Origin of the sequence: Rhizobium sp. ZK1, from assembly GCF_047782645.1 — a bacterium.
GTDB lineage: Bacteria > Pseudomonadota > Alphaproteobacteria > Rhizobiales > Rhizobiaceae > Rhizobium.
Genome location: NZ_CP180586.1, coordinates 1,277,176 through 1,331,238 on the forward strand (window position 1 = coordinate 1,277,176; position 54,063 = coordinate 1,331,238).

Consider the following 54,063-nt stretch of genomic DNA (forward strand, 5'->3'; position numbering starts at 1 on the left):
GAAGTCCGTGCGGAAGAAGCCGGGCTCGATGATCGTGACCTTGATGCCGAAAGGCTCGACTTCGGTCGCCAGCGATTCCGACAGACCCTCGACAGCGAACTTCGTGGAGCCGTAGATACCCCAGCCGGGAAAACCATAGTAACCACCGATCGAAGAAAAGTTCAGGATGTGGCCGGCGCGCTGGCGGCGCATATAGGGCAGCACGGCGCGGGTGACCTTCAGCAGACCGAAGACGTTGGTGGCGTAGATCTTTTCGATCTCGTCGGCAGTGGCTTCCTCGACGGCGCCGAGCAGGCCGTAGCCGGCATTGTTGGCGAGGATATCGATGCGGCCGAAGCGGGAAACGGCGGCGGCAGCAGCTTGCCTGGCCTGGTCTTCATTGGTGACGTCGAGAGCGACGGCAAGCAGATTCGGATGATCGCCGAACTGTTCGGTAATGGTCTTGGGATTGCGGGCGGTCGCAACGACAGCGTCGCCGCTGGCAAGAGCGCCCTTGGTGATCAGCGCGCCGAAGCCGCGCGATGCACCCGTGATGAACCAGACTTTCATGGCAATTCCCTTTCGTCAGATTGTTTGTTTCAGCAGTTCGTTGCTGACGGAGAGGAATTTGACGCAAATCTCGCTCATGTATAAGGTTTGTTATTTGAGAGATTATGATGAGTGAAATTCAGTAATGAGGGCAACCGAACTTTCCGAAATGGCAGCTTTCGCCGCTGTCGCCAGACACAAGAGCTTCCGCAAGGCGGGAGAGGAAAGGGGCGTGACCGCCTCCGCGATCAGCCACGCCGTCCTCAATCTGGAGGATCGCATCGGCATTCGCCTCTTGAACCGCACGACCCGCAGCGTCTCATTGACGGAAGCCGGAGAACTGCTCCGGTCTCATCTCGATCCGGCCTTCGGTGAAATCAGCGCCGCGCTCGATGCGCTGAACCGCTTCCGCGATACACCTTTCGGTCGGGTCCGCATCAATGTCGGCAATTCCATTGCGCCTTTCGTCGTCGGTCAGGTCATCGGGCCGCTTCTGATGAAGAACCCCAATCTGCAGCTCGAAATAGCCGCAACGGACAGGCTAGTGGATATCGTCGAGGAGGGTTTCGATGCAGGCATCCGTTTCGGTGAGCGTGTCACGGAGGGTATGATCGCAGTTCGCATCAAGCAGCGCATGCGCCTCGTCGTCGTCGGTTCGCCCGCCTATCTCGAAACGAGACCATTGCCGGAAACGCCGCATGATCTGAAGCGGCATATCTGCATACAGAACATGTTTCCGTCAGGCGCGCGTTATCCCTGGAATTTCGAAAAAGACGGCCAGGCCATCACCTTCCATCCTACGGGTCCGTTGTCCCTTGACGACCATGAATTGATGACAACGGCCGCCCTCAGCGGTGTGGCGCTCGCCTATGTCTGGGAGGGCAGGGTGGCACCGCTGATTGCAAGCGGCCAGCTCGTTCAGGTGCTGGACGAATGGTGCCAGCCGGAAGAGCCGCTTTATCTCTACTATCCCAGCCGACGGCACATTTCGGCGGGCTTCCGCACAGTGATCGACGCGATCCGCGGCGACTAGCGTCGTGCGTCCATTCGGGCGCACGAAGCTCTAACTCTTTGAATCTGCGCATCAGCCTTTCCGAGAATCGATGCCGATTTTCGGAAAGCCTGATGCTGTAGTCGTCAGAGTTTTTGGAACTCCAGCCGGTAGACGACATCCTCTCCCGTTATCGGGTCGGTGGCGGGTGCATCGCTGATGACGAGTATGTCGCCCTCCATATGCACCGGGCGGATAAGGGGCCGCTCCCATGTCGGATTCCAGGCGGCCTCGACGTGATGGATCACCTTGTCGCCCTCCAGAGTATATTCGGCCGTATAGGCCAGCATCGTATCGAAGAGTGCGGCCTTTTCACTGTCGTTGGGCGCTTTGCTGTTGGGTTTCGGTCTGCGCCGGTTGGCAACGAAGGCCATCATCCGGCCATCGGCGTGATAGGCGATATATCCGATGGGATCGGCACCCATGGCGTCGCTGACTTTCCCCGTCGCAACGACGGTTCGTGTCCACGAGATCATGCGCCACGTTCCGATAAGGGCGGCTCTGTCCATGATTGCCCCTCCTTAAGGTAGTCTAGCACAACTAGAAATGCAGGCTATGAATCCGGAGCCTTTCCTGGTCACAATGTTCCAATCAGAGCAGGAGAAGCTTCCGGCGATCAGTCAAAACTCCCTTTTGACTCTCGGTGGCGAAGTGGTGAAGATGCGCCGCACGAAGGAAGGGCAGCGCCGGAGGGGCGAATGAGAAAACCGTTTTTTTCTGCTGGCAGTCGGTGGAAAATCGAATATCGCAAAGGGCTGCTGTCAGTGCTTGCAGCTATGATGTTGTCTGCCCTTCCGCTGGAAATATCGGCGCAGGAAATGCCGGCACTAACACTGGCTTCCAAGGAGCAGGTCGAAAAGCTGCTTTCCCGCTGGAAAGAACATTTCAAGGGTGCGGAGACCCTGCGGGATCGGCGCAGCGCTTTCCGCCGTTTCATGGAATCGCTGCCGGAGCCGACACGCGTCCAGATCCGGCATGTCGATGCCGATGGCGTCGATGCCGAACTTGTCTGGCCTGCACGCCTTCATCATCCGATCGGCCGGCGCGTGATCCTCTTCATCCATGGCGGCGGCTTCTACAGCGGTTCCATCCGCACACACCACCTGATCGCCGGTTCGCTCGCCAAGGCAGCGTCCAGCGATGTGTTGCTGATGGATTACAGACTGACGCCTGAATATAGCTATCCGGCACAGGTCAATGATGCGCTCACCGCCTACCGCTGGCTGCTCGACAGCGGCTACAGCAACGGAAATATCGTGGTGATCGGCGATGGTGCTGGTGGCAATCTGGCGCTCGAAGCCGTGTTGCGACAGATGCGTTCCCGTCAGCCGCTGCCGGCAGCCGTCGTGGCGCTGAGCCCGATCACCGATTTATCCGCCTCAGGTGCCTCGGTCACAGCGAATGCCGCCAATGATCCGGTGCTGGACAAGGATGCGCTGGACGTGTTGCGCAAGGCCTATCTCGGCAATAATTCCGCGACGGATCCCAATATTTCTCCGCTATATGCCGATCTCTCGGGTTTTCCGCCCTTGCTGCTGCAGGTCGGTTCCGGCGAGCTGCTGCTCGACGATACGCTGCGGCTTGCCGACAAGGCGCATAAGGCGGGCGTCGACGTGACGACGCAGGTCTGGCCGGGAATGCCGCATCAATGGCAGCTTTTCCCCTCGGTGCTGGATGATGCTGACAAGGCGGGCCAGAAGATCGCCGAATTCGCGATCGCGCATTTTGCAGATCCACCAGCGCAGTAAGGACCAATCCGGAACTGCACGATCGCAATTCTTACGAGTGGCCCGAATTCAGCCCCTCGATCGGCCGGCCGATGGCGAGATTCTGACGCAGCTTGGGATCTAGCCGCTCGGCATAGGCATGATCGGGCGCGGCACCCAGCGCATCCAGCATCTTGGAGAAGAAGCAGCGCGCGGCGGCTGCCGCTGTGACATCGAAGATCTCTGCGTCATCAAGTCCATGCCGCTTCAAGCCATCGATGTCCTGCTGCGTCACTGAGGTCGCATCGCGTGCCACCTTGGCAGCAAAATCCATGATCGCCCGCTCGACGGCATCAATGGGCGCTTTCTCGCTGCCACCGGCCACTGCCGAAAGGCTTTCATTGGTAAACCCGTCGCGCAGCAGTGCGGAACCATGGGCCAGCATGCAATAGGATGACTTGAGCTCCCTGGCTGCCGCCAGCGTGACCAGTTCATAACGCCGCTGGCTCATATGGCCGCGAATGCTGGCAAGCAGCGTCCCCCAGTTTTCCATCACTTCAGGCCGATGGCCGAAGGCTCGGTACATGTTCGGCAGATAGCCGTAGCTCGCTTCGGCCGAGGCGTACATCGAAGCCGTCTTCTTGCTGGCGGATGCATCGGGGGTATGAATGAAGGCCATGGCGTGATCCTCCCTTGATCCAGTGGGAGAATAGAGCGGCGCCTGATGACATCAATCTGCCTGCCGATTGCTTTCCGCAAAATGGATGCCGGATACCTTGGCCGGTCGCCCGGTTTCCCGTTAGCGGTGTAATGGCAGGATCTGATGTTCCGTCAGGGTGTGGCAGTGACCGTGTGGCTCAAGGAAAAAGGGGCGAATGAGGCTTAGTCTCGGCTCTGGCAGCCGGTGGGACCTAAGACGCGGCTACAAATTTCTGCAGGCTGCGTGAATGACGAAATCTTGATTGCTCACGCGGTTCCCGGAGCTTCGGACCAGCCTATCTGCTTGGCTATGGCACGAGCCTGTGATGGGGTTCTGATGTCGTCGTTTATCGGTATGGGGGTAGATAAAATGTCCCAATTTCGAAAACTGTTGGCAGCCGGGGCAACTGTCGTCGTCATAGCCATGGCATCGTCCTGCACGACGAGCCCGGATAGTTCGATCCAGACCGGCTCGGTCGGCTATGGGCAAAGCGCCGACTTTGGGCTCCGACCGGCGTGCCTGGGTGGATTTGGCAACGATAGACCTTGCAGTTATTGACAAATTGCCGAGCCACCAGACGAAGCTCCGAAGTTGACTGAACGCTGGATCGCTAGAGAAGCGGGCCAGGGAAAGACGAATTTCGCCATTGAAGCCATTGAAAACGATCCAATATTGTCAGATAAGCTGAGGTGATGCAAAAGGACGCAGTTTTCTGTGATGGCGGAGCTTCGCATATCGCTGCCGGTGACATAGAGTGCAAGTAATCGATAATCGCTTGATTACACCACGCCGACCTCGCTTAGCAGGCGGTACATTTTCATAACCTATGGGAGCTGCATGATGGAATATCGTCGTTTAGGAAAGTCGGGTCTGAAAGTGAGCGAGTTCTCCTTCGGATCGTGGGTCACGTTCGGCAAGCAGGTCAATGGCGGCGACGCCGTCGACCTCATGAAGCTCGCCTACGACAATGGGATCAACTTCTTCGACAATGCGGAAGGGTACGAAAGCGGCAAGTCCGAAATCGTCATGGGCGAGGCGCTGAAGTCGCTTGCCTGGAGCCGCGACAGCTACGTCGTTTCGAGCAAAGTCTTCTGGGGCGGCCAAAAGCCGACGCAACGCGGCCTGTCGCGCAAGCATGTGACGGACGCCTGCCACGCAGCGCTGAAAAGGCTGCAGGTGGACTATCTCGACCTCTACTTCTGCCACCGCCCGGATATCGACACGCCGATCGAGGAAACGGTCCGGGCTATGCACGATCTCGTCGCCCAGGGCAAGGTTCTCTACTGGGGAACGTCGGAATGGTCCGCGCAGCAATTGACGGAAGCCTATGCCGTTGCCCGCGACCTGCGCATCACGCCGCCAACCATGGAACAGCCGCAATACAATATCTTCGAACGCCAGAAGGTCGAGGCCGACTACCTGCCGCTCTACGACCTGATCGGCCTCGGCACCACCATCTGGTCGCCGCTCGCCTCGGGCGTGCTCACCGGCAAATACAATGACGGCGTACCGGCCGACAGCCGTATGAACCTGCCCGGCTACGAATGGCTGAAGGAAAAATGGTCCACCGATGCCGGCCGCGCCCAGCTCGAACAGGTTCGCCAGCTTGCAAAGCTCTCAGACGAGATCGGCCTGTCGATCACCCATCTCGCCCTTCTCTGGTGCCTCGCCAACAAGAACGTCTCTACTGTCATCCTTGGAGCATCGCGCGCAAGCCAGTTGCAGGATAATCTCGCGGCCCTCTCGCACAAGGACAAGGTGACGGCTGACGTAATGGAGCGGATCGACAGCATCGTCGGCAACAAGCCGGAAGCACCGCGTCGCTTCTAGACAGGGCCAAAGCCGGATCGGGTATCTTTGCCCTTGTCTTTATTCCAATACGAAATGGCCGGACCTTTTGGTTCGGCCGTTTCATTTTTACCGCGCTTCATTGACCGCTCGTCAGAGCGGGCAGCTGATCGCTGTATCTGTCACAGGCTGATGGTCACTGTCGTTCCTGTCGGATTACCTTCGAGGGCCACGCTCCCGCGGTGACGGGTCACGATCTGCTTCACGATGCTCAATCCGAGGCCGGCACCCGTGCTCCGCGGCGTGACTCTGTAAAATGGTTCGAACACGAGATCTCGATGCGCTGCTGGAATGCCGGGGCCTTCGTCCGAAACCGAGATGCCTCCACGTTCGGACACGCGAACGGATATCGTGCCGGAATTTCCTCCATGGTCGATCGCATTGCGTACAAGGTTGCCTATGGCGCGTGACATCGCCGACCGACTTGCCAATCGATACAGCTCGCCCACTTCACTATCGAACGAGATTTCATATCCATTTCTGATGGCAAGTGGAGCTTGGTCGGCGACGACGTTCCTGGCGACCTCCACCAAGTCGGCTTGTTCAAACGGCTCCGGCGACTGCTCGCTCCGTTCGAAGTCGAGCAATTGCTCCGCCGTCTCCCGCAGACGCCCGATGTCATCCATCATGGTCTCGCGCGTACTTCCTTCCAGGGTCGTATCGATACGCGTCTGCATAACGGCGATCGGTGTGCGGAGCTCGTGTGCGGCGTCGATCAGGAAACGTTCTCTGGCTGCGAACTGCTGCTCGAGGCGCTCCAGGACGGAATTGAATGCGTGGATGAGCGGAACGACCTCGCTCGGAACCCGATCTACCGGCAGACGGGATCCGGGCTGGCGCGGGTCGATCTTCGGCGCTTTCCGAACGACGTCGCTCAGTCCTGAGAGCGAACGCCTGACCAGTCGCGGCACGACGAAGAAGAGCGCGGGTAAGGTAACTGCAAGCAGGGGCACGTAGATCTTGTACGCCTTGCCGAGAATCGCAAGGAATATCGACTCGTCTCCGTTGCGACCGCCATAGAGCACCCGAATCTCGGTCGTATTGATCTCGATGTCGTCGACTGAAGCCGGTACAGGGACGTTTGCCCCTGTGCCACGAATGTCGGCGTCTTTGATAAGCGGCACGAACTCGGCAAGTCGCGTATACGCAGGTGGAATGTTTCCATATGCCACAGCCGTTCCGTCCGGGGCGGCGGCGTAAAAAAAGAGATTGGGGTTGTCGTTCTTGAATGCTGTGAGCTGTTCGCTGTCCTTGATGCGAAGTCCTCGCCCAGGTTCGTAGTTCAAGGACCCTTCCAGAGCATTCAGAAGCCGGTACTGCATACTGACGTTCGGAGAATGGATCATCGCTCCATAGATGCATAGCCCGACGATTACCAATGCCGTGATAACGACGAACAGCAGGCTGAGCTGCCAACTCAGTCTCCACCACAGCGACGACGTATTCGGAAATCGCATCAACGCTCCTTAAGCAGGTATCCGACCCCGCGGATGTTGTGGATGGACACGCCGGCATCTGTGTCGGCCAGGCGTTTTCTCAGTCGCGAGACATGAGCATCCAGCGCGTTGGATTGGATAGTTTCCTCGTAATTGTAGATTTCGGTTTCCAGCACCGATCTGAGGACGGTCTTACCTTTTCGCTTCGCAAGGGTAACGAGCACCATCAGCTCTCGACGAGGCAGGTCGAGCTGCAGCTCGCCGACCATGACGTCCATCCGGATCGGATCCACGGTGATCCGTCCGACCGCGATGGACGGCTCCGCCAGGCCCGACGGGCGTCGCAATAGCGCGCGCAACCGAGCGAAAAGCTCCTCCATCAGAAACGGCTTGCCCAGATAGTCGTCGGCGCCAAGGTCAAGGCCCGCGACCCTTTCCTTCGGTTCGTTTCTGGCAGTCAGCACGATGACCGGCGTGACGACGCCGGAGCTTCGTAACCAAGGGATGAATGTGATGCCGTCACCGTCCGGCAGGCGTCTGTCGAGAACGATCGCATCGTAGGTCTGTTGTCGAGCCAGTTCGATTGCATCCCCAAGAAGAGCGGTGTGGTCCACCGCGATGCCCTTCTTGCCGAGTGAGGCCGCAACCGCCTCCGCCAGCCTTGTCTCGTCTTCGACCAACAGGATCTTCATGCATCACCCACCTTTCCGATCCTATGTTCACGACGACTATTGCGACAGGATTACGGCGTGAGCGTTTCGAATGGGGGAGGACGTGGGGCGTTGCGAGTCGGATAAATGAGATCGCATGATCGTACGTCTTTCGCCGCAAGAGCAATAGTGAGGTGATCTGAGCCCGGTAAATCCCATGAGATTGCCAATCGCCTCTGAACAGAAAACTCCAGGCGCTTGCACGCCTGGAGTTATTTTCCGATCTGTCTGTTCTGAAGAAAATCGGACCTCTGTCCGAGCGGATCAGTTTTCGATTGGTTGCAATGAGTGCTCAATCGAAAGATGTAAAGCCGCCCCTTTTCCTCAAATGCTGACCGGGTTTAGCTGCGCGTAACAACTAAATTTCCCGAAGAAATCAGCTGCACCCACTCGTTGCACCGCAAGTGTCGCACTTCTCACAAGTCCCATTGCGCACCATCGTGAAGTTCTGGCACTCGCTGCACATGTTACCCGTATAGCCCTGCATGATCGAGCGGGCGCGGCGTTCAGCCTCTACCTTCTTGGCTTCCGTCTTGGCGGTTGCAGCGTCGGCTGCGGCCTTGTCGGAGAAAAGGGCGGTTGCGTCTGCGCCGGCTTCTTCGAGCACTTCCTCGGCGATCTCTTCAGCCAGTTCCTTGGCGCGCTCTTCGTAATCGCGCTTGAAGGCGACGATTTCGGAGGTGGAGATGGCGACTGTCGGCTCCAGCTTACGGGCTGCTGCACCTGCAAAGGAGGTTACCGAGCCGCCGGTCGAGGAGGCGCGGGCCGGGGCGGCGGTCGCGGCACCCTTCGGTTCGCCGAGCTGGCGGTCGCTGCCGGTGTTCGAGACCAGCGTCGGCTTGTAGCCGCGGGTCCAGCCGGTCGAGACGAGGTTCGTCTTGCCTTCCTGGATGCCCTTGCCGAGTGCCGTGTTGGAGAAGTCGGACGTATCGACATGGGCCAGATCGTGGCGGCCGAGATAGGAGACGGCGAGTTCGCGGAACACGTAGTCGAGGATCGATGTTGCGTTCTTGATCGCGTCATTGCCGATGACGATGCCGGCCGGCTCGAACTTGGTGAAGGTGAAGGCCTCCACATATTCTTCCAGCGGCACGCCATATTGCAGGCCGAGCGAGATGGCGATGGCGAAGTTGTTCATCATCGCACGGAAGGCAGCACCTTCCTTGTGCATATCGATGAAGATCTCGCCGAGGCGGCCGTCGCCGAATTCGCCGGTACGGAGATAAACCTTGTGACCGCCGACGGCAGCCTTTTGGGTGTAGCCCTGGCGACGGTTCGGCAGCTTCTCGCGTTCGCGGGAAACACGCTCGATCACCTTTTCGATGATCTTTTCGGTGACCGTCACGGCCTGGGCTGCGAGCGGCTGCTGGATCAGATCTTCCAGTGCATCCTCGTCGCTCTCGTCCTCGATCAGCGAAGCGTTGAGCGGCTGCGACAGCTTGGAGCCATCACGGTAGAGGGCGTTTGCCTTCAGGCCGAGCTTCCAGGACATCATATAGGCATTCTTGCAATCCTCGACGGTCGCCTCGTTCGGCATGTTGATCGTCTTGGAGATCGCACCCGAGATGAAGGGCTGGGCAGCCGCCATCATGCGAATATGGCTTTCGACCGAGAGGTAACGTTTGCCGATCTTGCCGCACGGATTGGCGCAATCGAAGACCGGCAGGTGTTCCTTCTTCAAGAAAGGCGCACCTTCCAGCGTCATCGCACCGCAGACGTGGATGTTGGCGGCCTCGATGTCCTTCTTGGAGAAGCCGATATGGTCGAGCAGGCTGAAGCTCATGTCGGTGAGCTGTTCGTCGGAGACCTTCAGGGTGGTCTTCAGGAAGTCGGCGCCGAGCGTCCACTGGTTGAAGACGAACTTGATGTCGAAGGCGCTCTTCAGAGCCGCATTGACGGCTTCCACCTTCTCGTCGGTGAAGCCCTTGGCCTTCAGCGTCGAGGGGTTGATGGCCGGTGCCTGGTTGAGGTTGCCGTGGCCGACAGCATAGGCTTCGATCTCGGCGATCTGGCTTTCCGAATAGCCGAGCGTGCGCAGCGCATCCGGAACGGCGCGGTTGATGATCTTGAAATAGCCGCCGCCGGCGAGCTTCTTGAACTTTACGAGCGCGAAGTCAGGTTCGATGCCGGTCGTGTCGCAATCCATGACGAGGCCGATCGTGCCGGTCGGGGCGATGACTGAGACCTGCGCATTGCGGTAGCCATGCTTTTCGCCGAGTTCGAGCGCCTTGTCCCAGGCAGCCATTGCATGGGCTGCCAGATCCTGGTCGGGATTTTCTTGATGGATCAGCGCAACCGGGTTGACCGAGAGAGCCTCGTAGCCAGCATTCTCGCCATGGGCGGCGCGGCGATGGTTGCGGATGACGCGCAGCATGTGCTCGCGGTTCGGCTCGTAGTTCGGGAACGGGCCGAGTTCGGCAGCCATTTCGGCCGAGGTTGCGTAGCAGATGCCTGTCATGATCGCCGTCAGCGAGCCGGCAATGGCGCGGCCTTCCGCGCTGTCATAAGGGATGCCAGTCGACATCAGCAGGCCGCCGATATTGGCGTAGCCGAGGCCGAGCGTGCGGTATTCGTAGGAAAGTTCGGCGATGCGCTTGGACGGGAACTGCGCCATCATGACCGAGACTTCGAGCACGACGGTCCACAGGCGAACGGCATGTTCGTAGTCGCCGATATTGATGCGCTTGGTGGCCTTGTCCTTGAACTGCAGGAGGTTCAGCGAAGCGAGGTTGCAGGCCGTGTCGTCGAGGAACATATATTCCGAGCACGGGTTAGAGCCGCGGATCGGGCCGCCGGCCGGCGAGGTGTGCCAGTCGTTCATCGTGGTGTTGAAATGGATGCCCGGATCGGCCGATGCCCAGGCGGCATAGGAAATCGTTTCCCAGAGATCGCGGGCCTTCAGCGTCTTCATCACCCGGCCGTCCTTGCGGGCGGTCAGGTTCCAGTCGCCATCTTCTTCGACAGCGCGCAGGAAGTTGTCCTTGATCGAGACGGAGTTGTTGGAATTCTGGCCGGAGACGGTGAGATAGGCTTCCGAATCCCAGTCCGTGTCGTAGGTCTTGAACTCCATTTCCTTGTAGCCCTGGCGGGCGAACTGGATGACGCGCTGGACATAGTTTTCCGGAACCTGATCTTTCTTGGCAGCGCGGATTTCGCGCTTCAGGGCCGGGTTCTTGGCCGGGTCGAAGCAATCACCATTGTCGCCTTCGCAATTGACGCAGGCCTTCATGATCGCCTTCAGATGCTGGGCGACGACCTTGGAGCCGGTCACGAGAGCGGCAACCTTCTGCTCTTCCTTGACCTTCCAGTTGATATATTCCTCGATATCAGGATGGTCGATATCGACGACGACCATCTTGGCCGCGCGCCGGGTCGTACCACCAGACTTGATGGCGCCGGCAGCGCGGTCGCCGATCTTCAGGAAGCTCATCAGGCCGGAGGAGCGGCCGCCGCCGGAAAGCTTTTCGCCTTCGCCGCGCAGCATGGAGAAGTTGGAACCCGTGCCGGAACCGTACTTGAAGAGACGGGCTTCACGCACCCAGAGGTCCATGATGCCGCCTTCGTTGACGAGGTCGTCTTCGACGGACTGGATGAAGCAGGCATGCGGCTGCGGATGTTCGTAGGCCGATTTGGATTTGGTGATCTTGCCGGTGAAGGGATCGACATAGAAGTGGCCCTGGCCGGGGCCGTCGATTCCATAGGCCCAGTGCAGGCCGGTATTGAACCACTGCGGGGAGTTCGGGGCGACGCGTTGCGTGGCGAGCATATAGGCAAGCTCGTCCTTGAAGGCGGCTGCATCTTCCTCCGAAGAGAAGTAGCCCCCCTTCCAGCCCCAATAGGTCCAGGTGCCGGCGAGACGATCGAAGACCTGGCGCGCGTCGGTTTCCGAGCCGGTCTGTTCGTCCTTCGGCAGGCCCTTCAGCGCCGCGTCGTCGGCTACAGAGCGCCACAGGAAAGAGGGGACATCGTTCTCTTCGACCTTCTTCAGGCGGGCCGGGACGCCGGCCTTGCGGAAATATTTCTGCGCCAGAACGTCTGTCGCGACCTGGGAGAACTGCGCGGGAACGTCGATGTTTTCGAGGCGGAAGACGATAGAGCCGTCAGGGTTCTTGATCTCGCTCGTCGCCTTGCGGAATTCGATATCCGCATAGGCGCCTTGACCAGCCTTCGTAAACCGACGTTCGATGCGCATGTCCTTAACCTCTTGTTGGCGCCCGAAAGGGCACAAAATTTCCGTCCGGCTACACGTTGTCCCTTCGCGCAGCCGATGCTCGTTCCGTCTCGTGACAGGATTGTCATCCGAAGATGACTTTCCTGTATCTTGTGGTGAGGCTGGCTGCAAACGCTAAATATAGTGTTAACAGCTAAATTTTACCAGTCCCCGATATCGCTTTTTGAGGCTGGAAAAAGGCGCAAAAAACCCTTCGGGCGTCACCGTTTCCGATGGTTCAACACCCTGATTCCGCGTTCGATTTTCCTTGGGAGAACCGGGCTCGTTACCTCCGGTTCAGTCGCCGCCGCAACATCTGAAACATTAAGTTTGAAACGGCTGATTCCGTCAAGGGGTGGAACGTAACCGTTTGCTAACCACAACATCTTGTGGATGTCCTTGTGGAGACTGGGGAAAATCCGGGTAAGCCTGAAAATACAAGGGGTTGCGGCGGTGGTTTAACGAGGGAAGGAGCGGAATGTCAGAAAAATCGAGTGCGGCAAAAGTTAGGATGGCTTTTACGACGTAAATGCGCTTATCGATTCGTTCAGGGAAATCAGCAGTTTCTAGAGGGCGTCGATGGCGATCGTGACGGTGGCGGTGCCAATCGGCTTGCCCTTTTCGTCGGTGACGACGAAGCTCGCCTGAGTCTCCAGATGCTGCGTCGACTCGTCGCGTTCCGCCCGGCCGACATAGATATCCGGCGAACCGAGGGCAAAGGTTTTCAGAAATTTGTCCTCGTCACCTTGCCAGTAGTCCGTCGTGATGGTGCTCTGGCCGACATTCAGCCCGTGACGGTCCGTGACGAAGAACTCGATGATCGCTCCCTGCGAATCGTCCTGCTTCGATTTGAGATAATGCGAGATGGATTTAGCCATCAGCACCCTGACCGTCTGGGAATCGCCCTGCGCGACCTCGGCCCGGTACGTTTCGTCGAGCACCCGCATGTCCATCTCGCTGACATCGCCGAATTTGGCGTTCTGCTCCTCGATCGCCTTCATGACGACAGGAGCCTCGACCATCGGTCGGACCAGCTTTTCGACATAGTCACGCACGATGCCGATATAGACCGGCTCAGCCCCGGCAGGCGAATAAGGAAACAGGCAGCAGATCAGCCCGAAGGCTGCCGTTCGAATCTTGCCCCAGCATGCCATTGCGCTTCCCCAACCGCATTCAGCCGCACCTTGCATCCGGCCTCTACGACCGGTAGTTGCCTGACGCTATGCTAATAAAATAAAACGGACGTTACCGAACCGGGGCTGGAATCCGCTATCGGGGAGACAAAAATTGGGACAATTTCCGGTCGTAAAACCGGAGGTTGCTCGCGTTGGCGGCTATTAGAGCAATTCCAGCAAAAGTGCGAAACGGTTTTGCGTCCGGAATTGCGTGGAAACAAAGGATACTCTAGCCGCGCGCGCCCTTGGCGATCGGCTCCTGGTAGGTGAAGCCCATATCCCAGGGGAAGTAGATCCAGGTGTCCTGGCTGACTTCGGTGATGAAGGTATCGACCGTCGGCACGCCCTTGGGCTTGGCGTAGACGCAGGCGAAATGCGCCTTGGGCAGCATGCCGCGCACTTGAGCGGCGGTCTTGCCGGTATCCGTGAGATCGTCGACGACAAGAACGCCTTCGCCGCCGTTTTCCATGAGCTCGGGCGCAATGCCCTTGAGCAGCACCATGTCGCCCTGATTGACGTAGTCGTGATAGGAGGCGACGCAAACTGTTTCGATGAGACGGATGTTCAGTTCGCGCGAAATGATCGCCGCCGGAACAAGGCCGCCGCGCGTGATGCAGACGATCGCTTTGAATTCCTGGCCGAGGCCTGCAAGCCGCCAGGCAAGCGCGCGCGCATCGCGGTGGAACTGATCCCAGGAAACGGGAAAGGCTTTATCGGGAAGGGACATCGGGCTGCTCCGCGGCATGGAAAAAACGACACGCCGTTTGCCGGCGACCGAATGAACATCGGCTGGCAAAATGCAAATCGCGCAGCCGGAACTGCGCGATGGATGCCGAAGCCTGATATCATCGGTCGCCGCAATTAGCGGGATTTGGAGGCAAAAGGCAAGAGCGGGCTTAACGCGAGAGCAATGTCAGCGCCGTCATGGACTGCAAAAGTGTCTTCGTCGTCCCGCCGAAGATCGCCTGCCACAGCCAGGAATGCGTGTAGGCGCCCATGACCAGAAGGTCGATGCTGTCGTCCGAAAGCCGGTTCTCGATGATGTGCGAGGCGTTCTTGTCGCCGCTTGCGGTCGTGGCGAGCGTTACGTTCACCCCGTGACGGGCAAGCGTTGCGGCGATGTCCGCGCCGGCTGTGGTTGGCGACTGCGTGGCCGTTTCGGCCGGATCGACCGAGAAGATCTCCACCGCTTCGGCAGCCTTCAGGATCGGCAGGGCGTCGAAAGTGGCGCGTGTGGCTTCCTTGGAGCCGTTCCAGGCAATCAGTACGCGCTTGATCGGCTTCGGCTGGCGAATGATGTAGGGGATCATCAGCACCGGGCGGCCGCTTTCGAACAGGAAGTCATCGACATCAACATGACTGTCGGAGGGCCTTGCCGGATCGGCCTGCGAGGCGATCAGCAGGTCGGCGCTGCGCGCGCTTTCGATCAGCGGCGCCGAGCCGTATCCCGTCGAAGTGGCAAAGGCGCGCCATTCGAAGGAAGCACCGGAAGCCTCCCCACGGGCGCGGAAAATCCGCTCGACCTCGACAGTTTCGGAATGGGCCATATCCTGAAGCGCCTGCACGGCGACCGGATCGGGAATTTCCATCGGCGCGAGCAGCGGCACGGCGGCGATCGTTTCGGCATGCAGGCCGATCACGTGGGCGCTGCTTTCAGCGGCAATGGCAAAGGCGAAATCGGCAACGGCGGCGCTATTGTCTGCTGTATCCAGAATGGCAAGAATGGTTTTATAAGACATATCAATTCTCCTTTGCGGCTGAAATGATGGTCCGCGAGGAAAGAAATGTACCGGGACACGCTGCGGTTCCTTGACCGGGATCAAGACCGCAGAACCTCTCACGCTTCCGCCTGATAGTTCTCGGCAATGTCCTTCCTGCGTCTGATATCCTCGATCATGGCCCGCACGTCCGCACCCGCAGCCTCGATCACATCCTGCGAGCGACCGCGCACGACGATTTCGGTCGAGAATTTCTGCCCGACATACCGGGGATAGGAGCCGATGCTGGTTTCCGGATGCGCCTTCTGGATCGCCGTGAGCGGCGTTCCGATCTCGCCTTCGCCATAGGGGCAGGCGATAGCGAGCGAGAGGACGGGCGTGCCTGTCCTCAGCGTCGGCAGCACATTGTCGACCATGGCCTGGAAGACCTGCGGAACGCCGGCCATCACATAGACATTACCGATGACAAAGCCGGGCGCTGTCGAAACCGGGTTGGCGATATGTGCGGCGCCGCGCGGCATGCGGGCCATGCGCTGGCGGGCCTCGGTGAATTCCATTTCGCGGCGCCTGTACATTTCCGCAAGCAGCGCCATCGCCGCCGTATCATGCTCGCAGGGTACGCCGAAAGCCTTCGAGACGGCATCCGCAGTGATATCGTCATGCGTCGGCCCGATACCGCCCGAGGTGAAGACATAATCGTATTTGCCGCGAAGCGCATTCAGTGCCTCGACGATAGCATCCTCCTCGTCGGCAACGATGCGCACCTCTTTCAGGTCTATGCCTGAAATGGTCAGCATGTCGGCGAGGTGGCCGATATTCTTGTCCTTGGTGCGGCCGGAAAGAAGCTCGTCGCCGATGGCTAGCATGGCGGCGGTAACGACGGTCTCATTGCTCATGGGGATATTTCCGTGGTGTGAAGCTTGGAAATAGGTAGCGCCGTTTGGCCGTTTTGCAAACGCCAAAGCGGCCAAACGGCAAGCCCCCTCAACCGGAGACGAAACGGCAAGTGAATTTTCGTCTACAGGCGGTGAACAGTGAGTTCTTGCGCGCGGGGCTATGTTGAACCAGATGCGCTGGTAGAACGTTCGTGGTCAGGAAATTCAATCAATCCTTGGAGATAACAATGGCGAAGATTCTCGTCCTCTACTACTCGGCTTACGGCCACATCGAAACCATGGCTTATGCCGTAGCCGAAGGCGCGAAGTCCGCCGGCGCTGATGTCGTCGTCAAGCGCGTTCCGGAATTGGTTTCGGAAGAAGTCGCCAAGGCTTCCTATTACAAGCTCGATCAGGCAGCCCCGATCGCCACCGTCGACGAACTGGCTGATTACGATGCGATCATCGTCGGTGCCGGCACGCGTTTTGGCACGGTCGCCTCGCAGATGCGCAATTTCTGGGATCAGACCGGTGGCCTGTGGTTCACCGGCAAGCTCGTCGGCAAGGTCGGCTCGATGTTCACTTCGTCCGCAACACAGCACGGCGGTCAGGAATCGACGATCCTCGGCTTCGTTCCGACGTTCCTGCATCACGGCATGGCCTATGTCGGCCTTCCCTATGCTTTCCAAGGTCAGATGGGTACGGAAGAAGTCAAGGGCGGCTCGCCTTATGGCGCCTCCACCATCACCAACGGTGACGGCTCCCGCCAGCCTTCGGCAATCGAGCTCGAAGCTGCCAAGTATCAGGGCGCACACGTCGCCAAGATGACTGCAAAACTGGCTTGAGCTTCGCGACAATCGAGTTCTGAGACGGCGGTCCCTTGGGCCGCCGTTTTATTTTGGGATAAAGTTATCGGCAGGTTTCGCAAAACGCAGAGGTTGTCCTGCAAACAAAAACTTGACGAATCCGCCTAAGTCGTTGATCTGGACGGCGCGCGAGCGTGGCGAAACTGGTAGACGCAAGGGACTTAAAATCCCTCGGCCTTAGGCTATACGGGTTCGATCCCCGTCGCTCGCACCATCTTCATAAACGTGTTCGAATGTGCTTGTATAGTGTGGATAAACCATAGGCAGTGCTTGTCTGTGGTTTCAACGGTGCAAAAAATGTAGGCAGTGTGCGGTTGAGTAAGTGTTGTCTTAGTGGGAGTAAGGCGATGGTTTACGACTGGAATGGTACAAGGACGCGTCGCATCAAGCTTTTTAAGATGAGCGCCCTTCTACTATTAGGAACCGCGGTCGCCGCGGTGCCGCTTTTCTTCTGGGCTTTGCAGACACGCGGTCTTTAGCTTTCCGATCCACCGTCAGCGGCGGACAAATTCGGTGGCGGTATTCGCTTCCGTTTTCGCTTCACGCCATTTGTTGAAGGCCCAGCCGGCGGCTAAGCCGAGTGCTGCGCCTGCTGCCTTGACGCCTGCATCGTGAAGGCGCGCATGCCGCGTCGGCGACAGGTACTGCAGATATTCGATCGCGATGGCACCGAAGATCAGCAGCGCGGCTACTGTTTTCCATTGTCTCGGATAGGCAAGAGCGAAAGCCAGCCCTGCCGCGAGGTAAGCCGCAGCGCGGTCGATGTCAGGTGTCTCGATCGTGTGGGGTCGCAATTCGATCGGTGAAACCGTGACGAACAGGATGAAGGCGAGAAGAAGCCACGCCAGCGGCTTTGTGATCTTTGATGTCATCTTGCTGTCATATTAGCAATTTCTATGCGACATCAAGTTAAAAGCCGTCCACGTGATCTGGATCTTCGGTGCAATCAGACGACGCCGTTAAGGAAGCCTTTCATCGGGTGAACCGCAAATGGCGCAAACGGGCTTCTTTCCACAAGCGGCCTGTGTCATAGCGACGTCTGGATTTTTGAAAAATGGACGAACGCCCGTGACAAGACATGATGTCGAAGGCGCCGAAGAGGCAATGCGCAGCCTTTTCCCCGCCACGCCGCTGCAGCTCAATGATCACCTTTCCGCCCGCTATGGCGCCGATATCTGGCTGAAGCGCGAGGATCTTTCGCCGGTGCGATCCTACAAGATCCGCGGCGCGTTCAATTTCTTCCGCAAGGCGATTGCCAAGGGCGCGGGCGGCAAGACCTTCGTCTGCGCCTCCGCCGGCAATCATGCGCAGGGCTTTGCCTTCGTCTGCCGCCATTTCGGCGTGCCGGGCGTCGTCTTCATGCCGGTCACCACGCCGCAGCAGAAGATCGACAAGACCCGCATGTTCGGCGCCGGCTTCATCACCATCGAACTCATCGGTGATTTCTTCGACCAATGCTATCAGGCGGCGCGCGATCACGTGGAGGCGATCGGCGGCGTCATGGTGCCGCCCTTCGATCATGCTGATATCATCGAGGGGCAGGCGACGGTCGCCGCAGAAATCATGCAGCAGCTTCCCGAGGGAACGATACCGGACATGGTCGTCCTGCCGGTCGGCGGCGGCGGCCTTGCCGCCGGTATCACCGGTTTTCTCGACGGCATCATGCCGCAATCCGACTTCGTCTTTGCCGAGCCTGCCGGCGCGCCGAGCCTGCGCCGCAGCCTCGAGGCGGGGCAGATCGTGACGCTGTCGAAGGTCGACAATTTCGTCGATGGCGCAGCGGTCGCCCGCATCGGCGACCTGAATTTCGCAGCGCTGAAGAGTTTTTCGGCCGAACAGGTCAGGCTGATGCCGGAAAACGCCATCTGCGTCACCATCCAGGAGATGCTGAACGTCGAAGGCGTGGTGCTGGAACCGGCCGGAGCCCTGGCGCTGACGGCGATCGCCGCCATGGATCGCGAGGCCATCAAAGGCAAGACGATCGTTGCCGTCGTCTCGGGCGGCAATTTCGATTTCGAGCGGCTGCCCGATGTCAAGGAACGGGCCATGCGCTACGCCGGTCTGAAGAAATACTTCATCCTGCGCCTTGCCCAGCGCCCTGGCGCGCTACGCGATTTTCTCAATCTTCTCGGACCGTATGACGATATCGCCCGCTTCGAATATCTCAAGAAATCGGCGCGCAATTTCGGTTCGATCCTGATCGGCATCGAGACGACGGCGCCGGAGAACTTCGCGACGCTGGTCGCCAATTTCGAAAGGTCAGGCATGGGCTTCGAGGACATCACCGAAAACGAGATCGTCGCAAACCTGATCATTTGACTTTGCGTGAACAGCACTGCGTGCTAAAGGCGGATTATGGCTTCGTTCCTTTCAAACATTCTTTCGGTCTTTTCCGGCGGTAGCAAATCCTCGGATGAGGCAACTGCGGGTCCTTCCGGCGAGCCGCAGCTCTATGGCGATTGCACCATCTATGCGGTGCCGCAGAAGGAAGGCGGCCAGTATCGTCTGGCCGGCCGGATCGAGAAGAAAGTCGGTGAGGACGTTCTCGTGCGCAAGTTCATCCGTGCAGATCTCTTCTCCTCGTCCGATGATGCGATCGAATGCACGGTGCGGAAGGCGCAGCAGATTATCGACCAGCACGGCCCCTCTCTTTTCAGTGATGGCGAGAAGCTTCGGCAGGTCTGAGGGCGCGAGCCGGGAAAGCCTTGTCCGAGCTGACATTTACCGTTGTTTTTCAAAACTATGACAGCATTTCCGTGGCGGAAGCTGCTGGTTTGCTCACCTAATCTTAAAGGATTATGGCGAAGGTGGCGCCTGCAAGTTTTGCAGGGCGCCGTTTGTGTTTGAGCTTTCCGGACGATTGACCAGAAGATCCGCCGCGGTGGCTGTGGCTCGCTCGTGCGCTCCTGTCGTCGGCGGAGGGCAGTGATGGAGCTCCTAAACACTGCGCTCTTCATCGTCGAAGCCGTCGGCTATTTCGTGCTGATGGTCAGTCTCCTGCATTTTCGCCAGCGCCTCGGATTGGGCGTCTTCCTGACTGCACTCGGCGTCATGCATTTCATGGAGACCTACCTTGCTGCGGTCTTCTATGTTTCCCTGCCGTTCGGGAACGTATCGCCGGGGTCTTCGATCTTCTTTTCCGGCAAGCTGATGATGATTCTCATGCTCTACCTGCAGGAGGATGCGGCGACCGTCCGCCAGCCGATCTATGGTCTGTTTCTCGGCAATCTCCTGACCGTCGCCATTGCCTGGGTGATGCAGCTTCATCAGCCGCTGGATCTGTCGCCCGGCCATCCGGCAGACGTTAATTTCTTGAAGGAAATGGGATGGCTGATGGTGTGGGGCACGGCAATCCTCTACCTCGACTCGCTCGGTATCATCCTGCTCTACGAGAAGCTTGGCGATTTCATGCGCCGCCGCGTCGTGCTGCGCTTCATGATCGCGGGCCTTGTGCTTCTGACATTTGACCAGATCCTCTTCTTCAGCGGCCTGCATTATTTCATGGGCGTGCCGATGACGGCCTTCTGGGCTGGATGGAAAGCCAAGATGCTGGCCGTCTGCCTCTATTCACTGATGTTCGCCGTCTATGAATTCCGTATCCGCAGAGCCGGTATTGCCGCCTCGGCCCGCTCGATCAGCGACCTCTTCGGGGATCTGACATTCCGCGAGCGCTATAACGATCTACTGGAGCGCACCGGCCGCGACATGCTGACCGGCGTCTATGACCGCAGCCGCATGGAACTGGAGGCGCCCCTGATGGTGCGCGAAGCGCTGCGGCAGGGCCAGCACGCGACCGTTCTCATCATCGATGCCGACCATTTCAAGGACGTCAATGACGGCTTCGGCCATCTGCAGGGCGACGAGGTTCTGAAGGCCATTGCCTCGAGGCTCGGAACGACGCTGCGCTCCAGCGACCGTATCTTCCGCTTCGGCGGCGAAGAGTTTGTCGCCGTTTGTCCAGGCACAAGCCATGAGGAAGGCTTGCTGCTCGCCGAGCGCCTGCGCTGGACGATCGTGACCAGTGTGAAGACGCCCGATGATGCGTCGGTATCGGTGAGCATAGGGGCTGCAACCGCCGACGAAGATGGTACCAGTTTCACGACCGTGCTTTCGGCGGCAGACAGCCGCCTCTACGAGGCAAAGAAAAGCGGCCGCAACTGTGTCGTCGGCCGCTCCGGTGTCGTGAAAGTCAGCTAGCTTCCGCCCGTTCAGGCGGCGCGGAAAATCTTGGCGCCGGAGGGGGCGCTCGTCATCCCGCCGTCGACGGTGATCTCGATCCCGGTGACATTGCTGGAATCGCTGGAGGCGAGATAGAGCGCGGCCTTTGCAATCTCATCTGCTTCGCTCATGCGGCCAAGCGCGCTCATGTTCCCGAGCTTTTCTTCGAGTGCCGACATTGCATCTTCGGTCTGCGCATAGGGCGACCAGATCGGTGTGCGCGTGCCGCCCGGCGTCACCTGATTGACGCGGATACCGCGGGGCGCAAGCTCAGAGGCAAGGTTGCGCGTCATGGAGCGCACTGCACCCTTGGTGGCGGCATAGGCCGACCAGCCTGGTGCGCCGAGAACGGCATGGACCGAGCCGTTGAGGATGACAGAAGCGCCATCATTCAGATGCGGAAGCGCCGACTGGACCGTGAAGAAAACTGAGGTGAGGTTGGTGCTGATGATCTTTTCGAACTGTTCCAGCGAGGTCTGGCCGAGCGGCGTTGCGCCGCCGATGCCGGCGTTGGCAAAGACGATATCGAACTTGCCGACGGCAGAAGCTGCCTCGGCGAAGACCTTCTCCGCCGCCGCAACGTCTGTGAGATCGATCTTCAGCGTCAGCACGTCGCCGCCAAGTGCTTTCTTGGCCGCTGCGAGTGTTTCCGGGTTGCGGCCGGTGATGATGACCCTCGCGCCTTCGGCAACGAAAACCTTGGCAGTGGCAAGCCCGATACCGCTATTGCCGCCGGTAATGAGCGCGATCTTGTTCTTGAGACGCATGGAGTGGCTCCTATTGGAAAATGACTCGATCTGGATTATGATCGGTATCCACAAGGATTATGGCTGTAATCCACATGAGTCAAGTCCGCATATCGGGAGATTTTCGATGGGTCATTCGCAATTGGAAAAGCAGAAGACGCACGACAGGATCGTCGAGATCGCTTCCAAGCGTCTGCGAGAGAAAGGACTGGAAGGGCTCGGCGTGGCCGATCTGATGAAGGAGGCGGGGCTGACTGTTGGCGGCTTCTACAAGCATTTTGCCTCGCGCGACGAGATGGTGGCCGAAGCCATGAAACTGGCTTTCGGCTCCTGGGAAGCGAAGGTGCGTTCGGAGGGCAGGGTACCGGCAGATATTACGATGGCGGAATATTCCGCTAGTTATCTGAGCCCGCATCATCGCGAGGACGTGAGCGGCGGTTGCCCCTTTGCGGCTCTGACGGCCGACCTTGCCCGTAGCGGCGAGAAATGCCGTTCGCTTGCGACCGATCAGTTGAAGGCGAATCTGGGAAATATGGCCGGACGCGTGGCAGCGGCCGATCAGGCACAGGCACGTCGCAAGGCGATTATTCTCTCCAGCCTGATGACGGGTGCCGTCGGCCTCGCACGCATTGTCGATGACGAAGAGCTCTCCAACGAAATCCTGGAGACGGTCCGCTCCTTCGCCGATGACTTCGCCGGAAAATGAAAGGGCCGGCATCGCGCCGGCCCTATCGAGTGTAACTTCTTAATTCACGGATTAGGCAGCAAGCGCGAGCTCTTCGACGCGCGACTTGGCAGCGCCGATGGCCTTCTCCGCTGCTTCCGGGCCGAAGGCGAGACCTTCGACATAGATGGTTTCGATATCGGTGATGCCGAGGAAGCCGAGAACCGACTTCAGGTACGGAACGGCGTGGTTCATGCCCGCAGCCGGACCCTGAGAGTAGACGCCGCCGGAGGCGAGAACGACATAGACCTTCTTGCCGGTGGCGAGGCCGACCGGGCCGCTTTCGGTGTACTTGAACGTAAGGCCTGCGCGGGCGACGTTATCGATCCAGGTTTTCAGCGACGAATAGATGTTGAAATTGATGAGGCCGGTGCCGATGACGATGCTGTCGGCGGCAAGAAGCTCGTTGACCAACTCGTCAGAAGTCTTCACGGCGGCAGATTCCTCAGCTGTGCGGGTTTCCGGCGGCTTGCGGATGGCGGCGGTGAACAGATCATCGATATGCGGCAGCGGATTTGCGGCGAGATCGCGACGAACGACGACGCTGCCCGGGTTCTGGCTCTTGAGCTTATCAGCCAGCTCGACCGCGATCGAGGTGGATAGAGATTCCGAACGCGGGCTGGACGTCAGAAGAAGAATGGAAGACATGGTTGAATTTCCTCTCGAATTGGGTTTCAGCGGCCGGTTGGGAGCGGCAAACCGCTGTGTTCGAGAAAAGAAATAAGGCTGGCCCGCTATCGAAAAAACTGGGATAATGTCGATCAAAATTATCGATGGATTGGATGGAAGATGCTTCCGAACCCGACACTGGATCAATTACAGGTTTTCCTGACGGTCGCCGAAACCGGCAGCTTCTCGGCAGCCTCGCGCGTGCTGAACCGCGCGCAGTCGGTGATCAGCTATACGATCGCCAATCTGGAAGCCCAGCTCGAAGTGCCGCTCTTCGAGCGTTCCGGCGCCCGCCAACCGAAACTGACGGATGCCGGCAAGGCGATGCTGGAGGACGCCCGCCGGCTGATGGCCGACCTCGAAGTCATGCGCGCTCGCGTGAAAAGCATCAAGCAGGGGCTGGAGGCGGAGCTTTCTCTGGCAATCAGTGTCATGGTGCCTGCCGATGCCGTCATGATGGTGCTGCGCGAGTTCCGCGAAAAATTCCCGGGTGTAGCCCTCAATCTCAATGTCGGCGAGCTCGGCATGGTCATGGACATGGTGATGAGCGACAAGGCCGGTATTGGGATTGGCGGCGCGCTTGTGAGGCAGGACGATTCGCTTGTAGCCGAAAAGATCGGCTACTCGTTCATGGTTCCCGTGGTCGCACCCGATCATCCGCTGGCGAGCATTGGTCGTCCGCTGACACTGGTTGATGTGCGCGAAGAGATCCAGCTTGTGGTTTCCGATGCCTCCGGCTTGACCAAGGGGCGGGACTTCAACGTCCTGTCTTACAGGACATGGCGTGTCAGCGACATTGCGACCAAGCACCAGCTCATCAAGGGTGGTCTCGGCTGGGGTGGCCTGCCGGTATCGGTCGTCGGAGAGGACATCATGAAGGGCAATTTGGTCGCCATCAAGCTGGAGGCTTACGAGCAGGGCGAATACCCGATCTACGCCATGCGCAGGGCCGCCAATCCGCCAGGCCCCGCCGGGCAATGGCTGATCGAGGCCTTTCGCGGGCGGCTCTCCATGTGTCCGAGCCATGGCGAAATGATCAACATACTGGGCATTGACGGGCTGCATGCCATTCCCGAAGCTGCCGAATAGCCGCACGGTTGACGGGTTTCCGGCCTTTGCTATAACGGCGTCACGGTCTGCAGTTCACCGAGGCGTCGCCGTCCCGCAAGGGAAGCTAAACCTGCTCCAGAGAGATTATCAGCACTTGTCCTGTGCCGAAGTCGAAAGCCGGCGACCACCGACACCTTTTCGAGGGAACGGCGCGTTGAGGATAAGACGTGACCAAATCTATCTTTCCAATGGAAATCGCTGATCTTTCGGCTTTCGCCAAATCTCTCCGCACGCAGATCGAAGCGCTCGCTGACAAGCCGAGCCATGTCGAGATGCTCAATCTACTGACCCGCGCGGCGGGTTATCGTAACTACCAGCATTTCCGCAGCGTGGCGCAGTCTGCGGCGGTCCTGAAGGACTGGAGCCTGAAGCTGGATCCCGAGCCTTTGCCGAATGAAGACCGCGTGCTGAAGGCGTCGCGCCATTTCGATGGCAATGGCCGACTGATCCGCTGGCCGGGCAGGAGAGGGCTCCAGGAACTTTGCTTGTGGTTCCTGTGGTCGAAAATACCGGCGGATACGGAACTGACGGAGCGTGAAATCAGCGATTTGCTGAGCCGCTTGCATCTCTTCGGCGATGCGGCACTGCTGCGCCGCGAGCTTTTCGATTTCGGGCTTGTCCACCGCACCCGGGATGGCAGGCAATATCGCAGGATCGAAAGGAAGCCGCCGGTTGAACTCGGCATGCTTCGTCGTTGCATCGAAGCTGAGGCAGAAATTGCTTGAACGAAAAGGGCGCGGTTGAAGAAACCGCGCCCTTGCGGCTTTAGAGGACCAGCCTGAACTTCGCGAATCCTTCGGCGCCTTCGCCGGCATCCTCGATCTTCACGCTCTTGACGTCGGCAAGGTATTGCTTGGCCTTCGGTCCGCTTTCGAACACGACGGTCGTGCCGGGCAGGGGCTTGAAGGTCCAGTTGCCGTCGGCGGAGGGGTTGATCGTGCCCTGATCATGGACATAGCGGACGATGACGTCGCGGTTGGTATCCGGCGCCTGGAAAATCACCTTGTCGGAGGCGATGTCCGGGAAACTGCCGCCGCCGCCGGCACGGTAGTTGTTGGAGACGACCACGAATTTCTGGGCTGGATCGATCGGTTTGCCGTCGAAGGCAAGGTTCTGGATGCGGTTCGCGTCCGGATTGACCGGCTTGCCCGACGAATCATATTTGGGCGGCTGCGACAGGTCGATCTGATAGGTCACGCCATCGATGACGTCGAAATTGTAGGACGGGAAGTCACTGTTGAGGAGGACCGCGTCCTTCGCGCCGGGTTCGATATGATTGAACATGCCCGCAGACATTTCCAGCCACTCTTTCACCTGCGCGCCGGTAATCGCGACGGCCTGAACCGTATTCGGGTAGAGATAGAGGTCGGCAACGTTCTTGATGGCGATATCGCCGGCCGGAACATCCGTATAGTAGTCCGCACCGCCACGGCCGCCGGCCTTGAAGGGGGCTGCAGCGGAGAGAACCGGCAGATCCTTGAACTGCGTATCCGCCAGCATCTGTTTGATATACCAGGTCTGAGCCTGTGAAACGATCTGTACCGACGGATCGTCGGCGACGAGCGCAAAGTAGGAATAAAGCGGTGCGGAGGTCTTGCCGACAGGCGTGCGGACATAGGCAAGTGTTGCCTCATGCTCTGCCTTGGTAGCCTCGACGACTTCCTTCTTGTCTGTGACATCGGCAACGACCTTCTTCTTGTCGTCGCGATGGTAGATCGGCCGCGCTTCTGACGTGAAGTCGACGATCTTCCAGCTGTTGCCGTCTTTCTCCAGCAGAAGGTCGATGAGGCCGAGATGCGAGCCCCAGAAGCCTGCCATGACGGCGGGCTTGCCATGCAATGTGCCCTTGATCGGATCGGCATTGCTTATGCCATCCCAGCTCTTCGGGCCGGGGAAAACGAGATGCTGGTGACCGGTGAAGATCGCATCGATCCCCTCGACGGCTGCAAGATGCAACGAGGCATTTTCCATCTTTTCGGACGGGGCGGAACCGTCGATGCCGGAATGGGAAAGGGCGATGATGATATCGGCGCCGGCCTCCTTCATGGCCGGCACCCAGGCCTTGGCCGCCTGGACGATATCGCGGGTCTGCGCCTTGCCTTCGAGGTTCTTGATGTCCCACAGCATGATCTGTGGCGGTACGAAGCCGATAAAGCCGATCTTGACCGGGCTTTCATTGCCGGAGCCATCCTTGATCTGCTTTTCTACGATGACGTAGGGCTTGAAGAACAGGTCGTCCTGCTTCGGATCGGAAGCGAGCTGGCCCTTGGTCAGGTTGGCGCAGACGAAGGGGAAGTTCGCGCCGTTCAGCACCTTGAACATGAAGTCCAGGCCATAATTGAACTCGTGGTTTCCGAGCGTGCCGACGGTGTAGCCGAGCGTGTTCATCCCCTTGATGACCGGATGGATATCGCCGTCCTTCATGCCGTGTTGATAGGCCATATAGTCGCCCATTGGATTGCCCTGCAGCACATCGCCATTGTCGATCAGCAGCGAGTTGACGGCTTCTGCCCGGATTGTGTCGATGATGGTTGCCGTACGCGACAGGCCCATCGTGTCGTTCGGCTTGTCGGCATAATAGTCATAGGGGAGGACGTTGACATGGATGTCGGTCGTTTCCATCAGCCGCAGATGCGCCTGGTTTGCGGCAGCGCGGGCGCTGAATGGGTGCAGCAGCACGAGAGCGGAAGTGGCGGCGAGACCGCCGAGCAGGGAACGGCGGCTCATCGTAGGCACATCGAAAATGGAAGACATGGCAACTCCTTTTGACATCATACATCACCCGGTTCGCTGAACTTAGGATGATTGGCGAAGGAGTACATCGCGAAAATGACAGAAGGGCAACAACGATGCCGCAAAGGCGGCATCGTTTTGAAAAGCTTAGCGAACGCGCGGCACGTCGCGATGGAAGAAGCGGAAATAGGAGGCAATGAGCGCACGCGCATTGGAATTCACGTCGAACTGGATGCCGACGCGGCCGTTGTGTTTCCAGCGGATGACGCCGTCGAGCAGGCCGAGATCCTCTGCTTCGATGCGTACCTTGCTGCCGGAGGCTGCATGGAGCGGCGCCTTGACCTCGAGCGCTGCACCCGTGGCGGAAAGATCGAGGATGCGGGCATCCACCTGGCTGTTCATATAGCGGATCTTGCCGAAGACGCGGCAGTTCTTCCGGTCAGCCTTCCGCGCAGTTATCTTGAGATTACGTGTCATGCTTGTCCCCATGAAGAATTCGGGAAAAGCATAGGCCCGGAAAATTGAAATGCCTTTAGGCGCTTGTCTAAAATTGCGCCGAAAGTCTCAATTCTGCACGGTCGCCCGCCGCGCCACGACATGTTCGCGCCAGACCGTGAAGATACCCGCCGCGACCACGATGAGCGAGCCGAAGATCATGTTCAGCGTCAGCGTTTCCCCGTAGATGAGCACCCCGAGGATGGAGGCATAGACGAGTTGGATATAGGTGAGCGGCTGGACCGCGGCCGCATCGAGAGCGTCATAGGCGCGGATCAGGAAATAATGGCTCGACGTGCCGGTCAGGCAAACCGCAAGCATCCACATCCAGTCCCATCCATGGACCGGCGTCCAGTAAAAAGGCCCGGCAAGCGTCATGACGGCGGCCCCGACGACACCCGTGTAGAAGAAGCTCGTCATCGCCGAATCCTGCCGGCTCACATAACGCGTGGCGATCACGTAAAGCGCGAAGTTGAAGCATGAAACGACCGCGAGAAGCAGATTCACATCGAAAAATCCGCCTTCCGGCTTAAGGATCAGCAGCACGCCGAGAAGCCCGACACCGATCGCGGTCCAGCGGCGCCAGCCGACCTTCTCGCCGAGAAGCGGAATGGCAAGCAGTGCGACGATGATCGGGGTAGCGGCAAAGATCGCCTGCGAATGCGCAAGGCCGATCAGCGCAAAGCAGGTGATTGCCAGCACCACTTGCGTGGCAAGCAGAACACCGCGCGAAAACTGAAGAAAGGGATGTTTCGTGCGGGCGGTGGCAGCGATGCCGCCGCGCATCCTTGCAGCCAGAACCACGGTGAACAGACCGAAAGCCCAATAGCGCACCATTGTCACGAAGATGGGTGAATAGGTTGAACCAAGATGCTTCGAGATTGCGTCCTGCGCCGAAAAGATGGTGAGCGCGAGAAGCAGGAAGATATAGCCGTGGGTCTTGGATTTCATGTCTTGCCGTTGAAGCGGGAGATGCCCGCAGAGCCAAGCTAGGGCAGGGTTTCAGTCGCTTTGCAAGGGCTCAGAGGCCGACATTCGGCCTGTCGATGATTTCGCGCAGCGCAAAGCTGGAGTTGATCTTCACCACATGCGGCAACGCCGAAAGCCAGTCGCGATGGATACGCTCATAATCTTCCAGGTCACGTGCGGCGACCCGCAGGATATAGTCGTACTCCCCGGACATCAGGTAGCAAACGAGCACGTTCGGACAGCGCTTCACTGCCGCCTCGAATTCCGACAGCGTCTTGGCGAATTGGCCGGACAGCGAGATATGCACGATGGCGATCATCTTGTAGTCGAGCGCCTTATGCGAAACCCGCGCATGATAGCCGCCGATGACACCACTCTTTTCGAGAATGTCGAGCCGCCGAGAACAGGCGGAAGGCGACAGTCCCACCTTGTTAGCAAGCTCCGCATTGGTGATACGCGCGTTGATCTGCAACGCCTTCAGAATCGCAAGATCGATATTATCGAGGTCAGACATTCGAAGAACCTTCGAAAAATAGAGAAGTGACGCAATAATCTTCGAAAATTTGCATCAAGGCAAATCCTCTTTGCAAGGACATTTCGTGGCCGTGGTGCTTGGATTTAGAGGCAAGAAAACGCTCCGCGGAATGCGGACATAAAATGAGAGGAACGCGAATGCGTGTCGGCTGCCCGAAGGAAATCAAGAACCATGAATATCGCGTCGGTCTGACGCCGGCTTCGGTAAGAGAATATGTCGCCCACGGCCATGAGGTCTGGGTGGAAACGAAGGCAGGCGCCGGCATTGGTGCCGATGATGCCGCCTATGTGGCTGCTGGCGCAAAGATCGCCGCCTCGGCCAGGGATATCTTCGAAAAGTGCGACATGATCGTCAAGGTCAAGGAGCCCCAGCCTTCGGAATGGGCGCAGCTCCGCGACGGTCAGCTTCTTTACACCTACCTGCATCTCGCGCCCGATCCGGAACAGACCAAGGGCCTGCTCGCCTCCGGCGTCACGGCAATCGCCTATGAGACGGTGACCGACGATCGGGGTGGCCTGCCGCTCTTGGCGCCGATGTCCGAAGTCGCCGGCCGTCTTTCGATTCAGGCCGGCGCCACTGCACTGCAGAAGGCCAATGGCGGCCTCGGAATCCTGCTCGGTGGCGTGCCCGGCGTTCTGCCGGCCAAGGTTGCCATCATCGGCGGCGGCGTCGTCGGCCTGCATGCGGCCAAGATGGCTGCCGGTCTCGGTGCTGATGTCAGCATTCTCGACAAGTCACTGCCGCGCCTGCGCCAGCTGGACGACATCTTCAATGGCCGGATCCATACGCGCTATTCCAGCATCCAGGCCCTGGAAGAAGAGGTCTTCTCCGCCGATCTCGTCATCGGTGCGGTGCTGATCCCCGGTGCTGCCGCGCCGAAGCTCGTTACCCGCGAAATGCTATCGGGCATGAAGAAGGGTTCGGTCATCGTCGACGTTGCCATCGACCAGGGCGGCTGCTTCGAAACCTCGCATGCGACGACGCATTCCGAGCCGACCTATGTCGTCGACGGCGTCGTGCATTATTGCGTCGCCAACATGCCGGGTGCCGTTCCGGTCACCTCTGCTCACGCGCTGAACAATGCCACGCTCGTCCACGGTCTGGCGCTCGCCGATCGCGGCCTGCGCGCCATTGCCGAGGACAAGCACCTGCGCAACGGCCTGAACGTCCATCGGGGGCGCATCACCAGCAAGCCGGTTGCCGAGGCCTTGGGCTATGAAGCCGTAGCCCCGGAAAGCGCGCTGAACGTGGCGTAACTCACTCAAGGTCATATCAGGGCGTCGGCTTCCGCCGGCGCCTTTACTTTGTCGATGCGGCATTGATAGCAATTGTTGCGCGCCGAGCGCACATGCACATAGGCGATACCCGGCCGCGTGAGCAATTCGCCCGCGTAGGCAGGAATTTTCTCGATGGGCGTGACTGCACCGGTGCCGTAAACGATCCTGTCGTTCTCGCCATAGCCGCGGACGATAAAATCCGAGCTCGTGGTCAGGACGGGAGGTAGAATCTCGTCGGCAAAATAGCGCTGGCAGGGCTGCTTATGCAGGAAGATCGGCCCAGTCTCGGCATAGGGCTGCAGTTCCGGAAAGGGCCGATAGGCGAAGACGAGTAGTTCTTCTCCAGCGCCGATATTCTGCAGGCAGTGACGGCAGGGATGGCCCGTACCATCGGAAATCATTGTCTCCGGTAAACGATCGTAGGCGTCGCCGCCGCCGCTCCACAGCGCTTCTGCATCTCTTGTCGGCATAGCGGAAAACTGAATGTTGGTCATGGCAAATCTCCTTTTGAGCTTTGCCATAATGTCTGCGCTGAAGCTCAGCCAAGCCACCCGATTCTTGCCTGAAATCGGCAAGGCCTGGGTTCGGGTGCAACGCAATCAGCTTCTTCTGGCTAGTTCCAGCAGTTCCTTGTCGCTCAGTGGCCTGACGATCCCGGTTCCCGTGGAAACGGGAGAGAAGCCGAACATCTGATAGAGCTGCAATGCGCGCGGATGATCGAGATTGTTGGTCGTCGTCGTGACCTTCTTCGGATTCAGCGTCCAGATGGCGTAGAGCGCCTGAAGCAGGAACCATTTGCCGATGCCGAGGCCGAGCGCGTGCTCGAAGAGCCCGAAATGGGAAAGCTCGATCGTATCCTCGTCCTCGCAAAGATACTCGTAGAAGCCGGCGGGCGCGCCGTTGACATAGAGCACGCTGATATTGTTGCGCTTGTCATGGAGTACAGCCGTTAGTTCCTCGTCGCTCATCCTCAACCGGTCGACCCACTGCCAGCGTGCGCCGACCTGACGGTAGAGATAGCGATAGAAGGCGAGCGGAATGCCAGGCGCGCGCATGATTGCCGTCTGGATATTGACGGGCACGGGCAGGCTTGCCTTCGGCGGCGCAACCATTTCAAGCCGCGTGATATGGGCCTTGAGCGAGGCGGGCGTCTTTCCCATGGGCGTCAGGCTTTGGCCGGTTCGGGCGGGCCGGTGACGACGGGCGTGTCCTCACGGCTGCCCCATTCGCTCCAGGAGCCGTCATAGAGCTTGTTGTCGGTATGCCCCAGCGACTCCAGCGCCAATGTAATGATCGCGGCGGTAATGCCCGATCCGCAGGAGGTGACGACTGGCTTGGAAAGGTCGATACCGGCATCCTCGATCGTCTGCTTCAGTTCCGGCAGCGATTTGAAGCGACCTTGATTGGCGAAGATGCCTGAAGGCAGGCTGCGGGCACCGGGCATATGGCCGGAGCGCATGCCGGCACGCGGTTCCGGCTCGCTGGCGGCGAAACGGCCGGCGCTGCGGGCATCGGCGATCTGCAGGGCCGCACTCGAAACGATATCGCGCATCTGGTCGAGATGGACGACGCGGCTGGCGTCGTAATTCGTCTTGAAGGTTGCCGGTGCATAGCGTGGCACTTCGGTTTCGAGCGGTCGTCCTTCGGCCTTCCAGCCGTCCAATCCGCCGTCGAGCACGAAAACGTTCTTTGCGCCCATCACCCGGAACAGCCACCAGACACGCGGCGAGGCGAACATGCCGATGCCGTCATAGACGACGATGCGATCATTCTCGCTGATGCCGAGCTTGCCGGCTTCCGCCGCGAAATAATCAGGCGAGGGGATCGTGTGGGGCAGGTTCGTCGAGTGATCGGCGATCTTGTCCTGGTCGAAGCGGATCGCGCCGGGAATATGCCCGCCGGCATATTCCGCATCGGCATCACGCTTCTGTGCCGGAAGATAGAAGGATGCGTCGAGGACGCGCAGGTCCGGCTTGCCGAGTTCAGCCTGCAGCCAGTCGGCTGAGACGACGAAACGGCTCTTGGTGTCGCTCATGATGATCTCCCCAGATATCAGGATTCGGCTATCAGGCTTCGTTGCCGGGCGTGCCGAAGCGAATGCGGAAACGCCGGTTCTCTTTGCCTTTCTTCTCGATCTTGGCAATATGAATTTGGCCGACTTCTTGTGTTTCCGAGACATGCGTGCCGCCGCAGGGCTGGCTGTCGATGGCGGAATTCTCGCCGATGCAGACGAGGCTGACGCGGCCGAGTCCAATAGGCGGGCGCACATTTTTCGATTTGACGATGCCGGGATTGGCCGCAAGCTCCTCGTCCGTAATCCACTGAAGATAGACCGGATGGTTCTGGTTGACGAGATCCATGAGCTTGGCCGTCACATCGTCCTTGTCGATCGTGTCGGTCATGTCGAAGTCGACGCGGCTTTCCTCCTCGCCGACGGCCGCCCCCGTGATCGGATAGGAACAGACGACGGACAGGAGATGGCAGGCCGTGTGCATGCGCATCAGCTTGTAGCGGCGCGGCCAGTCAATGTGCAGCACCAGCTTCTCGCCGATTTCGGGCAGCGCCTGACCTTCCAGCGGCATATGAATGACGATGTCCTTGGTCGCGCCATGTTTCGCCTGGCCAAGCTCCACATTGGAGCCGTCGCCACGTTCGAAGAAGCCGGTATCGCCCGGCTGCCCGCCCGATGTTGCATAGAAGCAGGTCTGGTCCAGCTCAATGCCCCCGTCCTCGTGAACGGCCGTGACGACCGCTTCGCATGTGGATAGATAGAAGTCGTCACGGTAAAGGGCATTGACTGGCATCGGGGCTCACGCTGCGGGTTCGTAGGGTATTTTGATATCCGTCGAGCCGACCATCCATTCGGGAATGGGAAGACCCTTGGATGACAGGAAATCCGGATTGAAGAGCTTAGACTGATAGCGGTTGCCATAGTCGCAGAGGATTGTCACGATCGTGTGGCCGGGGCCAAGATCCCTGGCGAGGCGCACTGCGCCGGCAATGTTGATCGCCGTGGAGCCGCCAAGGCAGAGCCCCTCATGCTCGACGAGATCGAAGAGATAGGGAAGCGCCTCGGCATCGGTGACGCGATAGGTAAAGTCCGGCGTGAAGCCTTCGAGATTGGCGGTGATGCGTCCCTGGCCGATGCCTTCTGTTATCGAAGAGCCCTCGGATTTCAGCGCGCCATTCTTGTAGAATTCGTAGAGCGCCGCACCCTCGGGATCGGCAATGCCGATCTTGATATCCTTGTTGAAACCCCTGAGACCTGCGGCGACGCCGGCAAGCGTGCCGCCGGAGCCGACCGAGCAGACAAAGCCGTCGACCTTGCCATCCGTATCTTTCCAGATCTCGGGTGCGGTGGTTTCGATATGGGCCTGGCGGTTGGCGACGTTGTCGAACTGGTTGGCCCAGATCGCGCCGTTCGGCTCGCTCTTGGCAAGCTGCTCGGCAAGGCGGCCCGAAACCTTCACATAATTGTTCGGGTTCTTGTAGGGAACGGCCGGAACTTCCACGAGCTCGGCGCCGAGCAGCCGCAGCGCATCCTTCTTTTCCTGGCTCTGCGTTTCCGGAATGACGATCACGGTGCGATAGCCGAGCGCCTTGGCGACCACCGTCAGGCCGATGCCGGTATTGCCCGCCGTGCCCTCGACGATGACGCCGCCGGGCTTCAGCAGCCCTTTCTTCTCGGCATCACGGATGATGTAGAGCGCCGCTCGGTCCTTCACAGATTGGCCGGGATTGAGGAATTCGGCCTTGCCGAGAATGGTGCAGCCGGTCGCCTCGGAAACACCCTTGAGCTTGATGAGGGGCGTATTGCCGATAGCCTTGATTACGGAGGGGTGGAAGGTCATGGAATCTGCCTCGTTTACGCATAGTTTAGGAACGGTCTTTTCCCTTCACAAGGCGGCATTGGCAAGAAATCCTATTCCATGCCTTTCAAGACCACGATAAAATTAGTCTTCCATTTCTAGCCTTTCGCCCAGCCCGGGCAAGCAGTGATCCGAAGATTGACTTTCGGCGTATGGATGACGACAAAGCAAGCACGGGCGCAGGAACAAGGCGTGACTGAATCTGACATGGTTCACGAGCATATCGACACGATCGATGCATTGATGGCGCACTATGTCGCTGGCTCCCTTCCGAAGCCGGCCCGCGTACTCGTGGAATCCCATCTCGAAATGAAGCCGGACAATCGCGGCCTGGTGGCTGACCTCGAACGGCTGGCTGGAGAAGCTCTGGAGAGCACGCCAGCAAGCCCGATCAGCGACCGCGATGCGAAGCTTGCGGCAATCTTCGGCTCGAAGGCTCCTGCTGCCTCGAAGCTCCCTTCACGTCCGCAAGGCGCTCTTTTCCCGCGCGCCCTGCGCAACCTCATCGGTTTCGAAGCCGATGACGTGCCGTGGCGCAAGCGCCTTCCGGGCTTCAAGGAATATGCGACCGATATCGACGGCTGCGAGGTCAGCCTGATGTGGATACGGCCGGGTCGTGCACTGCCTGCACATACGCATGCGGGCATGGAACTGATCCTCATCCTCGATGGCGCTTTCCGCGACGAGCGCGGCCTTTTCGGGCCGGGAGATATCTCGGTTGCGGATGCCTCCGTCGACCATCGCCCCGTCGCCGAAATGGACAGGCCCTGCATCGCCTTTGCCGTTTCTGACGGCCCGATCAAGCTCACCGGCTCCTTTCGGCAGATCATTGGTGACCTCATCGGCTGAAAGCAGCCATAATGCTGTGATAGAGCCATGGTCCCGGGGGAGATGAGGAGCTTCCGGGCCTGTGTTCGTGTTCAAATCGGCAGACCGGAGGAAGTGTCATGCGTAATTTCATCGCCCGTCCTGAGCATGGTATCGTCTGGATTTCCGGTGCGAGTTCCGGAATAGGCCGAGCGCTGGCGCTGAAGCTCGCAGACGAGGGATACAGGGTCGCCGTCACCGCCCGCAATCACGAAAAACTGGTGGAATTGCAGCTCGAGGCGGCCGGATTGGCTGGCAGCGTCATCGTTCTCGATGGCGATGTGACCGATGCCGAAGACATGGAACATGTCATGGCCTCGATCGAATATGAGCACGGTGCGCTCGCCATGGCGATCCTGTGTGCAGGCGTCTATCAGCCTGTCCACGGCGAGGATCTGAACCGGGCAGATTTCGAGAAGACTTTTGCCGTCAACCTCTCAGGCGTCGTCAATTGCCTGCTGCCGGCGGTCCGCCACATGAAGACGAAGGGGCAGGGTCAGATCGCCATCGTTTCCTCGGTCACGGGTTACACGGGATTGCCGACCAGCGCCGCCTACGGCGCGACCAAGGCTGCCCTGATCAACATGGCCGAAAGCCTGAAATTCGATCTCGACAAGATCGGCATCCGCATCCAGCTCATCAATCCGGGTTTCGTCGACACGCCGGCAACGCGCAAGAATGCCTTTCCCATGCCGGCACTGGTTTCGCCTGAGACGGCGGCAGAGCGCATTGCGGCGGGTCTCAAGTCGCAGGCGTTCGAGATCACCTTCCCGAAGCGCTTCACCTATGTGCTGAAGTTCCTGCGGCTCTTGCCTTACGGTTTCTATTTCGCACTGGTGAACCGCTTCACCGGTTGGGGCGAGCGGCCTGCCAACTCCAGTCGTCGCCCGGTGACGCCGCATCCGGCCGAATGATCAAGGCCGCGAAAAGACCACCTGCCGCACATCGATGTTGCGGGCACGAAAGCCTGCCTCGCAATAGAAGAGGTAGAATTCCCAGAGCCGCTTGAACCGGTCGTCGAAACCCATCGGCCGGAGCTTGTGCCAGACGGACCAGAAGCGCTCGCGCCATTCCGACAGCGTACGGGCATAATCGAGGCCGAAGCCAAAGTCTTTGACCAGTGACAAGTCCAATTTCTTGCCGAGTTCGGCAAGGTGGTGGCGCGTCGGCAGCATGCCGCCGGGGAACACATATTTCTGGATGAAATCCGGATTGCTGCGATATTGCTCAAAGGCCTCGGGACGAATGGTGATGATCTGCAGTCCCGCCTTGCCGCCCGGCTTCAGGCATTGTTTGAGCTTGGAAAAATAGGCCGGCCAGTATTTCTCGCCAACAGCCTCGAACATCTCGATGGAAACAATGCGATCGTAGACACCGGTCTCGTCGCGATAGTCCTGGAAGCGGAAATCAACCTTGTCGCTGAGCCCTGCCTTGCTGATGCGCGCCTGCGCGAAGGCAAGCTGCTCGCGACTGATCGTCAGGCCCGTCACCCGGCAATTCAGTTCGCTTGCCGCGAACTCGGCAAAGCCGCCCCAGCCGGAGCCGATTTCCAGCACGTGATCGCCGGGCTTGATGCCGGTTGCCTCCGCCAAAGCGCGATATTTCGCATTCTGCGCCGACTGCAGGTCGTTGGCACCGGTCGAATAGAGCGCTGAGGAATAGGTCATGCTCGGATCGAGCCATTGCTTGTAGAAATCGTTGCCGAGGTCGTAATGGGCCGAGATATTGCGCTTCGAGCCCGTCTTGGTGTTGGCATTCATCCAGTGGCGGATACGCTCGACGAAGCGGCCGACGCCGCGCTTGCCATGCGCGTAGCTGTACGCCGCTTCGCCATTGACGAGGAAAAGCTCGAGGAAGGCAGTAATATCAGGGCTGTCCCAATCGCCGTCCATATAGGTCTCAGCGACACCGATCGTGCCGCTGGTCAGAGCCCGGTCTGCAAGGTTCCAGTTTCGAAGCGTCAACGCGGCGTCAGGTCCGGCAGCCTTGCCCTTGATGAACACCTTGCGCCCGTCGGGCAGCGTGACCGTAAGGGAGCCGTGTTGCATGCGCATCAGGCCGCGCAGCGCAAGCTTCGCCTTAAAGGGCAGGCCTTTGACGATGCGCGAAATATTCTCTGCCGTCAGAGTCACCGCGTCCCGGGCAGATTGATTCAAATCCTGCATATTGCTCACCGTCCATCCTCCCGTATTTTTTTGGCCGGTCAGGACGATGCTTGCGCCTCTCCTCCGGCGATTGCAGCAAACGCTAGATTCATTCCGCAGCTTCTGCAAGCCGGCTTGCCGGCTTCACGCTGATAGGTGGGGGAGGTGGTGGCCGGCGAACGTAGATGGCGCCTTTAAGCCAGAGTTTCAGAGCCTCCCAGTGAATCCCGGCCATGATCTTGATGGTTAGGAAGGGAATGGCTGTGAGAAGATAACCGAGTGTCCAGCTAGCCAGAGGCTTTTTCCGGCCGCTGAATGTGGCTGCAAGAAGCGGTCCTTCGGCATCGGTTTCCAGGATGCGCCAGCGGATTTCCTGGCCGGGCGGGAGCATGCGGAAATGATAGCGCATGCCGACACCAATGAAGGGAGAGACATAAAAGAGCTTGTCGCAGGTCTGGCGAAGACCGCTTTCGAAAACTTCATTCTCCTCGACAGGGCAGACATAACTATGCCGCTCGCCGAATGTGTTGCGCACCTCGTAGATCAGCGCAATCAAGGCATCCCTGTTGTCATAGGCATAATAGACCGAAAGGGGATTGAAGACGTAGCCTAGTATCCGCGGATAACAGACGAGCAGGATTTTGGCCGGTCGTTCGACACAGGCATCCGCAAGCAGGCGATCGGCATAGGAGCGCAGCTTTCCACCTACCGCATGGTCCTCTTCATAGAACGAGACGAGATTGCTTCGGTTGACCGAAAACAGCACCGACTGGCCGTTGGCTTCCTCCAGCCGATCGAGATCGATAGACAGTGAAAAGACCCGATACCGGAAGCGATGGCCGAATGGTTTCATGCGCTGATGCATGACATCGCCCACATAAAGCACTGCCGGAGCCTCCGGCGGCGGGCCGTTTCGCGTCACGCTGACACCATACCTTGTTGCACGGGGGCTTGTGCGAGACGCCGTCATGCCATCGCTTCCAGTATGGCCTCAGGGGAGGAAGGCCGGGCAGTCCGCCAGGGTGCGATCCCGCCCAGCGCCTCCGCCGCCGCAAGACCGGAGACGAGTCCATCCTCATGGAATCCATATCCGGTCCAGGCGCCCGCGAAATAGCAATTGTTTCTTCCTTGAATTGTAGCAATCGCCCGCTGCGCGGCCATCGCTTCAGCAGAAAATTGCGGATGCTCGTAAGTGAATTCGGCAAAGACCTTGCGGCACTCCGGTTCGCGATCCGGATTGAGTGTGACGAACAGCGGAAAGTTCGGGTCGATGCCCTGCAGCCTGTTCATCCAGTAGGTCACAGCCACGCCAGCCTTGCCGTCGGCATGGCTGGAGCGCAGATAGTTCCAGGATGCCCAGACGTTGCGCCGCTTCGGCATCAGGCCGGTATCACGGTGAAGCACCACGCGGTTCGGTTGATACGGTACGGCAGCAAGCAATCGCTTTTCCTGATCCGTCGCATCGGTCAGCAGCCGCGCTGTCTGATCGCTGTGGCAGGCAAAGATCACCTTGTCGAAGAAGGCCTCGGTGCCGTCCTCATCGATGAGGGTCGCACCCTTGTCATCACGGATAATGCCACGCACGCCGCAGCCAAGTTTCAATTTGTCCCCAAGTGGTGATAGGAGTTTTTTCAGATAGTTGCGGCTGCCGCCGGTCACCGTGCGCCACTGATGTTGACGGCGATAGATAAGCCGGTGATTGTCGAAGAAATTGACGAAGTGTTCGGCGGGAAATTGCAGCATGCGCGCTGATGGCGTCGACCAGATCGCGGCCGCCATCGGCACCAGATAGTTGTTGGTGAAACCGGGTGAGAAGCCGCGCCAGTCGAGGTAATCGCCGATCGAGCGAGAGGCGAGATGACCGGCCGCCCGATCCTGCAGGCAGGTACGATTGAACCGCAATATTTCGCGGATCATCCAGAGAAAGGAGGGGTTCAGCAAATTGCGCTTCTGCGCGAATATCGACGACAGCCGGCCGCCGCTCCATTCCAGCCTGCCCTGATCCAGCGACAGTGAAAAGCTCATGTCGCTCGCATGCGTGGCGACGCCGAGCTCTGCTAAGAGCGCGGTCAGATTGGGATAATTGTGCTCGTTGTAGACGATGAAGCCGGTATCGACTGGAATGTTCAGCCCGTCATAGTCGACATCGACCGTTGCCGTATGGCCGCCCGGCCGGACATCCTTCTCATAAAGCGTCACGTCATGGACAGGGTTGAGCGCCCAGGCGGCAGATGCACCCGATATGCCCGACCCTATTACGGCGACCTTGAGGCGGCGTGGCAGCGAAGGAACATGTGCGTTCATGCTGCATCCTTCATGGCGTTATAGACCTTTAAAGCCCGACGGCGCGCCGTGGCGTGATCGACGATGGGTCTGGGATAGGTTTCGCCAAGCGTGATACCGGCTTTATCAAGCACGTTTTCAGGGGCTTCGAATGGCCGGTGGATATATGTGTCGTCGAGCTTTTCGAGTTCCGGCACGAACTGCCGGATGTAGCTGCCATCCGCATCGAACTTCTCGCCCTGAAACACCGGATTGAAGATGCGGAAGAAGGGAGAGGCATCTGCACCCGATCCTGCCACCCACTGCCAACTCGCCGCATTATTGGCCGGGTCGGCATCGACAAGCGTGTCGCGGAACCAGGCCTCCCCGCGGCGCCAGTCGACAAGCAGATCCTTGATGAGAAACGAGGCGGTGATCATCCGAACGCGGTTGTGCATCCAGCCATGGCGCCAGAGCTGGCGCATGCCGGCATCGACGATGGGATAGCCTGTTTGGCCATTGCACCAGGCGTGAAAGCCATCGTCATCCTGGCGCCAGCCGAAGCCGTTGAAACTGTCGTTCCAATTATCTCTTGCCAGCTCCGGAAAATGGAAGAGCAGATGGTAGGAGAATTCCCGCCATACCAATTCCTTGCGAAAGCGCACGATGTCATCGGAGGAAATCTTGCGCGAAAGTCCTTTCGTGGCCTCCCAGATGCGCGCCGGCGAGATTTCTCCCAGCGCCAGATGCGGAGAGAGCAGGGATGTTGTCGTCTTTCCGGGAAATTCGCGATCGGCCGAATAGCCACGAAGGCCACCTTCGATGAAATCCTGCAGCCTTTCCTGCGCGGCTGCTTCGCCCGGTGTCCACATATCGGGAAAGGATTTTGCCCAGTTCGGTCCGTGCGGCAGGAGCTTCCATGAGACGAGCGTTTCGGAGGCCGGAAACTGCTCGGGGAAACGATATCGTTCCGGGGCATCGATCGGTGATACCGGCTCTCCTTCGCCTTCGAGCGCCCGCCAGAAAGGCGTGTAGACACGATACGATGTGCCAGTCGAGGTCTTGACCTTGGTCGGCTCATGCAGGAGTTGGCCACTGAAGCTGCGTGCTTCGATCGCCTGTTTTTCCAGTTCGTGTTTGAGGCGCATATCGATCGCGATGCCTGGCGGATCGTAGCGGCGGTTCCAGAACACCGCTTTCGCACCACTTCGCGTTATGATGTCCGCCAGTGCATCACGGGCATGGCCACTTACCAGAATAAGTTTGCCGTCATGCTTTCTTAGGGCTGCATCGAGAGCATGCAACGAATGGTGCAGCCACCAGGCCTGAGCGGAGCCAAGCGGCCCCGTGCCCTCTTCGTCGGGTTCGCGAATATAGAGCGGAATGACCGGTCGCCCCGATGTGCATGCCGCATGCAGAGCCTTGTTGTCGTCAAGGCGCAGATCCTTGCGAAACCAGACGATCACCGGTCTTGCAGCAGTCTCCCGTGCCAATGGCTGCTCCCTGTCTTTTCTCTGGGGCTGTTACGGAAGTACGAGGCAATCGGATCAACAGTTTCAGCATGCGCGCATGAAAAAGGCCGGTCGAGCCGGCCTCTCTCAATGAATGGATCTTTGCCCGATCAATTGTCATATTCGCGGCATGCCTCACTGATCGAAGCGCCGCTTTCACCGCCGCGCGTATCGATGCCCGTGTTCTGCTGCGGCATTCCCGGGCACTCGATTGCCTGGCCCCCGATGCTCTGTGTCATGGTCGGGTCTACCGGACCTGCGGGAACCGGATGGATGCCGTTGCTGTCACTCGTATAGTCGGACGAGTAATTGCCCGAATTGGGGTCCGTGGAACCGCCATTGGTCGGTCCGATGGTGTCGGGATTGGACTGGGCAAATGCCGACGACGTCATGCCGATGGCAAGCAGCGATGCGGCGATAAGGGATTTACGCATGGAGTTATCCTCCTTCGATTTCATCTATGGTGACATTCCCCTAATCCCTCAGCGACCTCCTTGTTCCGAAATTTGATCGGAGCGGTTGCGGCGACAATGACTTAGGCGATGGATTTTCCAGCTCTCGTGTGGGTTTTGGAGCTTTGTTTCTTTAGTCTATCGATTGCATGGATAATTCTGATGGAGCAGCGTCGCAGCAGATTGCTGCGCATTCGCCAGGAGATAGCAATGACAGAAATCCTGATCGTTCCGGGTCTGTTCGGTTCCGACGAGGGGCATTGGCAGCACTATTGGCTTGATGATGTGCCGCAGAGCCGGCTGATAGAACAGGATGATTGGAACCATGCTCGTCTCGATCACTGGATGGAGCGGCTGGAACAGGCACTGCTGGAGGCGGGAGAAGCATATATGGTTGCCCATAGTCTCGGCTGTACCCTGACAGCAAGGCTCGCCGACCGGCCATTGGCCCCCAGGGTAAAGGGAGCGCTGCTGGTCGCCCCGTGCGATTTGCCGGCGACTGAGGCTGCATCCCGGTTCGCTAGCCTTCGGCCCCATGCCCACAAACCCGCTTCCGTTTCCGAGCCTCACCATCGGTAGCCTCGACGATAAGTACATGTCGCTCGACCGTTTGAGTTTCTACACCCGCCTCTGGAAAACCGAGGTCCGCAATATCGGTCTTGCAGGCCATATCAACATTGCCAGCGGTTTCGGCCGCTGGACCGGCGGCTACGCATTGTTCGATGCGGTAAAAGGCAAGGCGAAGGCAAAGAGACCGCAGATATCCACGTTTGCTGCAACTGCCGCATTGGCGTGACGCTTTATCGGGGCATGAGCAAGAAACGGGTTGAACCTAAGCTTCCGCGGTACGATTCTAATGACCAACGGAACGTGAGGGCTTCACCATGGCTCAGAAAGTGCATCAATACCTGATCTTCGAAACCGCCGGTGGCTTTTGCGGCATCGCCTGGAGCGATGCCGGCGTGACGCGATTCCAGCTGCCGACAAAGAGCGCCGAATCGACCGAACGCTTGCTGTTGCGCCGTTTGCCGGTTGCTGAATCGGGCGCACCGACGCCACTGATTCAGGAGGCGGTTGCCGCTGTGAAGCGCTATTTCGAAGGCGAGGAAATCGACTTCTCCAGCGTGCCTGTCGATCTCGACGGTCAGGACGAATTTTTCCGCAATATCTATGCCGCCGCGCGCCGCATCGGTTGGGGCCATACGACGACTTATGGCACGCTTGCCAGGGAGCTCGGAGCAGGGCCGGAAGCCGCGCGGGATGTGGGGCAGGCGATGGCAAAGAACCCAGTCGCGCTCATCATCCCCTGCCATCGCGTGCTTGCCGCAGGCGGCAAGATCGGAGGTTTTTCCGCACCCGGCGGTTCGACCTCCAAGCTTCGCATGCTGGAGCTCGAAGGCGTGCAGGTCGGCCCGCCTGCGCCGGCTCAACAATCGTTGGATTTTTGAGGGCGTAGCGCAAGCAAGTGCTTGGAATGTGTTGAGAAACCTCGCTATAAATCTCCGTCTGTAGCGAGGTTTTTCATGAAGAAGATTTTCAACCCGCCATCCGTCCGCCGTCCCTTCGGGAATTACAATCACGGCCTTCTCGTGCCGCCGGGCGCGTCCCTGCTGGTCACGTCAGGTCAACTTGGAATCAGCCTCGATGAAAAAATCCCTGACGATGTGACGGCACAGGCCGAGATCTGCTTCGAAGCGATCAAGGCGATCCTTGCCGAGGCCGAGATGAGTTTCGCCGATGTCATCCGCATTTCCGGTTTCGTGACGAAGCGTGAGGATTTTCCGGCTTATATGGCGGTGCGCGACCGGTTCACGCTCGACCCAAAACCTGTCTCGACGCTCATCATCGTCAGCGGCTTTACCCGGCCTGAATTTCTGGTCGAAGTAGAAGTCACGGCCGCAAAGGTCGTTTGACCTCTACGGCTTGATCGTAAGCTCTGCGTGAAAACAAAGGGATAGAGCATTTCCGAAATTCGAAGAAAAACGGAAATTCTCTAGAAGCGTTCCATCGCGGTCTGCACCTTGGCGAGAAATGCTGCCCGCGTTTCCGGCGTGCAGTTGTTCATGTCGTAATGGGCGAGAAAGGTGACCGGTTTGAGCGGGTTGATCTGCGCCCGCAGAACCCGTTTCACGATCTTTTTCGGGGGATTGCCGGCGACAAAGGCACGGAAAGGTGTCGCGCCATAGGTCAGCACCGCTCCGAGCTTTTTGATATGGCGCAGGCGCGATTCAACCTTGCCGTCCACGAGTTCGAAGGAGACGCCGGGAAGCCAGACTCGATCGAAATAACCCTTGAGGATGGCCGGGAAACCGAAGTTCCACACCGGTGTGCAGATGACCAGCGCCTCGGCCTGCCTCAGTCTGTCGACATAGGGTTTTACCAGAGACGTATTCTCCGGATAGTCGTGATAGACCAGCCGGTCATGCTGGGAGAGAACGGGATCGAATTTTTCGGCATAGAGATCGCAGGCGTCCACCTCATGCCCGGCCCTGGCAAGGCTCTCCAGGGTCTGCCTGTAGAGCGCTTTGCCATAGCTTTCCTCGACCGGGTGCGAGTGGAGGACGAGAACCCTCATGAGGCCTCCATGACGGCCGCAAGACCGGGGAAGAGGTAATTCTTGCCGGCGTTGAAGTCGAAATTGGGATTCTCCCAGGCGATCATCTTGCCGGGGTTGAGCAACCCCTTCGGGTCGGTCTCATGCTTGAAGGCGAGCTGTACCTTGTCGGTGCGCTTCATGCCGCCTTCTTCCAGCGTATAGCGGTGCGGGTTGAAGATTGGGCAGCCGTGGTCCTGGTGGATCTTGATGATTTCTTCCAGCCGTTCCTCTGTCGTGTAGCGTACCAGCGGCAGGCCCGAGCACTGGATCTGCCCGTCGAACCTGATGAATTCGAGATGACCCGGCACCTCATCGCCGAAAATCTCCACCATCTTCTTCACCTTGGCGACATGATCCGGCCCCGGATACTGCACCTGTAGATACGTGAAGTTGGGATCGACCTTGAGCGCACGCAGCGTCGTATGGTTCCAGGCAAGCTCATAGGCATGCGGAATGCCGCGCATGCTCTCGACCTTGTCGGAGCGGAACATGATCTCACCCTTCTGAGCTGCGGTAAACGCAAGGAAGGCATCCATGGAATGCGGCGCAATCATCAGCACGACAATCGACTGGCCCTGACGGATATAGGGCTTGTGCCGCGTGAAATAGTCATGCGGGATGGGAGCGGCGATCGGCGCGATTTCCTTGACGAGAATTCCGTTGCACTTCGCCAGCGCATCGGAGAAGCGCACCGCATCCATGAAGTCGTCATAGCCGACGAGGACATCCACCCAGTCGTAGGCGGGTGCGAGCGGCATTTCGATTTCCGTAATGATGCCGTTGGTGCCATAGGCGTGGCTGACTTTCTGCAGGTCCCAGCCGGTGAGATCGAGCACCCGCGGTTCCGCCTCCATGGTCACGACGCGCAGGCGTAAGATATTGCCAAGGTCGCGCAATCCGCCCCAGGTGATCGATCCCACACCGCCAGAACCGCCGGCAATGAAACCGCCGATCGTCGCCATCTGGGCGGTCGAGGGGTGGAAGCGCAATTCCTGGCCGGAATGCGCCTTGGTCTGCTTGTCGAGCTGGGCGATCACGATACCGGGTTCGCAGATGACGCGACCGGGATGGATCTCCTTGATCTTGTCCATGGCGGCAAGGTTCAGGATGATGCCGCCGGAAAGCGGCATGGCCTGGCCGTAATTGCCGGTGCCGCCGCCGCGCGGGGTCACTGGGATGCCATGGGCATAAGCGACCTTCAGCGTCTGAATGACCTCGGCCTCATTCTTTGGTGTGACGACGATATCGGCCGTCACATTGTCGAGCTGTGCCTTCAGGATCGGCGAATACCAGTAAAAATCCCGGCTCTTCTGGCGAACGAGCGCCGGATTGTCCTCGATCGCGATGCCTTCGAGTTCTCTTTTGATCTTCTGATAATCGGCCATGTCAGCCTCCAACGACGCTATCGAGTTCACGGTAATCCGGCAGGCTGCGGTCGATCACTTTGCCGCGGCGAAGCACGACGCGGTCAGACTGCGGACGGGAAAGGAATTCGCTCCAGCGCCGGGCGCTGAAGAGCACGAGATCGGCGGGATTGCCGACGGCAATACGGCTCATCTGCGGCCTGCCGGCAATCTTGGCCGGTGACGTGGTGACGATGCGCGCTGCGCTATCGAGCGGATGATCGAGATGCAGGATGCGCACCGCCTCGCGGAATACCTCGACCGGATCGAGATCGCCATAGGCATAGAAGGGATCGCGGGTATTGTCGGAGGCGACCGCCGTCTCGACACCGGCAGCGGCCAGTTCCTTGAAGAGCGTAATCCCGCGCCAGCGCGGCGTCCGGTCCGGATAGCGATCCTGCAGATACATGTTGCACATCGGCAGTGAGATGATCGAAATCCCCGCTTGATGGACCAGTTCCACCGTCCGCTGCGCCGTATCGTCATCCTGCCGGGCAAGCGAGCAGCAATGACCTGCCGTCACCTTGCCCTCGAACCGGTTGCGCAGGACGGCTTCGGCGATCGCCTTCAATGTTTCCGCGCCCGGATCGTCGGTCTCGTCGACATGCAGATCGACATCGAGTCCGTTCTCTGCCGCCGCGCGCAGAAGCGTATCGAGCTGCCAGTCGAGCAATGGTCCCATCTTGGTGACGCCGCCGAGCAGGCCGCCCTTGTCTTTGACGACCGCGACGAGATCGGCGAAGAAACCTTCGTCGACCATATTGTCGAGTGGGAAAAGGGCAACCGCCTGCAGGGCGATCTTGTCCTTCCACTCGTCGCGTATTTCGGCAAATACCTCAAAGGAAATGCGGTGTTGCGGGGCAAGCGAATCCAGATGCGTGCGGATCAGCCCAGTGCCATGCGCATAGGCCGAACGCAGCGAGAATTCCATGCGTTTGCGCACATCGGCTGTCGACCAGTTTGCCTCCCTGTCCCTGCCGACGGCTTCCAGCGCACCCATGAAGGTCCCATCCGGATTGGGTTTGCGCGGCCAGATATGGCCCTTGTCCAGATGTGTGTGGATATCGGCGAAGCAAGGCCAGACCATGCCCTCTTTCATATCGGATTTGGCGAACTCCGCCGGAGCCGTGCCCGGCGGCAGGATCGCTGCAATCAAGCCGTCCGCAATCACGATGTCAGCTTTGACGAGCCCCTCGGTTGCTGCTGCCGCATAGCCTGTGGCAACGGCCGGAAGCGTCGCATTGGCCAGCACGAAGCGGCCCGCATTGGGAGGAGACATGAAAGAATAGGTCATCAATTCTCCCGCTTCAGGCTGCTCTCATGCCAGCGATGCAGGCTGAGCCATGAAATGAAGGAGGTAATTGCAAAGATCGCGACTCCGAGCATGGAGAGCATGAAGAGCGCGGCGAAGAGGCGGGGAATGTTCATGCGGTATTGCGCTTCGAGGAGCCGGAAGGCGAGGCCGGAGCCCGCACCCGCCGAACCGGCTGCAAACTCGGCCACAACCGCCGCAATCAGCGCCAGACCGCCGCCGATGCGAAGCCCAGTCATGAAATAGGGCTGAGCCGCAGGCAGCTTCAAATAAAGCAGCGTCTGCCAGCGCGAGGCGCCGTAGAGCTCGAAGAGATTGATTAGGTTGTGATCGACGCTCTTCAATCCCTGCACCATGTTCGACAGGATGGGAAAGAAGGCGACGAGAAAGGCGCAGATCAGCAGTGCCACCTGCGTGGACGGCGCATAGATCAGGATCAGCGGCGAGATCGCCACGATCGGCGTGACCTGCAGGATAACGGCGAGCGGATAGAAGGCGATCTCGATCCAGCGCGACTGCACCAGGAAGATCGCAAAACCCACGCCGCCGATCAGCGCCAGCGCCAGCGACATGAAGGTGATCTTGGTTGTAACCCAGAGCGCCGGCGAAAGCGTGCCCCAATCGCTGACAAGCGCTCCGGCAACCGCAAGCGGGCTCGGGAGTATATAGGGCGGCACACCCGACACCCTGACATAGATCGCCCAGATCGCAATCAGCACGATGATGGCGAGAAAAGGCACGCTAACGCGAAGCGCTAGATCCCGCCGCTTCGCATTGAGCGGATTGGGCATGGCCGGCACGGAGTTTTCGACTGTCTCGATGGTCATCGGTCTTCCTTTGCCGCGTTGATCGCGCCAATCAGCGAATAGGAAACGGTCTCGCAGGCCTGCCGGTATTCCTCGGAAGTTCGATAGTGCGCGTCACGATCGAGGCTCGTGGTCAGCGGAATATCGGCATGGACACGGCCCGGCCGCGCCTTCATCACCACGATCCGATTGGAAAGGTAGGCAGACTCAAAGACGGAATGCGTGACGAAAATCACCGTGATGCCGGTCGCCTTCCACAACCGCAAAACGTCGTCGTTGAGCTTCTGGCGCGTAATTTCGTCGAGCGCTGCAAAGGGCTCGTCCATCAGCAGCAGTTTCGGTTTGGTCGCCAACGCGCGGGCGATAGACACACGCATCTTCATGCCGCCGGAGAGTTCCCGCGGATAGGCATCGGCGAAATCCTGCAGGCCGACAGTCGCGAGCGCTTGCATGATCCGGTCGCTCGCCTCCGCCTTGGAAACGCCGCGCAATTTCAGCGGCAGATAGACATTGCCGAAAACGGTCTTCCACGGCATCAGCGTCGGCTCCTGGAAGACGAAGCCGATATCGCCTTCCGGCAGGCCCTTCGAATTGATGCGCGAACTCGGCCAGTCGATCTTGCCCGAGGTGACGTCGCCAAGACCGGCGATGATGCGCAAGGCCGTGGATTTGCCGCAGCCGGAAGGACCGAGAAGGCTGATGAACTCGCCGCTTTCGACCGTCAGGGACATGCCCGAAAGCGCGATCGTGCCGCTGGAAAAAACCTTCGAGGCGGACTGCATGACGACCAGCGGCCGCTTACGTGTTTCCTTCGAAGGCGCCGCCTTGGTTTCGGCTAGGGACATTCTCTCGCTCTTTTGTCGAAGGGGATGCGGCCCGCCGCCCGAGGGCGACGAGCCTGCCTTGGGAGGCTATTTCTTCAGCGATACACCGACACTCTTGCAGACGAATTTCGTCGTAAAGGCCTTGGTGTAGTCGGTGTCGGGCTTGAAGACCTTGATCGCCACCATTTCGTCGAAGAACTTCTTGTAGTGGGCGTCGGTGATGCAGCCGATGCCCTTGTCCAGGCCATCACCGGATTCGATGATGCCGTATTCCTTCATCTTGGCGATCGAATAAGCGATCTGACCATCCGTCATTTCGGGATTGTCCTTCTTGATCAGTTCGTTGGCCTTGCTGTTGTCGCCGTAGAGATAGTTGTACCAGCCCTCGATCGAGGCATCGACGAAGCGCTGCACGACGTCCGGCTTGCTATCGATCATCTGCTGCGTCGTCGTGATCATCGTCGAATAAGGCGAGTAGCCGTTATCGGCGAGCAGGAAGACCTTCGGTTCCCAGCCGGTCTGCTTCTGGATTTCGTAGGGCTCCGAGGTCAGGTAACCCTGCTGGGCGGATTGCTTGTCGGCAAGGAAGGGACCTGGGTTGAAGTTGTAAGGCTTGTACTGCTCGTCCTTGAAGCCTGGAAAGTTTGCCTTCATCCATTCGAAATAGGTGAGGTAACCGTCCTTGCTGAGGAACAGCGCCTTCAGCTTGGCAAGGTCCTCGAACTTGTCGACGCCGACATCGGGATGAGCGATCAGGATCTGCGGGTCCTTCTGAAAGATCGCGGCGACATCGACGAGCGGAATGCCCTGCTCGACAGCGGAGATCTCACCTTGCGGCCCGCCCATGTAGAAATCGATTTTGCCCGATATCAGCAGCGCGTTGTTGGCGGCGTTCGGCCCGCCCTGCACGATGGAAACGTCGAGGCCGTATTTGGCATAGGTTCCGTCGGCGACCGCCTGGTAGAAGCCGCCATGCTCGGCCTGCGCCAGCCAGTTGGTGCCATAGCTGACCTTGTCGAGCGCATAGCCGGGTACGCTGGCAGCAAGCATGCCGCCAAGCCCAAGAACTGCAGAAAATACGGATGTTTTCAATCTGTTGGACATGGCGGCGTTCCCCTTCTGGTGCCTTGGAAGCTTGTTTTCGACCCCCGATTTTCTTCATTTGAGCGATTGCTTCGCTCTTTGAAAAGCAGCAAAATTCGTGCGCAGTGATGCCTTTTTGGCATCTCACTGGATTCTGTGCCTAAATTGGGCGCTGTGCTCAAAAACGATGCAACGAGGTCGCAATGCTGCACTCCAGAAAGCTTCTCTACATCAACGAGATTGCCCGCACGGGCTCGATCCGGAAGGCCGCAGCGCGCCTCAACGTTGCCTCTTCGGCGATCAACCGGCAGATATTGGCGCTGGAGGAGGAAATGGGCGCTCCGCTCTTCGAGCGCCTGCCGAGGGGGCTTCGGCTGACGGCCGCCGGCGAGCTCTGCATCGAACATATCCGTGAGGTTCTGAAGAACTACGAGCGGCTGGAGGGGCGCATCAAAAGCCTCAAGATGCAGCAGGCCGGCAAGGTCAGGCTGGTGACGACCGTCGGTCTTGCCTCAGGTCCGTTGCCGGAGATCATCACCCGCTTCCAGTCCGAGCATCCGCGCGTCTTCATCCAGCTGCGCAACGATGCCGGGACGATGACGGTCAATCCGGTGCTGTCGGGTGAGGTGGATATCGGCCTGGGTTTCAATATTCCGGCCACACCCGGCATCCGCACGCTCGGCAATTTCGATATCCCGATCGGCGTCATCCTGCCACCTGGCCATCCCTTGATCGGACCCGGACCGATCAGCCTTGCCGACGTCGTGCAGGAACGGCTGGTGCTTGCGCAGCAAGGTACCAGCCTGCGTGAGGTCATCAACCTCGCAATGGCCAGGCTCGATATCCCTGTCGAGCCGGTTCTGGAAACCAATGCATCGGAAATGCTGAAGAAACTGGTCAAATGCGGGGCAGGGCTCTCCATGCTGAACCCGCTCGATGTCATCACCGAATGCCGCCAGGGCGAGCTGGTGTTCCGCCCTCTTGCCGAGCCGCACAGCCGCCATCAGCCGATGAAGCTTTTTGCGCGTGCTCGCGCACCACTCGACTCCGCCACCAGCCTTTTCGTTGAATATCTGCTGGCCGAGCTTGCGGGCCTCGTTCAGGAGCTGCAGGCCAAGGGACACATCCCGCTGGAGCGGCCTGTCGTTGCGTAATTACTGCGAATAGAGGTTGGAGAGCGGATAGCGCTTCAGGTCGTAGAGCAGCTCTATGAAGCCCTTCACCTGATGGCGGCAGATCGCTTCGCCCTTTTCGGCTGTGCCCTTCGAGGCATCGCCGACCACGCCGTTCGGATTGAGATCGTGGGCGATCCAGGCCAGCGAATGCGGCGGCAGCGGCTGGATATAGCGCGATTGCTCGCGCATCCATTCGGCCTTTGATATGAAATTCTCAGCCTTTTCCATCCGCACCAGATCCGGTCGGAAATGCAGCATCAGCGATGTCTCCACTTCGCCGCCATGAATGCCGTAACGCGTTTCGTGCTCGCTGATCATGCCCTCGGGATTGCCGAACCGGCCCCATTGCGTGGAAACGACGGCCATCTGGTAGCGTACCCTGAGCTCGCGGGCGACGATGCTCATGATATCAACATTGCCGCCATGCGAATTGACGATGACGAGCTTGCGCACACCGGCTTCAGCGACCTTCGCGCCGATCGCCGTCCAGACGGGGATTAGCAGCTCGGCGCTGAGGGAAAGCGTGCCTGGACCGTAGACATGCTCGTTGGCCTTGCCGATTTCCTGTGTCGGCAGGACGAGGATATCGAGGTCATCGGGCCGTTGCCGGCGCAGTTCCGCCAGCATGCCGTTGGCGATCGCCACATCGGTTGCGACGGGCAGATGCGGGCCGTGTTGCTCCGTCGAGGCGATCGGCAGGATGGCGATGGTCGTTTCGGCAGAGAGAGCGGCAAAATCATAAGTGTTCAGTTCATTCCAGTAGAATGGTGTCGCCATCGCCGCTTTCCCTCTTTGTCAGTCCTTGACAGTGAGTAGGGAATATTGCGTCATGCGAAAAGCATCGATTTGCGCGCGCGCCGCTGCCTTTTTGAGCGCATCATATCTTAGCTCGATGTCACGCCATCGTTGCCTTCGGGAAATAATATTCCGCCGCCGCCCTTTTCGCGGAAGGCTTTGGTTTGACCGCGCTCGGCACAAGTCTGTAGATAGTCACCAGCATGCGGGCACGTCTGCAAATGTTCAAGATAAACGATTGGCAACAGGAGGGCCGACCATGAGCTTGCGTATCAACGATATTGCTCCCGATTTCACCGCCGACACCACCCAGGGTCCCATCCAGTTCCATGACTGGATCGGCAATGGCTGGGCCGTCCTCTTCTCGCATCCCAAGAACTTCACGCCGGTCTGCACGACCGAGCTTGGCACGATGGCCGGCCTCGAAGGTGAGTTCAAGAAGCGCGGCGTCAAGATCATCGGCATTTCGGTCGATCCGGTCGAAAGCCACGCCAAATGGAAAAATGACATCAGGACGGCGACCGGCTTCGATGTCGAATATCCGCTGATCGGCGACAAGGACCTCAAGGTTGCGAAGCTGTACGACATGCTGCCGGCCGGCGCCGGTGAAAGCTCCGAAGGGCGCACGCCCGCAGACAATGCCACCGTGCGCTCCGTTTTCGTCATCGGCCCGGACAAGAAGATCAAGCTGATCCTCACCTACCCGATGACGACGGGCCGCAATTTCAACGAGATCCTGCGCGCCATCGATTCCATCCAGCTGACCGCCAAGCACCAGGTCGCGACGCCGGCCAACTGGAACCCGGGCGACGACGTCATCATCACTGCCGCCGTCTCCAACGAAGACGCGATTGCCCGCTTCGGCTCCTTCGATACGGTTCTGCCCTATCTCAGAAAGACCAAGCAGCCGTCTGCGTGAATTCGCTGCAGATTCCGATCGAATCAAAAAGACGCCTCGGTTTCCGGGGCGTCTTTGTTTTCGGTGACTGAGCCTGCCTCTGACGGTTTCGAGCCAGCTCTTATTTGCTGGAGGTGATGCTCGCAAAAGCGAGGCCGACTGCGAAAAACGCAAATGCTGCGACAACGCCACTGACGATGATGATGGTATCTGTTGGCATAGGGATCTCCGTTGATTGTGAACGGAGATTACGTCTGCTTCAGCGCGGATCGTTTGAGCGAGATCAAACCCTGCCGGACTAGTCATTTCCGAAGACTTTAAACGACTAGAGCGCGCCTTTGGCGCGCTCTAGCGAGAAACTGGCTCCCCGGGCCGGATTCGAACCGGCGACCTGTCGATTAACAGTCGAATGCTCTACCGCTGAGCTACCAGGGATCACCGCTTGGCCGCGGCGTGAGCGGGGTAATACAAATGCTTTCCCGATTTGCCAAGCAGTTTTTTCAAAAAAATGAAATCAGCTTGTATTTGCGGTGTTTGCGCCCATCTCTTGTGGATGACTAACAGGAAAAATGGGCCGAAAAAGGCCGGAGAAACGCATTTCGGGATCGATCATCGGGATGGCAAGCTGGTTCTCGGCTCGCTGCGCGTGCCTATGCCGCGCTCGCGTATCGCACGCATGACGACCGGAACACTGCTCATTTTCGGCGGCATTCTGGGCTTTTTGCCTGTTCTCGGCTTCTGGATGTTGCCTCTGGGCTTCGTCGTGCTGTCCCACGACCTGCCGGTCGCACGCAGATGCCGACGCCGCGTCGCAGTCTGGTGGCATCGCCGAAAGCGTCCTGCTTGAAGCCTCCGGGTAAACAGCAAGCGGAATGCCTGCGATGTAGGTTGTTTGCCGCCGGGATCTCGCCATGGTTCATGCGGCATTGCGTTCTCATTGTGGAGGGATGACAGCACCGTCAGCCGGAGCGGCTGTTCCAGACTCGGTGATTTCCGACAGGTAGATCGGCAGATCGCCACTTTCCTCAAGCGCGGTCGTTGTGATCACGAGTACGCCGATCAGAAATATCAAGAGTTTTACCGCGTAGGAGCTGGCGCCGAGGCTCTGCCACCAGCCGGCTTGGACACGCGACGGCTCCAGATAATATTTGTAGTAAAATTCCGGATCGTCGGTTTCGATGAGGTTCCCGTAGATATGGGGCAGTACCCCGTTATGTCGCACCGATCGGCCGCCGGCAAATTTGATATGAAGGACTTGGACTTCCGGATCGTAGGATACAGCGCGGATCTGTCTGGAATTCAAAGGCACCCAATTCATTTCTGCTCCTATCTCTCCCAGGAGGAGGATGGAATGACGATCGTGAAAGTCAAGTTAAGAATTTGTTACTCATATTTTAAGTTAACTTACGATATTTCTAATATAATTAAAGTGGAGGCGATGTCGTCATGACGGACGACACTTCGTGCATAAATATAGACAATAGGCTTAAGGCATGTTGAGTTCGCCTATTGCATAATCCGGAGCGCAGGGAGGCCTCTTCGAGCGACTGTTAGCCTAATTATTGTTCAAGAAAGCTCGATTTTTTGACGGAGTGGGCCTTTTATCATCAGATATGAAGGCGGCTGTCTCGCCGTCGCCCGGCGCTGGATCGTCCCTTATTCTGTACGACCCGGATGTGGCCAGAGTTTGGAATTACAGGAAATGTTTTTGGAAAGCCCTCTTGCGATTTTCTTACGATCATTCTAAACGCTCGCCACGGCTGACAT

Annotated in this window: 53 protein-coding genes, 2 tRNA genes and 2 pseudogenes (1 of these 57 only partly in view); 21 read left to right on the top strand and 36 right to left on the bottom strand. The window is 58.8% G+C overall.

Annotation, left to right across the window (positions count from 1 at the left end):
- Positions 1-549: the 5' portion of an oxidoreductase gene (locus ACK9YZ_RS06520; RefSeq protein WP_416066023.1), read on the bottom strand. It extends 291 nt beyond the left edge of the window; the window shows 549 of its 840 coding nt (coding positions 1-549); it begins with the start codon at positions 547-549; its stop codon lies off the left edge, out of view.
- 124 nt (positions 550-673) lie between these two features.
- Between ACK9YZ_RS06520 and ACK9YZ_RS06525 the strand changes: the two genes are divergently transcribed.
- Positions 674-1,561, top strand: a complete 888-nt coding sequence (locus tag ACK9YZ_RS06525) for a LysR family transcriptional regulator (RefSeq protein ID WP_216757763.1) — start codon at positions 674-676, stop codon at positions 1,559-1,561.
- A 104-nt stretch (positions 1,562-1,665) separates the two neighbouring features.
- Here the strand turns inward: ACK9YZ_RS06525 and ACK9YZ_RS06530 are convergent, their stop codons facing one another.
- Positions 1,666-2,088, bottom strand: a complete 423-nt coding sequence (locus ACK9YZ_RS06530; RefSeq protein WP_216757764.1) for a lipocalin-like domain-containing protein — start codon at positions 2,086-2,088, stop codon at positions 1,666-1,668.
- A gap of 267 nt (positions 2,089-2,355) precedes the next feature.
- Between ACK9YZ_RS06530 and ACK9YZ_RS06535 the strand changes: the two genes are divergently transcribed.
- Positions 2,356-3,327, top strand: coding sequence for an alpha/beta hydrolase (locus tag ACK9YZ_RS06535; protein WP_416066826.1), 972 nt, complete (start codon positions 2,356-2,358; stop codon positions 3,325-3,327).
- A 31-nt stretch (positions 3,328-3,358) separates the two neighbouring features.
- Here the strand turns inward: ACK9YZ_RS06535 and ACK9YZ_RS06540 are convergent, their stop codons facing one another.
- On the bottom strand, positions 3,359-3,964 hold the full coding sequence (locus ACK9YZ_RS06540; RefSeq protein WP_216757766.1) for a carboxymuconolactone decarboxylase family protein: 606 nt from the start codon (positions 3,962-3,964) through the stop codon (positions 3,359-3,361).
- Between the two features lie 390 nt (positions 3,965-4,354).
- On the opposite strand from ACK9YZ_RS06540, the gene ACK9YZ_RS06545 reads away from it, so the two are divergent.
- The gene (locus ACK9YZ_RS06545; protein WP_253958340.1) at positions 4,355-4,543 is read left to right on the top strand and encodes a hypothetical protein; all 189 of its coding nucleotides are present in this window, start codon (positions 4,355-4,357) and stop codon (positions 4,541-4,543) included.
- Between the two features lie 282 nt (positions 4,544-4,825).
- A complete protein-coding gene (locus ACK9YZ_RS06550) occupies positions 4,826-5,815 on the top strand; it encodes a potassium channel beta subunit family protein (protein WP_216757767.1) in 990 nt (329 codons plus the stop codon).
- A 140-nt stretch (positions 5,816-5,955) separates the two neighbouring features.
- Here the strand turns inward: ACK9YZ_RS06550 and ACK9YZ_RS06555 are convergent, their stop codons facing one another.
- From ACK9YZ_RS06555 to ACK9YZ_RS06585, 7 genes are all read right to left on the bottom strand, one after another.
- Positions 5,956-7,290 (bottom strand): sensor histidine kinase, encoded by a 1,335-nt coding sequence (locus ACK9YZ_RS06555; protein ID WP_416066024.1) that lies wholly within the window; start codon positions 7,288-7,290, stop codon positions 5,956-5,958.
- A complete protein-coding gene (locus tag ACK9YZ_RS06560; protein ID WP_216757769.1) occupies positions 7,290-7,961 on the bottom strand; it encodes a response regulator transcription factor in 672 nt (223 codons plus the stop codon). The genes ACK9YZ_RS06555 and ACK9YZ_RS06560 overlap by 1 nt, the downstream gene beginning before the upstream one ends.
- 394 nt (positions 7,962-8,355) lie before the next feature.
- A complete protein-coding gene (locus ACK9YZ_RS06565; protein WP_416066025.1) occupies positions 8,356-12,171 on the bottom strand; it encodes a vitamin B12-dependent ribonucleotide reductase in 3,816 nt (1,271 codons plus the stop codon).
- A gap of 584 nt (positions 12,172-12,755) precedes the next feature.
- On the bottom strand, positions 12,756-13,343 hold the full coding sequence (locus ACK9YZ_RS06570; RefSeq protein WP_416066026.1) for a hypothetical protein: 588 nt from the start codon (positions 13,341-13,343) through the stop codon (positions 12,756-12,758).
- A gap of 250 nt (positions 13,344-13,593) precedes the next feature.
- Positions 13,594-14,091 (bottom strand): xanthine phosphoribosyltransferase, encoded by a 498-nt coding sequence (gpt, locus tag ACK9YZ_RS06575; protein ID WP_007812968.1) that lies wholly within the window; start codon positions 14,089-14,091, stop codon positions 13,594-13,596.
- A 169-nt stretch (positions 14,092-14,260) separates the two neighbouring features.
- Positions 14,261-15,103 (bottom strand): universal stress protein, encoded by an 843-nt coding sequence (locus tag ACK9YZ_RS06580; RefSeq protein WP_416066027.1) that lies wholly within the window; start codon positions 15,101-15,103, stop codon positions 14,261-14,263.
- 98 nt (positions 15,104-15,201) lie between these two features.
- Positions 15,202-15,978 carry a competence/damage-inducible protein A gene (locus ACK9YZ_RS06585; RefSeq protein WP_416066028.1) on the bottom strand — a complete coding sequence of 259 codons (777 nt, stop codon included), beginning with the start codon at positions 15,976-15,978 and terminating at the stop codon, positions 15,202-15,204.
- A 227-nt stretch (positions 15,979-16,205) separates the two neighbouring features.
- On the opposite strand from ACK9YZ_RS06585, the gene wrbA reads away from it, so the two are divergent.
- Both wrbA and ACK9YZ_RS06595 read left to right on the top strand, forming a co-directional pair.
- Entirely contained in the window at positions 16,206-16,802 is a 597-nt protein-coding gene (gene wrbA / locus ACK9YZ_RS06590) for an NAD(P)H:quinone oxidoreductase type IV (protein ID WP_416066029.1), read from the top strand.
- Between the two features lie 149 nt (positions 16,803-16,951).
- A tRNA-Leu gene (locus ACK9YZ_RS06595) sits at positions 16,952-17,037 on the top strand.
- Between the two features lie 280 nt (positions 17,038-17,317).
- On the opposite strand, the gene ACK9YZ_RS06600 is transcribed toward ACK9YZ_RS06595, so the two are convergent.
- On the bottom strand, positions 17,318-17,695 hold the full coding sequence (locus ACK9YZ_RS06600) for a VanZ family protein (protein WP_216757775.1): 378 nt from the start codon (positions 17,693-17,695) through the stop codon (positions 17,318-17,320).
- Between the two features lie 196 nt (positions 17,696-17,891).
- On the opposite strand from ACK9YZ_RS06600, the gene ilvA reads away from it, so the two are divergent.
- From ilvA to ACK9YZ_RS06615, 3 genes are all read left to right on the top strand, one after another.
- The gene (ilvA, locus tag ACK9YZ_RS06605) at positions 17,892-19,142 is read left to right on the top strand and encodes a threonine ammonia-lyase (RefSeq protein ID WP_416066030.1); all 1,251 of its coding nucleotides are present in this window, start codon (positions 17,892-17,894) and stop codon (positions 19,140-19,142) included.
- Positions 19,143-19,178: 36 nt separating this feature from the next.
- Positions 19,179-19,508: an HlyU family transcriptional regulator gene (locus tag ACK9YZ_RS06610; RefSeq protein ID WP_416066031.1), complete on the top strand. Its 330-nt coding sequence runs from the start codon at positions 19,179-19,181 to the stop codon at positions 19,506-19,508.
- A 240-nt stretch (positions 19,509-19,748) separates the two neighbouring features.
- Positions 19,749-21,020: a diguanylate cyclase gene (locus ACK9YZ_RS06615; protein ID WP_416066032.1), complete on the top strand. Its 1,272-nt coding sequence runs from the start codon at positions 19,749-19,751 to the stop codon at positions 21,018-21,020.
- Positions 21,021-21,031: 11 nt separating this feature from the next.
- Here the strand turns inward: ACK9YZ_RS06615 and ACK9YZ_RS06620 are convergent, their stop codons facing one another.
- Complete coding sequence (locus ACK9YZ_RS06620; protein WP_216757779.1) at positions 21,032-21,808, bottom strand: SDR family oxidoreductase; 777 nt, start codon at positions 21,806-21,808, stop codon at positions 21,032-21,034.
- Between the two features lie 106 nt (positions 21,809-21,914).
- On the opposite strand from ACK9YZ_RS06620, the gene ACK9YZ_RS06625 reads away from it, so the two are divergent.
- Complete coding sequence (locus ACK9YZ_RS06625; RefSeq protein ID WP_416066033.1) at positions 21,915-22,493, top strand: TetR/AcrR family transcriptional regulator; 579 nt, start codon at positions 21,915-21,917, stop codon at positions 22,491-22,493.
- Positions 22,494-22,544: 51 nt separating this feature from the next.
- On the opposite strand, the gene ACK9YZ_RS06630 is transcribed toward ACK9YZ_RS06625, so the two are convergent.
- Entirely contained in the window at positions 22,545-23,159 is a 615-nt protein-coding gene (locus tag ACK9YZ_RS06630) for an FMN-dependent NADH-azoreductase (protein ID WP_216757781.1), read from the bottom strand.
- A 141-nt stretch (positions 23,160-23,300) separates the two neighbouring features.
- On the opposite strand from ACK9YZ_RS06630, the gene ACK9YZ_RS06635 reads away from it, so the two are divergent.
- Positions 23,301-24,269, top strand: coding sequence for a LysR family transcriptional regulator (locus tag ACK9YZ_RS06635; protein ID WP_216757782.1), 969 nt, complete (start codon positions 23,301-23,303; stop codon positions 24,267-24,269).
- A 188-nt stretch (positions 24,270-24,457) separates the two neighbouring features.
- Positions 24,458-25,015: a DUF2087 domain-containing protein gene (locus ACK9YZ_RS06640; protein WP_216757783.1), complete on the top strand. Its 558-nt coding sequence runs from the start codon at positions 24,458-24,460 to the stop codon at positions 25,013-25,015.
- Between the two features lie 40 nt (positions 25,016-25,055).
- Here ACK9YZ_RS06640 and ACK9YZ_RS06645 read toward each other — a convergent pair whose 3' ends face one another.
- The 4 genes and pseudogenes from ACK9YZ_RS06645 to ACK9YZ_RS06660 all read right to left on the bottom strand — a co-directional run bounded on the left by ACK9YZ_RS06645 (position 25,056) and on the right by ACK9YZ_RS06660 (position 29,001).
- The gene (locus tag ACK9YZ_RS06645; RefSeq protein ID WP_416066034.1) at positions 25,056-27,044 is read right to left on the bottom strand and encodes a bifunctional 2',3'-cyclic-nucleotide 2'-phosphodiesterase/3'-nucleotidase; all 1,989 of its coding nucleotides are present in this window, start codon (positions 27,042-27,044) and stop codon (positions 25,056-25,058) included.
- Between the two features lie 141 nt (positions 27,045-27,185).
- Positions 27,186-27,500: pseudogene (locus ACK9YZ_RS06650) on the bottom strand (PilZ domain-containing protein); the annotation flags it as partial.
- A gap of 87 nt (positions 27,501-27,587) precedes the next feature.
- Entirely contained in the window at positions 27,588-28,469 is an 882-nt protein-coding gene (locus tag ACK9YZ_RS06655; RefSeq protein WP_216757786.1) for a DMT family transporter, read from the bottom strand.
- 70 nt (positions 28,470-28,539) lie between these two features.
- Positions 28,540-29,001, bottom strand: a complete 462-nt coding sequence (locus tag ACK9YZ_RS06660; RefSeq protein ID WP_216757787.1) for an Lrp/AsnC family transcriptional regulator — start codon at positions 28,999-29,001, stop codon at positions 28,540-28,542.
- 158 nt (positions 29,002-29,159) lie between these two features.
- On the opposite strand from ACK9YZ_RS06660, the gene ald reads away from it, so the two are divergent.
- On the top strand, positions 29,160-30,278 hold the full coding sequence (gene ald / locus ACK9YZ_RS06665) for an alanine dehydrogenase (RefSeq protein WP_416066035.1): 1,119 nt from the start codon (positions 29,160-29,162) through the stop codon (positions 30,276-30,278).
- An 11-nt stretch (positions 30,279-30,289) separates the two neighbouring features.
- Here the strand turns inward: ald and ACK9YZ_RS06670 are convergent, their stop codons facing one another.
- The 5 genes from ACK9YZ_RS06670 to ACK9YZ_RS06690 form a co-directional block, all read right to left on the bottom strand.
- Positions 30,290-30,793, bottom strand: coding sequence for a DUF1203 domain-containing protein (locus tag ACK9YZ_RS06670; RefSeq protein WP_416066036.1), 504 nt, complete (start codon positions 30,791-30,793; stop codon positions 30,290-30,292).
- 105 nt (positions 30,794-30,898) lie between these two features.
- Positions 30,899-31,459 (bottom strand): GNAT family N-acetyltransferase, encoded by a 561-nt coding sequence (locus ACK9YZ_RS06675; protein WP_416066037.1) that lies wholly within the window; start codon positions 31,457-31,459, stop codon positions 30,899-30,901.
- 5 nt (positions 31,460-31,464) lie between these two features.
- Positions 31,465-32,334: a 3-mercaptopyruvate sulfurtransferase gene (gene sseA / locus ACK9YZ_RS06680; RefSeq protein WP_416066038.1), complete on the bottom strand. Its 870-nt coding sequence runs from the start codon at positions 32,332-32,334 to the stop codon at positions 31,465-31,467.
- A gap of 31 nt (positions 32,335-32,365) precedes the next feature.
- Complete coding sequence (locus ACK9YZ_RS06685; protein WP_416066039.1) at positions 32,366-33,103, bottom strand: alanyl-tRNA editing protein; 738 nt, start codon at positions 33,101-33,103, stop codon at positions 32,366-32,368.
- Between the two features lie 6 nt (positions 33,104-33,109).
- A complete protein-coding gene (locus ACK9YZ_RS06690; RefSeq protein WP_416066040.1) occupies positions 33,110-34,150 on the bottom strand; it encodes a cysteine synthase A in 1,041 nt (346 codons plus the stop codon).
- Between the two features lie 210 nt (positions 34,151-34,360).
- On the opposite strand from ACK9YZ_RS06690, the gene ACK9YZ_RS06695 reads away from it, so the two are divergent.
- Together ACK9YZ_RS06695 and ACK9YZ_RS06700 are read left to right on the top strand one after the other, a co-directional pair.
- A complete protein-coding gene (locus tag ACK9YZ_RS06695; RefSeq protein ID WP_416066041.1) occupies positions 34,361-35,017 on the top strand; it encodes a ChrR family anti-sigma-E factor in 657 nt (218 codons plus the stop codon).
- Positions 35,018-35,115: 98 nt separating this feature from the next.
- Complete coding sequence (locus ACK9YZ_RS06700) at positions 35,116-35,949, top strand: SDR family NAD(P)-dependent oxidoreductase (protein ID WP_416066042.1); 834 nt, start codon at positions 35,116-35,118, stop codon at positions 35,947-35,949.
- On the opposite strand, the gene ACK9YZ_RS06705 is transcribed toward ACK9YZ_RS06700, so the two are convergent.
- The 5 genes from ACK9YZ_RS06705 to ACK9YZ_RS06725 form a co-directional block, all read right to left on the bottom strand.
- Complete coding sequence (locus tag ACK9YZ_RS06705) at positions 35,950-37,209, bottom strand: class I SAM-dependent methyltransferase (RefSeq protein ID WP_416066043.1); 1,260 nt, start codon at positions 37,207-37,209, stop codon at positions 35,950-35,952.
- 79 nt (positions 37,210-37,288) lie between these two features.
- Positions 37,289-38,149, bottom strand: coding sequence for a DUF1365 domain-containing protein (locus tag ACK9YZ_RS06710; protein WP_416066044.1), 861 nt, complete (start codon positions 38,147-38,149; stop codon positions 37,289-37,291).
- Positions 38,146-39,483, bottom strand: coding sequence for an NAD(P)/FAD-dependent oxidoreductase (locus ACK9YZ_RS06715; protein ID WP_416066045.1), 1,338 nt, complete (start codon positions 39,481-39,483; stop codon positions 38,146-38,148). The genes ACK9YZ_RS06710 and ACK9YZ_RS06715 overlap by 4 nt, the downstream gene beginning before the upstream one ends.
- Positions 39,480-40,934 carry a cryptochrome/photolyase family protein gene (locus ACK9YZ_RS06720; RefSeq protein ID WP_416066046.1) on the bottom strand — a complete coding sequence of 485 codons (1,455 nt, stop codon included), beginning with the start codon at positions 40,932-40,934 and terminating at the stop codon, positions 39,480-39,482. Before ACK9YZ_RS06720 ends, ACK9YZ_RS06715 begins: the two co-directional genes overlap by 4 nt.
- 128 nt (positions 40,935-41,062) lie before the next feature.
- On the bottom strand, positions 41,063-41,386 hold the full coding sequence (locus tag ACK9YZ_RS06725) for a hypothetical protein (protein WP_216757800.1): 324 nt from the start codon (positions 41,384-41,386) through the stop codon (positions 41,063-41,065).
- A 228-nt stretch (positions 41,387-41,614) separates the two neighbouring features.
- On the opposite strand from ACK9YZ_RS06725, the pseudogene ACK9YZ_RS06730 reads away from it, so the two are divergent.
- The 3 genes and pseudogenes from ACK9YZ_RS06730 (at position 41,615) to ACK9YZ_RS06740 (ending at position 43,317) form a co-directional block, all read left to right on the top strand.
- A pseudogene (locus ACK9YZ_RS06730) lies at positions 41,615-42,200 on the top strand (RBBP9/YdeN family alpha/beta hydrolase).
- 88 nt (positions 42,201-42,288) lie between these two features.
- Positions 42,289-42,852: a methylated-DNA--[protein]-cysteine S-methyltransferase gene (locus tag ACK9YZ_RS06735; protein ID WP_416066047.1), complete on the top strand. Its 564-nt coding sequence runs from the start codon at positions 42,289-42,291 to the stop codon at positions 42,850-42,852.
- 75 nt (positions 42,853-42,927) lie between these two features.
- Entirely contained in the window at positions 42,928-43,317 is a 390-nt protein-coding gene (locus tag ACK9YZ_RS06740; protein WP_416066048.1) for a RidA family protein, read from the top strand.
- 80 nt (positions 43,318-43,397) lie between these two features.
- On the opposite strand, the gene ACK9YZ_RS06745 is transcribed toward ACK9YZ_RS06740, so the two are convergent.
- The 6 genes from ACK9YZ_RS06745 to ACK9YZ_RS06770 form a co-directional block, all read right to left on the bottom strand.
- On the bottom strand, positions 43,398-43,979 hold the full coding sequence (locus ACK9YZ_RS06745; RefSeq protein ID WP_416066049.1) for an NAD(P)H-dependent oxidoreductase: 582 nt from the start codon (positions 43,977-43,979) through the stop codon (positions 43,398-43,400).
- On the bottom strand, positions 43,976-45,385 hold the full coding sequence (locus tag ACK9YZ_RS06750; protein WP_416066050.1) for an FAD-binding oxidoreductase: 1,410 nt from the start codon (positions 45,383-45,385) through the stop codon (positions 43,976-43,978). Before ACK9YZ_RS06750 ends, ACK9YZ_RS06745 begins: the two co-directional genes overlap by 4 nt.
- 1 nt (position 45,386) lies before the next feature.
- Positions 45,387-46,697: a cytosine deaminase gene (locus ACK9YZ_RS06755; protein WP_416066051.1), complete on the bottom strand. Its 1,311-nt coding sequence runs from the start codon at positions 46,695-46,697 to the stop codon at positions 45,387-45,389.
- Positions 46,697-47,542: an ABC transporter permease gene (locus tag ACK9YZ_RS06760; protein WP_216757805.1), complete on the bottom strand. Its 846-nt coding sequence runs from the start codon at positions 47,540-47,542 to the stop codon at positions 46,697-46,699. The genes ACK9YZ_RS06755 and ACK9YZ_RS06760 overlap by 1 nt, the downstream gene beginning before the upstream one ends.
- Positions 47,539-48,366 (bottom strand): ABC transporter ATP-binding protein, encoded by an 828-nt coding sequence (locus tag ACK9YZ_RS06765; RefSeq protein WP_416066052.1) that lies wholly within the window; start codon positions 48,364-48,366, stop codon positions 47,539-47,541. The genes ACK9YZ_RS06760 and ACK9YZ_RS06765 overlap by 4 nt, the downstream gene beginning before the upstream one ends.
- 66 nt (positions 48,367-48,432) lie before the next feature.
- A complete protein-coding gene (locus ACK9YZ_RS06770; RefSeq protein ID WP_416066053.1) occupies positions 48,433-49,449 on the bottom strand; it encodes an ABC transporter substrate-binding protein in 1,017 nt (338 codons plus the stop codon).
- A gap of 182 nt (positions 49,450-49,631) precedes the next feature.
- Here ACK9YZ_RS06770 and ACK9YZ_RS06775 point away from each other — a divergent pair, with 182 nt between their 5' ends.
- A complete protein-coding gene (locus ACK9YZ_RS06775) occupies positions 49,632-50,582 on the top strand; it encodes a LysR family transcriptional regulator (RefSeq protein ID WP_183729854.1) in 951 nt (316 codons plus the stop codon).
- On the opposite strand, the gene ACK9YZ_RS06780 is transcribed toward ACK9YZ_RS06775, so the two are convergent.
- Positions 50,583-51,380 (bottom strand): creatininase family protein, encoded by a 798-nt coding sequence (locus ACK9YZ_RS06780; RefSeq protein ID WP_216757808.1) that lies wholly within the window; start codon positions 51,378-51,380, stop codon positions 50,583-50,585.
- A 277-nt stretch (positions 51,381-51,657) separates the two neighbouring features.
- Here ACK9YZ_RS06780 and ACK9YZ_RS06785 point away from each other — a divergent pair, with 277 nt between their 5' ends.
- On the top strand, positions 51,658-52,317 hold the full coding sequence (locus tag ACK9YZ_RS06785; protein WP_216757809.1) for a peroxiredoxin: 660 nt from the start codon (positions 51,658-51,660) through the stop codon (positions 52,315-52,317).
- A gap of 339 nt (positions 52,318-52,656) precedes the next feature.
- Here ACK9YZ_RS06785 and ACK9YZ_RS06790 read toward each other — a convergent pair.
- Positions 52,657-52,731: transfer RNA gene (locus ACK9YZ_RS06790), tRNA-Asn, on the bottom strand.
- A 118-nt stretch (positions 52,732-52,849) separates the two neighbouring features.
- Between ACK9YZ_RS06790 and ACK9YZ_RS06795 the strand changes: the two genes are divergently transcribed.
- Positions 52,850-53,143 carry a hypothetical protein gene (locus ACK9YZ_RS06795; RefSeq protein ID WP_216757810.1) on the top strand — a complete coding sequence of 98 codons (294 nt, stop codon included), beginning with the start codon at positions 52,850-52,852 and terminating at the stop codon, positions 53,141-53,143.
- An 87-nt stretch (positions 53,144-53,230) separates the two neighbouring features.
- Here the strand turns inward: ACK9YZ_RS06795 and ACK9YZ_RS06800 are convergent, their stop codons facing one another.
- Positions 53,231-53,614, bottom strand: coding sequence for a KTSC domain-containing protein (locus tag ACK9YZ_RS06800; protein WP_416066054.1), 384 nt, complete (start codon positions 53,612-53,614; stop codon positions 53,231-53,233).
- Between the last annotated feature and the right edge of the window lie 449 nt (positions 53,615-54,063).

What these genes read in the sequence shown, in the direction of transcription:
- ACK9YZ_RS06745 (WP_416066049.1), bottom strand. Translation starts at nt 43,979, where the DNA reads ATGAGGGTTCTCGTCCTCCACTCGCACCCGGTCGAGGAAAGCTATGGC.
- ACK9YZ_RS06620 (WP_216757779.1), bottom strand. Translation starts at nt 21,808, where the DNA reads ATGCGTCTCAAGAACAAGATCGCGCTCATTACCGGCGGCAATAGCGGT.
- ACK9YZ_RS06675 (WP_416066037.1), bottom strand. Translation starts at nt 31,459, where the DNA reads ATGGGAAAGACGCCCGCCTCGCTCAAGGCCCATATCACGCGGCTTGAA.
- ACK9YZ_RS06600 (WP_216757775.1), bottom strand. Translation starts at nt 17,695, where the DNA reads ATGACATCAAAGATCACAAAGCCGCTGGCGTGGCTTCTTCTCGCCTTC.
- ACK9YZ_RS06655 (WP_216757786.1), bottom strand. Translation starts at nt 28,469, where the DNA reads ATGAAATCCAAGACCCACGGCTATATCTTCCTGCTTCTCGCGCTCACC.
- ACK9YZ_RS06530 (WP_216757764.1), bottom strand. Translation starts at nt 2,088, where the DNA reads ATGGACAGAGCCGCCCTTATCGGAACGTGGCGCATGATCTCGTGGACA.
- ACK9YZ_RS06585 (WP_416066028.1), bottom strand. Translation starts at nt 15,978, where the DNA reads ATGAGCAATGAGACCGTCGTTACCGCCGCCATGCTAGCCATCGGCGAC.
- ACK9YZ_RS06740 (WP_416066048.1), top strand. Translation starts at nt 42,928, where the DNA reads ATGAAGAAGATTTTCAACCCGCCATCCGTCCGCCGTCCCTTCGGGAAT.
- ACK9YZ_RS06635 (WP_216757782.1), top strand. Translation starts at nt 23,301, where the DNA reads ATGCTTCCGAACCCGACACTGGATCAATTACAGGTTTTCCTGACGGTC.
- ACK9YZ_RS06560 (WP_216757769.1), bottom strand. Translation starts at nt 7,961, where the DNA reads ATGAAGATCCTGTTGGTCGAAGACGAGACAAGGCTGGCGGAGGCGGTT.
- ACK9YZ_RS06630 (WP_216757781.1), bottom strand. Translation starts at nt 23,159, where the DNA reads ATGTCTTCCATTCTTCTTCTGACGTCCAGCCCGCGTTCGGAATCTCTA.
- ACK9YZ_RS06690 (WP_416066040.1), bottom strand. Translation starts at nt 34,150, where the DNA reads ATGACCTTCCACCCCTCCGTAATCAAGGCTATCGGCAATACGCCCCTC.
- ACK9YZ_RS06545 (WP_253958340.1), top strand. Translation starts at nt 4,355, where the DNA reads ATGTCCCAATTTCGAAAACTGTTGGCAGCCGGGGCAACTGTCGTCGTC.
- ACK9YZ_RS06725 (WP_216757800.1), bottom strand. Translation starts at nt 41,386, where the DNA reads ATGCGTAAATCCCTTATCGCCGCATCGCTGCTTGCCATCGGCATGACG.
- ACK9YZ_RS06755 (WP_416066051.1), bottom strand. Translation starts at nt 46,697, where the DNA reads ATGACCTATTCTTTCATGTCTCCTCCCAATGCGGGCCGCTTCGTGCTG.
- ACK9YZ_RS06715 (WP_416066045.1), bottom strand. Translation starts at nt 39,483, where the DNA reads ATGAACGCACATGTTCCTTCGCTGCCACGCCGCCTCAAGGTCGCCGTA.
- ACK9YZ_RS06645 (WP_416066034.1), bottom strand. Translation starts at nt 27,044, where the DNA reads ATGTCTTCCATTTTCGATGTGCCTACGATGAGCCGCCGTTCCCTGCTC.
- ACK9YZ_RS06555 (WP_416066024.1), bottom strand. Translation starts at nt 7,290, where the DNA reads ATGCGATTTCCGAATACGTCGTCGCTGTGGTGGAGACTGAGTTGGCAG.
- ACK9YZ_RS06580 (WP_416066027.1), bottom strand. Translation starts at nt 15,103, where the DNA reads ATGTCTTATAAAACCATTCTTGCCATTCTGGATACAGCAGACAATAGC.
- ACK9YZ_RS06660 (WP_216757787.1), bottom strand. Translation starts at nt 29,001, where the DNA reads ATGTCTGACCTCGATAATATCGATCTTGCGATTCTGAAGGCGTTGCAG.
- ACK9YZ_RS06770 (WP_416066053.1), bottom strand. Translation starts at nt 49,449, where the DNA reads ATGTCCAACAGATTGAAAACATCCGTATTTTCTGCAGTTCTTGGGCTT.
- ACK9YZ_RS06535 (WP_416066826.1), top strand. Translation starts at nt 2,356, where the DNA reads ATGATGTTGTCTGCCCTTCCGCTGGAAATATCGGCGCAGGAAATGCCG.
- sseA (WP_416066038.1), bottom strand. Translation starts at nt 32,334, where the DNA reads ATGAGCGACACCAAGAGCCGTTTCGTCGTCTCAGCCGACTGGCTGCAG.
- ACK9YZ_RS06800 (WP_416066054.1), bottom strand. Translation starts at nt 53,614, where the DNA reads ATGAATTGGGTGCCTTTGAATTCCAGACAGATCCGCGCTGTATCCTAC.
- wrbA (WP_416066029.1), top strand. Translation starts at nt 16,206, where the DNA reads ATGGCGAAGATTCTCGTCCTCTACTACTCGGCTTACGGCCACATCGAA.
- ACK9YZ_RS06765 (WP_416066052.1), bottom strand. Translation starts at nt 48,366, where the DNA reads ATGTCCCTAGCCGAAACCAAGGCGGCGCCTTCGAAGGAAACACGTAAG.
- ACK9YZ_RS06795 (WP_216757810.1), top strand. Translation starts at nt 52,850, where the DNA reads ATGACTAACAGGAAAAATGGGCCGAAAAAGGCCGGAGAAACGCATTTC.
- ACK9YZ_RS06550 (WP_216757767.1), top strand. Translation starts at nt 4,826, where the DNA reads ATGGAATATCGTCGTTTAGGAAAGTCGGGTCTGAAAGTGAGCGAGTTC.
- ald (WP_416066035.1), top strand. Translation starts at nt 29,160, where the DNA reads ATGCGTGTCGGCTGCCCGAAGGAAATCAAGAACCATGAATATCGCGTC.
- ACK9YZ_RS06780 (WP_216757808.1), bottom strand. Translation starts at nt 51,380, where the DNA reads ATGGCGACACCATTCTACTGGAATGAACTGAACACTTATGATTTTGCC.
- ACK9YZ_RS06685 (WP_416066039.1), bottom strand. Translation starts at nt 33,103, where the DNA reads ATGCCAGTCAATGCCCTTTACCGTGACGACTTCTATCTATCCACATGC.
- ACK9YZ_RS06540 (WP_216757766.1), bottom strand. Translation starts at nt 3,964, where the DNA reads ATGGCCTTCATTCATACCCCCGATGCATCCGCCAGCAAGAAGACGGCT.
- ACK9YZ_RS06565 (WP_416066025.1), bottom strand. Translation starts at nt 12,171, where the DNA reads ATGCGCATCGAACGTCGGTTTACGAAGGCTGGTCAAGGCGCCTATGCG.
- ACK9YZ_RS06670 (WP_416066036.1), bottom strand. Translation starts at nt 30,793, where the DNA reads ATGACCAACATTCAGTTTTCCGCTATGCCGACAAGAGATGCAGAAGCG.
- ACK9YZ_RS06525 (WP_216757763.1), top strand. Translation starts at nt 674, where the DNA reads ATGAGGGCAACCGAACTTTCCGAAATGGCAGCTTTCGCCGCTGTCGCC.
- gpt (WP_007812968.1), bottom strand. Translation starts at nt 14,091, where the DNA reads ATGTCCCTTCCCGATAAAGCCTTTCCCGTTTCCTGGGATCAGTTCCAC.
- ACK9YZ_RS06710 (WP_416066044.1), bottom strand. Translation starts at nt 38,149, where the DNA reads ATGACGGCGTCTCGCACAAGCCCCCGTGCAACAAGGTATGGTGTCAGC.
- ACK9YZ_RS06760 (WP_216757805.1), bottom strand. Translation starts at nt 47,542, where the DNA reads ATGACCATCGAGACAGTCGAAAACTCCGTGCCGGCCATGCCCAATCCG.
- ACK9YZ_RS06750 (WP_416066050.1), bottom strand. Translation starts at nt 45,385, where the DNA reads ATGGCCGATTATCAGAAGATCAAAAGAGAACTCGAAGGCATCGCGATC.
- ACK9YZ_RS06735 (WP_416066047.1), top strand. Translation starts at nt 42,289, where the DNA reads ATGGCTCAGAAAGTGCATCAATACCTGATCTTCGAAACCGCCGGTGGC.
- ACK9YZ_RS06625 (WP_416066033.1), top strand. Translation starts at nt 21,915, where the DNA reads ATGGGTCATTCGCAATTGGAAAAGCAGAAGACGCACGACAGGATCGTC.
- ACK9YZ_RS06775 (WP_183729854.1), top strand. Translation starts at nt 49,632, where the DNA reads ATGCTGCACTCCAGAAAGCTTCTCTACATCAACGAGATTGCCCGCACG.
- ACK9YZ_RS06610 (WP_416066031.1), top strand. Translation starts at nt 19,179, where the DNA reads ATGGCTTCGTTCCTTTCAAACATTCTTTCGGTCTTTTCCGGCGGTAGC.
- ACK9YZ_RS06700 (WP_416066042.1), top strand. Translation starts at nt 35,116, where the DNA reads ATGCGTAATTTCATCGCCCGTCCTGAGCATGGTATCGTCTGGATTTCC.
- ACK9YZ_RS06570 (WP_416066026.1), bottom strand. Translation starts at nt 13,343, where the DNA reads ATGGCATGCTGGGGCAAGATTCGAACGGCAGCCTTCGGGCTGATCTGC.
- ACK9YZ_RS06785 (WP_216757809.1), top strand. Translation starts at nt 51,658, where the DNA reads ATGAGCTTGCGTATCAACGATATTGCTCCCGATTTCACCGCCGACACC.